46 protein-coding genes and 1 tRNA gene (2 of these 47 only partly in view) are annotated in these 57,671 nt (G+C 69.8%); 19 read left to right on the top strand and 28 right to left on the bottom strand.

The window, feature by feature from the left end; translation table 11 throughout:
* Window positions 1–680 carry the 3' portion of a dioxygenase family protein gene (locus tag GPZ80_RS07590; protein ID WP_187219442.1) on the top strand. The gene continues 85 nt to the left of window position 1, outside the view, so only the last 680 of its 765 coding nucleotides appear in the window; its start codon lies off the left edge, out of view; the stop codon is at window positions 678–680.
* Window positions 681–734: 54 nt separating this feature from the next.
* On the opposite strand, the gene GPZ80_RS07585 is transcribed toward GPZ80_RS07590, so the two are convergent.
* The 3 genes from GPZ80_RS07585 to glyA form a co-directional block, all read right to left on the bottom strand.
* Window positions 735–2,369, bottom strand: coding sequence for an MDR family MFS transporter (locus GPZ80_RS07585; RefSeq protein ID WP_187219440.1), 1,635 nt, complete (start codon window positions 2,367–2,369; stop codon window positions 735–737).
* Window positions 2,366–2,890, bottom strand: coding sequence for a MarR family winged helix-turn-helix transcriptional regulator (locus GPZ80_RS07580; protein ID WP_187219438.1), 525 nt, complete (start codon window positions 2,888–2,890; stop codon window positions 2,366–2,368). Before GPZ80_RS07580 ends, GPZ80_RS07585 begins: the two co-directional genes overlap by 4 nt.
* 101 nt (window positions 2,891–2,991) lie before the next feature.
* The gene (gene glyA / locus GPZ80_RS07575; protein WP_187219436.1) at window positions 2,992–4,245 is read right to left on the bottom strand and encodes a serine hydroxymethyltransferase; all 1,254 of its coding nucleotides are present in this window, start codon (window positions 4,243–4,245) and stop codon (window positions 2,992–2,994) included.
* 55 nt (window positions 4,246–4,300) lie between these two features.
* Here glyA and GPZ80_RS07570 point away from each other — a divergent pair, with 55 nt between their 5' ends.
* Window positions 4,301–4,756: a DUF4442 domain-containing protein gene (locus tag GPZ80_RS07570; RefSeq protein WP_187219434.1), complete on the top strand. Its 456-nt coding sequence runs from the start codon at window positions 4,301–4,303 to the stop codon at window positions 4,754–4,756.
* Between the two features lie 4 nt (window positions 4,757–4,760).
* Here the strand turns inward: GPZ80_RS07570 and GPZ80_RS07565 are convergent, their stop codons facing one another.
* Complete coding sequence (locus GPZ80_RS07565) at window positions 4,761–5,759, bottom strand: LysR family transcriptional regulator (protein WP_187219432.1); 999 nt, start codon at window positions 5,757–5,759, stop codon at window positions 4,761–4,763.
* 152 nt (window positions 5,760–5,911) lie between these two features.
* On the opposite strand from GPZ80_RS07565, the gene GPZ80_RS07560 reads away from it, so the two are divergent.
* Window positions 5,912–6,925, top strand: coding sequence for an LLM class F420-dependent oxidoreductase (locus GPZ80_RS07560; protein ID WP_187219430.1), 1,014 nt, complete (start codon window positions 5,912–5,914; stop codon window positions 6,923–6,925).
* On the opposite strand, the gene GPZ80_RS32505 is transcribed toward GPZ80_RS07560, so the two are convergent.
* On the bottom strand, window positions 6,918–7,571 hold the full coding sequence (locus tag GPZ80_RS32505) for a hypothetical protein (protein WP_246476852.1): 654 nt from the start codon (window positions 7,569–7,571) through the stop codon (window positions 6,918–6,920). The two genes, GPZ80_RS07560 and GPZ80_RS32505, sit on opposite strands and share 8 nt — an antisense overlap.
* A 372-nt stretch (window positions 7,572–7,943) precedes the next feature.
* Here GPZ80_RS32505 and GPZ80_RS07550 point away from each other — a divergent pair, with 372 nt between their 5' ends.
* Together GPZ80_RS07550 and GPZ80_RS07545 are read left to right on the top strand one after the other, a co-directional pair.
* Complete coding sequence (locus tag GPZ80_RS07550) at window positions 7,944–8,759, top strand: hypothetical protein (RefSeq protein ID WP_246476851.1); 816 nt, start codon at window positions 7,944–7,946, stop codon at window positions 8,757–8,759.
* Window positions 8,756–10,492, top strand: coding sequence for a serine/threonine-protein kinase (locus GPZ80_RS07545; protein WP_187219428.1), 1,737 nt, complete (start codon window positions 8,756–8,758; stop codon window positions 10,490–10,492). The genes GPZ80_RS07550 and GPZ80_RS07545 overlap by 4 nt, the downstream gene beginning before the upstream one ends.
* On the opposite strand, the gene GPZ80_RS07540 is transcribed toward GPZ80_RS07545, so the two are convergent.
* The gene (locus tag GPZ80_RS07540) at window positions 10,489–11,124 is read right to left on the bottom strand and encodes an MSMEG_1061 family FMN-dependent PPOX-type flavoprotein (RefSeq protein ID WP_187219426.1); all 636 of its coding nucleotides are present in this window, start codon (window positions 11,122–11,124) and stop codon (window positions 10,489–10,491) included. The genes GPZ80_RS07545 and GPZ80_RS07540 overlap by 4 nt on opposite strands.
* Window positions 11,125–11,172: 48 nt before the next feature.
* On the opposite strand from GPZ80_RS07540, the gene GPZ80_RS07535 reads away from it, so the two are divergent.
* Window positions 11,173–11,553 (top strand): VOC family protein, encoded by a 381-nt coding sequence (locus GPZ80_RS07535; protein WP_187219424.1) that lies wholly within the window; start codon window positions 11,173–11,175, stop codon window positions 11,551–11,553.
* A gap of 57 nt (window positions 11,554–11,610) precedes the next feature.
* Here GPZ80_RS07535 and GPZ80_RS07530 read toward each other — a convergent pair.
* Window positions 11,611–11,684, bottom strand: a tRNA-Thr gene (locus GPZ80_RS07530).
* Between the two features lie 104 nt (window positions 11,685–11,788).
* Here GPZ80_RS07530 and GPZ80_RS07525 point away from each other — a divergent pair.
* Window positions 11,789–13,429 carry a hypothetical protein gene (locus tag GPZ80_RS07525; RefSeq protein ID WP_187219422.1) on the top strand — a complete coding sequence of 547 codons (1,641 nt, stop codon included), beginning with the start codon at window positions 11,789–11,791 and terminating at the stop codon, window positions 13,427–13,429.
* 125 nt (window positions 13,430–13,554) lie between these two features.
* Here GPZ80_RS07525 and GPZ80_RS07520 read toward each other — a convergent pair whose 3' ends face one another.
* The 7 genes from GPZ80_RS07520 to GPZ80_RS07490 form a co-directional block, all read right to left on the bottom strand.
* Window positions 13,555–14,751 (bottom strand): DNA polymerase III subunit delta', encoded by a 1,197-nt coding sequence (locus GPZ80_RS07520; RefSeq protein WP_187219420.1) that lies wholly within the window; start codon window positions 14,749–14,751, stop codon window positions 13,555–13,557.
* Entirely contained in the window at window positions 14,751–16,739 is a 1,989-nt protein-coding gene (locus GPZ80_RS07515) for a bifunctional MFS transporter/dTMP kinase (RefSeq protein ID WP_187219778.1), read from the bottom strand. The genes GPZ80_RS07520 and GPZ80_RS07515 overlap by 1 nt, the downstream gene beginning before the upstream one ends.
* A gap of 164 nt (window positions 16,740–16,903) precedes the next feature.
* On the bottom strand, window positions 16,904–17,176 hold the full coding sequence (locus GPZ80_RS07510; RefSeq protein ID WP_187219418.1) for a hypothetical protein: 273 nt from the start codon (window positions 17,174–17,176) through the stop codon (window positions 16,904–16,906).
* Between the two features lie 67 nt (window positions 17,177–17,243).
* Complete coding sequence (gene topA / locus GPZ80_RS07505; RefSeq protein ID WP_187219417.1) at window positions 17,244–20,033, bottom strand: type I DNA topoisomerase; 2,790 nt, start codon at window positions 20,031–20,033, stop codon at window positions 17,244–17,246.
* Between the two features lie 145 nt (window positions 20,034–20,178).
* Window positions 20,179–20,766: a hypothetical protein gene (locus tag GPZ80_RS07500; RefSeq protein ID WP_187219415.1), complete on the bottom strand. Its 588-nt coding sequence runs from the start codon at window positions 20,764–20,766 to the stop codon at window positions 20,179–20,181.
* A 164-nt stretch (window positions 20,767–20,930) separates the two neighbouring features.
* Window positions 20,931–21,539: a hypothetical protein gene (locus GPZ80_RS07495; RefSeq protein ID WP_187219413.1), complete on the bottom strand. Its 609-nt coding sequence runs from the start codon at window positions 21,537–21,539 to the stop codon at window positions 20,931–20,933.
* A gap of 132 nt (window positions 21,540–21,671) precedes the next feature.
* Complete coding sequence (locus GPZ80_RS07490; protein ID WP_187219411.1) at window positions 21,672–23,963, bottom strand: sodium-translocating pyrophosphatase; 2,292 nt, start codon at window positions 23,961–23,963, stop codon at window positions 21,672–21,674.
* A gap of 259 nt (window positions 23,964–24,222) precedes the next feature.
* Here GPZ80_RS07490 and GPZ80_RS07485 point away from each other — a divergent pair, with 259 nt between their 5' ends.
* The gene (locus GPZ80_RS07485; RefSeq protein ID WP_187219409.1) at window positions 24,223–26,532 is read left to right on the top strand and encodes a DNA 3'-5' helicase SftH; all 2,310 of its coding nucleotides are present in this window, start codon (window positions 24,223–24,225) and stop codon (window positions 26,530–26,532) included.
* Here the strand turns inward: GPZ80_RS07485 and GPZ80_RS07480 are convergent.
* The 9 genes from GPZ80_RS07480 to ssd all read right to left on the bottom strand — a co-directional run bounded on the left by GPZ80_RS07480 (window position 26,529) and on the right by ssd (window position 34,922).
* Window positions 26,529–27,374 (bottom strand): hypothetical protein, encoded by an 846-nt coding sequence (locus tag GPZ80_RS07480; protein ID WP_187219407.1) that lies wholly within the window; start codon window positions 27,372–27,374, stop codon window positions 26,529–26,531. The genes GPZ80_RS07485 and GPZ80_RS07480 overlap by 4 nt on opposite strands.
* A 755-nt stretch (window positions 27,375–28,129) precedes the next feature.
* Window positions 28,130–28,759 (bottom strand): bifunctional DNA primase/polymerase, encoded by a 630-nt coding sequence (locus GPZ80_RS07475; RefSeq protein WP_187219405.1) that lies wholly within the window; start codon window positions 28,757–28,759, stop codon window positions 28,130–28,132.
* 318 nt (window positions 28,760–29,077) lie between these two features.
* Window positions 29,078–29,452 (bottom strand): Rv3654c family TadE-like protein, encoded by a 375-nt coding sequence (locus GPZ80_RS07470; protein WP_187219403.1) that lies wholly within the window; start codon window positions 29,450–29,452, stop codon window positions 29,078–29,080.
* The gene (locus GPZ80_RS07465; RefSeq protein WP_187219401.1) at window positions 29,449–29,781 is read right to left on the bottom strand and encodes a TadE family type IV pilus minor pilin; all 333 of its coding nucleotides are present in this window, start codon (window positions 29,779–29,781) and stop codon (window positions 29,449–29,451) included. The genes GPZ80_RS07470 and GPZ80_RS07465 overlap by 4 nt, the downstream gene beginning before the upstream one ends.
* Window positions 29,778–29,957 (bottom strand): DUF4244 domain-containing protein, encoded by a 180-nt coding sequence (locus GPZ80_RS07460; protein ID WP_187219400.1) that lies wholly within the window; start codon window positions 29,955–29,957, stop codon window positions 29,778–29,780. The genes GPZ80_RS07465 and GPZ80_RS07460 overlap by 4 nt, the downstream gene beginning before the upstream one ends.
* A gap of 12 nt (window positions 29,958–29,969) precedes the next feature.
* Entirely contained in the window at window positions 29,970–30,566 is a 597-nt protein-coding gene (locus tag GPZ80_RS07455; protein WP_187219398.1) for a type II secretion system F family protein, read from the bottom strand.
* Between the two features lie 400 nt (window positions 30,567–30,966).
* Window positions 30,967–31,752 (bottom strand): type II secretion system F family protein, encoded by a 786-nt coding sequence (locus GPZ80_RS07450; RefSeq protein WP_187219396.1) that lies wholly within the window; start codon window positions 31,750–31,752, stop codon window positions 30,967–30,969.
* A 574-nt stretch (window positions 31,753–32,326) separates the two neighbouring features.
* Window positions 32,327–33,520 carry a TadA family conjugal transfer-associated ATPase gene (locus GPZ80_RS07445; RefSeq protein WP_187219395.1) on the bottom strand — a complete coding sequence of 398 codons (1,194 nt, stop codon included), beginning with the start codon at window positions 33,518–33,520 and terminating at the stop codon, window positions 32,327–32,329.
* A 352-nt stretch (window positions 33,521–33,872) separates the two neighbouring features.
* Window positions 33,873–34,922, bottom strand: coding sequence for a septum site-determining protein Ssd (ssd, locus tag GPZ80_RS07440; RefSeq protein ID WP_187219394.1), 1,050 nt, complete (start codon window positions 34,920–34,922; stop codon window positions 33,873–33,875).
* A gap of 405 nt (window positions 34,923–35,327) precedes the next feature.
* On the opposite strand from ssd, the gene GPZ80_RS07435 reads away from it, so the two are divergent.
* The 6 genes from GPZ80_RS07435 to GPZ80_RS07410 all read left to right on the top strand — a co-directional run bounded on the left by GPZ80_RS07435 (window position 35,328) and on the right by GPZ80_RS07410 (window position 43,579).
* Window positions 35,328–36,155, top strand: a complete 828-nt coding sequence (locus GPZ80_RS07435) for an HAD family hydrolase (protein ID WP_312880178.1) — start codon at window positions 35,328–35,330, stop codon at window positions 36,153–36,155.
* Between the two features lie 608 nt (window positions 36,156–36,763).
* Window positions 36,764–38,536 carry a glycoside hydrolase family 3 protein gene (locus GPZ80_RS07430; protein ID WP_187219777.1) on the top strand — a complete coding sequence of 591 codons (1,773 nt, stop codon included), beginning with the start codon at window positions 36,764–36,766 and terminating at the stop codon, window positions 38,534–38,536.
* Between the two features lie 5 nt (window positions 38,537–38,541).
* A complete protein-coding gene (locus GPZ80_RS07425; protein ID WP_187219392.1) occupies window positions 38,542–39,780 on the top strand; it encodes an exo-beta-N-acetylmuramidase NamZ family protein in 1,239 nt (412 codons plus the stop codon).
* A 25-nt stretch (window positions 39,781–39,805) separates the two neighbouring features.
* Window positions 39,806–41,524, top strand: coding sequence for a serine hydrolase domain-containing protein (locus tag GPZ80_RS07420; protein ID WP_376771654.1), 1,719 nt, complete (start codon window positions 39,806–39,808; stop codon window positions 41,522–41,524).
* Window positions 41,525–41,691: 167 nt separating this feature from the next.
* Complete coding sequence (locus GPZ80_RS07415) at window positions 41,692–42,609, top strand: MurR/RpiR family transcriptional regulator (protein ID WP_187219775.1); 918 nt, start codon at window positions 41,692–41,694, stop codon at window positions 42,607–42,609.
* 43 nt (window positions 42,610–42,652) lie between these two features.
* Window positions 42,653–43,579, top strand: a complete 927-nt coding sequence (locus GPZ80_RS07410; RefSeq protein ID WP_187219391.1) for an N-acetylmuramic acid 6-phosphate etherase — start codon at window positions 42,653–42,655, stop codon at window positions 43,577–43,579.
* A 43-nt stretch (window positions 43,580–43,622) separates the two neighbouring features.
* On the opposite strand, the gene GPZ80_RS07405 is transcribed toward GPZ80_RS07410, so the two are convergent.
* The 4 genes from GPZ80_RS07405 to GPZ80_RS07390 form a co-directional block, all read right to left on the bottom strand.
* Window positions 43,623–44,189 (bottom strand): DUF937 domain-containing protein, encoded by a 567-nt coding sequence (locus GPZ80_RS07405; protein WP_187219390.1) that lies wholly within the window; start codon window positions 44,187–44,189, stop codon window positions 43,623–43,625.
* Between the two features lie 76 nt (window positions 44,190–44,265).
* Window positions 44,266–47,409, bottom strand: coding sequence for a galactose oxidase family protein (locus GPZ80_RS07400; RefSeq protein WP_187219389.1), 3,144 nt, complete (start codon window positions 47,407–47,409; stop codon window positions 44,266–44,268).
* A 172-nt stretch (window positions 47,410–47,581) separates the two neighbouring features.
* The gene (locus GPZ80_RS07395; RefSeq protein WP_187219388.1) at window positions 47,582–50,815 is read right to left on the bottom strand and encodes a discoidin domain-containing protein; all 3,234 of its coding nucleotides are present in this window, start codon (window positions 50,813–50,815) and stop codon (window positions 47,582–47,584) included.
* 94 nt (window positions 50,816–50,909) lie between these two features.
* Window positions 50,910–51,638 carry a Fic family protein gene (locus GPZ80_RS07390; protein ID WP_187219387.1) on the bottom strand — a complete coding sequence of 243 codons (729 nt, stop codon included), beginning with the start codon at window positions 51,636–51,638 and terminating at the stop codon, window positions 50,910–50,912.
* 142 nt (window positions 51,639–51,780) lie between these two features.
* On the opposite strand from GPZ80_RS07390, the gene acs reads away from it, so the two are divergent.
* Together acs and GPZ80_RS07380 are read left to right on the top strand one after the other, a co-directional pair.
* A complete protein-coding gene (gene acs / locus GPZ80_RS07385; protein ID WP_187219386.1) occupies window positions 51,781–53,760 on the top strand; it encodes an acetate--CoA ligase in 1,980 nt (659 codons plus the stop codon).
* Window positions 53,761–53,860: 100 nt separating this feature from the next.
* A complete protein-coding gene (locus GPZ80_RS07380; protein WP_187219385.1) occupies window positions 53,861–54,580 on the top strand; it encodes a VIT1/CCC1 transporter family protein in 720 nt (239 codons plus the stop codon).
* A gap of 160 nt (window positions 54,581–54,740) precedes the next feature.
* Here GPZ80_RS07380 and GPZ80_RS07375 read toward each other — a convergent pair whose 3' ends face one another.
* The gene (locus tag GPZ80_RS07375) at window positions 54,741–55,475 is read right to left on the bottom strand and encodes a lysophospholipid acyltransferase family protein (protein ID WP_376771653.1); all 735 of its coding nucleotides are present in this window, start codon (window positions 55,473–55,475) and stop codon (window positions 54,741–54,743) included.
* Between the two features lie 143 nt (window positions 55,476–55,618).
* Here GPZ80_RS07375 and nhaA point away from each other — a divergent pair, with 143 nt between their 5' ends.
* The 3 genes in view from nhaA to GPZ80_RS07360 are tightly spaced (at most 48 nt apart) and all read left to right on the top strand, a layout consistent with a single transcriptional unit that may run on beyond the window.
* Window positions 55,619–56,818: a Na+/H+ antiporter NhaA gene (gene nhaA / locus GPZ80_RS07370; RefSeq protein ID WP_187219384.1), complete on the top strand. Its 1,200-nt coding sequence runs from the start codon at window positions 55,619–55,621 to the stop codon at window positions 56,816–56,818.
* A gap of 48 nt (window positions 56,819–56,866) precedes the next feature.
* A complete protein-coding gene (locus GPZ80_RS07365) occupies window positions 56,867–57,382 on the top strand; it encodes a phage holin family protein (RefSeq protein ID WP_187219383.1) in 516 nt (171 codons plus the stop codon).
* A gap of 23 nt (window positions 57,383–57,405) precedes the next feature.
* Window positions 57,406–57,671 carry the beginning of an alpha/beta fold hydrolase gene (locus GPZ80_RS07360; protein ID WP_187219382.1) on the top strand. It continues 670 nt past the right edge of the window, so the window shows 266 of its 936 coding nt (coding positions 1–266); its start codon is at window positions 57,406–57,408; its stop codon lies off the right edge, out of view.

Here is a 57,671-nt window from a genome sequence, read left to right as displayed (position 1 = left end):
TCGCCCTCGCGGGCTGCTCCACGACCACGACCACCACCACGAGCACCGCGGCGGGCGAGTGCGCCGAGAAGATCCCGGCGGAGACCGCGGGCCCGTATCCCGGCGACGGCTCCAACGGCCCGAACGTGCTGACCGAGAGCGGCATCGTGCGCGGCGACATCCGCTCCAGCTTCGGCTCCACCACCACCACCACCGCCGCAGGCATCCCGCTGACCATCGACCTGGTCGTCACCAAGGACTGCGCTCCGCTGGGCAAGGCCGCGGTCTACCTCTGGCACTGCGACATCGACGGCAGGTACTCGATGTACTCCCCCGGCGTCACCGGCGAGAACTACCTGCGCGGCGTCCAGGAGACCGACGCCGCGGGCAAGGTGCGGTTCACCAGTGTCTTCCCCGCCGCCTACTCGGGACGCTGGCCACACATCCACTTCGAGGTCTATCCGAGCCTCGCCGAAGCCACCAAGGCGGGTGAGCCGACCGCGACGTCGCAGCTCGCCCTACCCGAGGACGTCTGCGACGCGGTGTACGCGACCGACGGCTACACCCAGAGCGTCCGCAACCTGGGGCGCACCTCCCTCGAATCCGACATCGTCTTCCGCGACGGCCACGACACCCAGTTGGCGACCGTGACCGGCGACGTCGGCAGCGGCTACACCGCCACCCTCACGATCGGGATATGAGGAGGCCCCGGCGCGAACTTGAACCGCAAACCGGGGGCCTCCTTCAGGACGAGATCAATGCACCGCGACCGGCGCGGGTGCGTCCTCCTCGGCGATCCGCTGCAGACCGGACTTGGTCGACAGCGGCGTCTCCTTGAGGAACCAGATCAGCGCGAACGCCGCCAGCACCACCACGCCGCCGACCAGGAACACCGTGTCCAGCGAGCTGGAGAACCCGGTCAGGATCGGCCGGGCGAGTGTCGGGTCGAGACCGTTGAGGAACTGTGTGTTGTTCAGGTCGATCCCGCCCTGCAGCGACGCCGCGAACTGCGGGTTCTGCGTGAGCGCCTCGGTGAACGCCGGGTCGGTGCGCACCGAGCCGAAGGCGTCGGAGATCCGGTCGCCGACCACGGTGAACAGGATGGACAGGAACACCGCGGTGCCCACCGTGCCGCCGATGGACCGGAAGAACGTCGCCGTGGAGGTGGCCACGCCGATGTCGCGCGGGTCGACATCGTTCTGGATGGCCAGGATCAGCGGCTGCATGCACAGGCCGAGACCCGCGCCCGCCAGCACCATGATCAACATGGTGGCCCACAGCGGGGTGTCGACGCCGATCCGCGCGAACAGGAACAGCGACGCCGCCGTCAGGCCGAGTCCGACGACCGGGAAGATCCGGTACCGGCCCGACCGGCTGATCATCCGGCCGCTGATGATCGCGGCCGCGAGGATGCCGAAGGTCAGCGGCAGCGTCATCAGACCGGACTCGGTCGGCGACGCGCCCTTGACGATCTGCAGGTACAGCGGCAGCGACATCATCATGCCGAACATGCCGACACCCATGATGAAGTTGACGGCGTTGATCAGCGAGAACTGCTTGCCGAACAGCCGCAGGGGCAGCAGCGCCGCGTCGCCCATCCGGCGCTCGTTGAACCAGAACGCGACGAGACCGACCACGCCGATGCCGTACATCGCGAGGGCACGCCCGGAGGCCCAGCCCCACTGGCGACCCTGTTCGGCGATGATCAGCAGCGGCACCAGGCCGACGGTCAGCAGGATCGCGCCGACGTAGTCGACCTTCTGCGGAACCGGCTTGTGCGGCACGTTGAGGTGGCGGGCCACGACGGCCAGCGCGACCAGGGCGATGGGCACATTGAGCAGGAACACCCAGCGCCAGCCCTCGATGCCGAGGAAGTCGTCGAGTCCGGCGAAGAACCCGCCGACGACCGGACCAGCCACACTGGACAGTCCCCACACGCCCATGAAGTAGCTCTGGTACTTGCTGCGCTCCCGGGGAGCCACCATGTCGGCGATGATCGCCAGCGCCAGCGACATCAGGCCGCCCGCGCCGAGACCCTGCACCGCGCGGTAGGCGGCGAGTTCGTACATGGAGCCCGCGATGCCCGAGAGCACCGAGCCGAGCAGGAAGAACGAGATCGCCGTCAGGTACATCGGCTTGCGGCCGAAGATGTCGGAGAGCTTGCCGTACAGCGGAGTCGAGATGGTGGCCGTGATCAGGTAGGCGGTGGTCGCCCAGGCCTGGATCGTCTGGCCGTGCAGTTGGTCGGCGATGGTCTTCATGGCCGAGGCCATGATCGTCTGGTCCAGTGCCGCGAGCAGCATGCCGAGCATGAGGCCGGACAGAACCGTGAGGATCTGCCGGTGGGTCAGTTGCCCTGGAGCGGCGTCCGAGGTCGTCGGCGCGGTCATTGGTTCCCCCCTTCAGAACGCACCGGTTGGGCGCATTCGCTGATCAGAGTCGGTAGGTAGTTCTCGTGATCGCTGAGGAAGCGCTCGAACAGCTCGATGAACTGGTCGAGGTCAGCGGGTTCCCAGTGGCGGACCATCCGGGCCAGGGACACGGCGAACCGTGCCCGATTGGCTTCCAGGAGTGCGAGGCCTTCCGGGGTGGCGGCGAGGAGGCTGGCGCGGCCGTCTTCCGGATCCGCGCGGCGCTCCACAAGGCCGTCTTTGACCAGCGTGGCGACTTGTCGGCTGACCGTCGAAGGGTCGGAGTGGATCGCCCCCGCGAGCACACTCGACCGGACCGGACCCAGCATCACCAGGGTCTTCAGGACGATGATCGCGGAGCGGTCGACGCCCGCCTTGCTCATCCGCGCCGAGACCGTGGCCTGCTGTTTGCCGAACGCGAAGAGCACGCTGGCGAGTCGCTGCCCGTTGTCCAGATCGCGGTCAGTGAGCGGCGCTGTCTCGACTTCCGAGGCGGCCATGACTGCTCCCACTTGCTTGCATCATCCAATTAGTTGGTCGATACAAGCATGCACTTTTAAGTTGGTGCATGCAACTTGTTTTTCGTGTGACGCCGCTCGCGTCAGATCCACCCCGGCATCGGGTAGCCGGCAAGCAGTTCGCGCACCTCAGCGGCCACGGCGTCGATCTCCGCCTCGTCGCTCGCACCGACCGCGCGGTCGATCCACGCGGCCAGCTGCGGCATCTGCTCGACGCCCAAGCCGCGGGTGGTGATCGCGGCGGTGCCGAGCCGGATGCCGGACGGGTCAAAGGGCTTGCGCGGGTCGAAGGGCACGGAGTTGTAGTTCAGCTCGACGCCCGCACGGTCCAGCGCCTGGGCGGCAGGCTTGCCCGCGACTCCCTTGCTGGTCAGGTCGACCAGGATCAGGTGGTTGTCGGTGCCGCCGGAGACCAGATCGAAGCCGCGCTCGGTCAGCGCGTCGGCAAGGGCTTTGGCGTTGGCGACGATCCCGGCCGCGTAGTCGCGGAAGTCGGGCCGGGCGGCCTCGGCGAGAGCCACGGCGATGGCGGCGGTCGTGTGGTTGTGCGGGCCGCCTTGCAGACCGGGGAACACGGCCTTGTCCAGGGCCTTCGCGTGCGCGGCGTCGGACATCAGCATCGCGCCGCGCGGTCCGCGCAGGGTCTTGTGCGTGGTGGTCGAGATGATCTGCGCGTGGCCCACCGGGGAGGGGTGCGCGCCGCCTGCGACCAGGCCGGCGATGTGCGCGATGTCGGCGACGAGCACGGCGTCGACCTCGCGGGCGATCTCGGCGAACGCCGGGAAGTCGATGGTGCGAGGGATGGCGGTGCCGCCGCAGAAGATCAGCTTGGGCCGCTCGGCCAGCGCGAGTTCGCGCACCTCGTCCATGTCGACGCGGCCGGTGTCCTTGCGCACCCCGTACTGCACCGCGCGGAACCACTTGCCGGTGGCCGAGACGCTCCAGCCGTGGGTCAGGTGGCCGCCCGCGGGCAGCGCCATGCCCATGACGGTGTCGCCGGGGTTGGCCAGGGCGAGGTAGACGGCGAGGTTCGCGGGCGAGCCGGAGTACGGCTGCACGTTGGCGTGCTCGACGCCGAAGACGTCCTTGGCCCGCTGGATCGCCAGCTTCTCGACCTGGTCGATGTACTGCTGGCCCTCGTAGTAGCGCTTGCCCGCGTAGCCCTCGGAGTACTTGTTCGTCAGCACCGAGCCGGTCGCCTCGAGCACCGCGGTGGAGACATAGTTCTCCGAGGCGATGAGCCGGATCTTCTCGAACTGCCTGCGGGCCTCGCCTTCGACCAGCTCGGCGATGGCGGGATCGGACGCGGCGAGGTGGGACAGCGCGGGCTCATGCATGCCCCGATTCTATCGCGCTGGCCAACCCAAGTTACCGGCGAGTAATGTGCACTTCATGAGCACTGACTACGGCTGGGTCGCCGACGCGATGAAGAAGACCGTCCCCTGGGTCACCACGGCGGGCGTGGAGTTCACCGAAGTGGCGGCCGACCGGGTGGTGTGCGAGCTGACCGACGTGGAGAACCAGCGCAACCACGTCGGCGGGCCGCACGCGGCGGTGATGTTCGGACTCGCCGAGACAGCGTCCGGTGCGGTGGGTCTGGCGTCCTTCTCCGAGCAGATGGGGCGCGCGACCCCGCTGGTCGTCAGCTCCGAGATCCGCTACAAGAAGCTCGCGCGCGGCAACCTGACGGCGGAGGCCGTGCTGACCAGGCCCGCCGCCGAGGTGATCGCCGAACTCGACGCCGGACAGCGCCCCGAGTTCGCCGTCGACTGCACCATCCGAAACGCCGAAGGCGTGACCACAGCGGAGATGACCGTGCTGTGGACCCTGAAGCCGATCAAAGCCTGAGTCATCAGCTGGGTCGGCTCGGCCGCGGAAGGGCAAGGGCCGCGTCGAGGTCGGTGTGGGCCTCGGGGTGTTTGTCCCACCACTTCGCGTACGTCGGGTTGCGCTCCACGATCGAGCGGTAGGCGTGGGCGACGCAGGCGTAGACCTCCTGCCTGCGGGCGGCGAACATCCCGTCGAGCCGGATGACCACGACCACGGGCACGCTCAGGACCGATCCGCGCAGCGGCCGGATGACGAAACCCGGGCCGCCCAGCGAGGCGGGCTGGGCCAGGCAGACCGCGCCCGCCGCGGCCAGCGCCATGGCCGTGCGGCCCTCGGTGACGTGGTGGGTGATGCGCGGGGTGAAGCCGAGCGACTCACACGTCGAGCGGAACCTCAGCCGCATGCTGTCCTGGTCCGGCGGGGGGACGACCCAGTCGAGGTCGGCCAGGTCGATCAGGTCGATCTCGTCCTGGTCGGCGAGCGGGCTGTCCGCGCTGAGCGCGACGAACTGCGGCTCCTCGACGATCGTCCGCACCTCGACGTCGGTCAGCGTGCGGTGCTCCATCCCCTCGAACTTCTCGAAGATGGCGAGGTCGGCCTGCTTGGCGACGACGAGGTCGAGCAGCGCGGGCGCCGACGAGTCGATCTCGGTGCGCAGCTCGGCGGCGAACCACGCCCGCAACTCGCCGATCAGCGCGCTGGTGAACAGCAGCGGAGTCGAGGCGATGACCAGCGGCGTCTTCCCCGGCTGACGCACGTGTGAGCGGGCCGTGGCCAGCAGCGCGGACATGTCCTCCAGCACGATCCGGGCCGAGCGGACCACGCTGCGGCCCAGTTCGGTCGGCACACTGCCGTTGGGCGAACGCCGGAACAGCTCGCCGCCGATCAGCCGCTCGATGGAGCGCAGTTGCGCGGTGAGCGCGGGCTGGGTGACACCGAGTCGGATCGCGGCCCGGGACACGCTCCCCTCATCGGCGATGGCGCAGATCGCCCGCAGGTGACGGATCTCAAGTTCGGCCATAAGAACAATTGATACCCGGATCGGATGTGAGTCGGCTACCGGAACAGTCGATATTGCGAACACAACTTCATTGCTGTTCGCAACCCTTCGCCCCGGGCTTGGCCGGCCGCACCCGGCCAGGCCCGGGGCGAAGGGCTTTGTAGGGTCGAGCGATGAAGCTGGATTCGGGCGGCTACGCCAAGACCGTGGCCCAGGCCGCCGACGCGATCGTGGCCGCCGAGCAAGCCGGATACGACGGCGCGTGGGTCGCCGAGACCCAGCTGGACCCGTTCGTCGCGCTGGCCGTCGCCGCCGACCGCACTTCGCGGATCGAGCTGATCACCGGCATCGCCGTGGCCTTCGCCCGCAACCCGATGACCGTCGCCGTGCAGGCCAATGACCTGCACGGGCTGTCCGGGGGCCGGTTCGTGCTCGGGCTGGGGTCGCAGATCCAGCCGCACATCACCAAGCGGTTCGGAATGCCGTGGTCGAGTCCGGCCGCCCGGATGCGCGAGTTCGTCCTCGCCGTCCGCGCGATCTGGCGGGCCTGGGAGACCGGCGAGCGCCTGGCGTTCCGCGGCGAGTTCTACAGCCACACGCTGATGACACCGTTCTTCGACCCGGGCCCCAACCCGCACGGCAACCCGAAGGTCTACCTCGCCGCCGTCGGACCCCGGATGACCGAGGTCGCGGGCGAAGTCGCCGACGGCCTGCTGTGTCACAGCTTCAGCACCGAGCGGTACCTGCGCGAGGTCACGCTGCCCGCGATCGAGCGCGGTCGGGCCACGGCCGGGAAACCGTTGGCGGGCTTCGAGATCAGTGGACCGTCGTTCGTCGTGACGGGGACGTCGGAGGCGGAGATGGCGATCGCGGCGACCGAGGTGCGCAAGCAGATCGCCTTCTACGGCTCCACCCCCGCCTACCGGGCCGTGCTCGAACTGCACGGCTGGGGCGACCTGCAGACCGACCTCAACGCCCTGTCCAAGCGCGGCCGGTGGGACGAGATGGCCGCGCTGATCGACGACGAGGTGCTCACCGCGTTCGCCGTGGTGGGCGCGCCCGAGGAGGTGGCCACCGAGGTGGTTCGCCGCTACGGCGACGTCGCGCACCGGATCACGCTGACCGCCGCGCACGCGCCGGACCCCGCTCGGTGGGAGCGGGCGTTCCGGGCGATGCGAGCTATGTGAAGCGGATGAGGGCGGCGCCCGCGAGGACGAAGAAGACCAGGATGACCAAGGTGCTCGAACTGCCGCCGGTGGAACTGGTGACGAGTTGGTCGACGGCGCCGGTGAGGACGATGCCGCACTCGGCGGCGATCAGGTGGCGACCGGGCACGATCTTGCTGAACTGCACCTTCGTCCGGAACTCACCCTGACCGTCCGCGACGGTCGCGCCGACCTTCTCGCCACCGGAGGTCAGTAGAACGGTGTGGTTGGGGTCGCAACCGCGGCCGGTGGCTTCGAGGGAATCACCGGGCTGGATGGCCTCACGGTCGAGCTTGAGGTCCCGCTTGGGCTCGGGGACCGTTGTGATCTCCGGCGTCGTGGTGGGGACGTCAGTGGTGGGCGGCGTGGTCTCCGTCGTGGTGGTGACGGGAGTGGTGGTGGTCGTCGTCGGCCGCGTGGTGGTCGTGGTGGGGCGACGGGTGGTCGTGGTGACCACCGGGGGCTTGGTCGTGGTGGTGACCGGCGGGTTAGTGGTGGTGACCGGAGGTCGGGTTGTGGTCGTGGTGGGCTCCGGCAGCACGCCCCTGACCGCGTAGCCGACCGGCACCTTTGAGACCGAGCAGTAGACGGTCATGTTGTATTGGCGCTGTTCAGCGGTTCGTGGCACGGACATCGTGATCGTGCCGCTGGTCGGTCGCGTGAGCGGCACATTGACTGTGCCGGGATTGACGGGTGCCCCAGTCACGGAGATCTGGTTGCACCCCTCCTTGGCGTTTACCGTCCAGTTGATCTTGAATGACTGCCCGGCCGGCCCGGACGTGGGCGATGCGAAAGCCGTCAAGGGGTCAGGCTGCTGCTGGGCAGAGGCCTGGGTCACTGGCAGGACCGCTAGCGTCACGACAACTGTCGCAACGACGATGCCCATTAAGCGTCTAACACTGCGCACGGCTACTTCCCTCGTCCGATGGAACGCTCCGGCGAGTATCAACTCGCTGTAGCATTCCGCCTCAATCGGGCCCGTTCAACTAGGGGTTATCCCATGGGACGTCTTATCGCGGCGGCGGTTGCCCTTGTGACGGCAGCGCTGGTCTTGGGCGCGTCCCCAGCCGCCGCCCAGGACAGCGACGAGCCGCTCAGAGTCACCGTCACCATCGATGGCAAGAACATCGATGGCCGGACCGTCACGCTCGACCCCCGCAAGGTCGCCGAGCTGTCGATCACGGCCGAGAACCCCGGGTCGAAACCGCGGAAAGTGCGGCTGATCAGGGTGTCCGGGGTGGCACTGGCCCTGACCTTCTACGCCTACGACACCACCCTCCCGTTCGAGGTCCCGGCGCGCGGCCGGACCACCCGGACGTTCCCGCTCGACGTGCGTGACCTCGACGGCCAGGCCATCGGCCTGCTCCCGACCTCGGTCACCCTGCTCGACGACGACCGCAACGTGCTCGGTGGCGCGAAGACCGTGGCCGACGTGCAGGGGTCGTTCTGGTCGGTCTACGGCGTGTTCGGCCTGGCGATGCTGGTCCTGACCGCGCTCACCTGGGCGGGCGCGTTGCTCGCCCTCGCCCGACACCGCCTCTCCCCCAACCGGTTCCGCCGGGCGCTGCGCTTCCTTCCCGCGGGCATCGGCACCGGGCTGGTCGCGGTCGTCTCGTTGTCCGTGCTGCGCCTGGTGCCGCCGGAGGTCGAGGTGGAGATCCCGATCGTGCTCGGCGCGGCCCTGGTGGCCATGGCCCTGGGCTTCCTGACTCCGCACCCGGTCCCGGACGCGCCCGCCGCCGCGCCGGTCCCCGACGACGGCCGGACCGTGAGCCTCACGACCCAGCACCTCGAGCCCCAAAGGTGGCCTGAATGACCGCACCCGCGGGTCTCGCCTCGGCACTGCCGCAGTACAGCGTCGGCGACAAGATCGGCTCCGGCGGCATGGGCGTGGTGTACGAAGGCGTGCACCGCTCGCTCGGCAGGCATGTGGCGATCAAGCAGCTGCCCGCCGACCTCATCGGCGACCCGGACGTCAACGCCCGGTTCGACCGGGAGGCGCGGGTGCTGGCCAGCCTCGACCACCCGCACATCGTGCCGGTCTACGACTACGTGCAGACCGGCCGCGACAACCTGCTCGTCATGGAGAAGCTCGACGGCGGCACCGTCTACTCCAAGTTCCACGACGAGGGCCTGACCGGTGAGCAGTCGTGCGCGATCGCGCTGGCGATGCTCGGCGGGCTGCACGCGGCGCACGCGGCGGGGGTGCTGCACCTCGACGTCAAGCCGAAGAACTTGCTCTTCACGTCGGCGGGCGTGATGAAGGTGGCCGACTTCGGGATCGCCCAGGTCGTCAGCGAGGGCGCCACGATGGTGACCCACGCGGGCGAGGTGCTCGGCACCCCGGCCTACATCGCGCCGGAGCAGGCCATGGGCAACCCGCTCAGCCCGGCCGCCGACGTGTACGCGGCGGGCACCGTACTCTACGAGCTGCTCTGCGGCGAGCTGCCCTACGACCGCACCCGCGGCGCGGTGAGCATGATGCGCCAACGCATCTTCAGCGACCCGCAGCCGCTGCCCCGGGTGCCGGAGCCACTGTCCACAGTGGTCATGCGCAGTCTTGCCCGTGATCCGATCCACCGTTACCGCGACGCGGAGGCGTTCGCCGTCGACCTCAGCGCGGCGGCGACCGCGGTGTTCGGCCCGGGCTGGCTGGAGCGCTCCCGCGTGCCGGTCCACCTGGGTCCGAGGGTCATGGGCAGCATCACCCAGCAGCTGCACCGCCAGCCGGACGCGGCCACGATCGTCACCCCGCCGGTGCGGGGCACGGTCCACGAGCCGACCCGCTCGATCGACTTCGCCGAGGCGCGCGGCCGTGGGCTGCGGCCCGCCAGCGAGCTGATGCGCCAGGGCCCGTCGCCGCTGTGGCCCGGCCTGGCGGCCGCGGTCCTGATGATCGCCTTGGCCGCCCTGCCCTTCATGGCGTCGAAAACGTTGCAGCACAAGGCCGACGGCCAAGGGCTCGCGATCGACGGCCAGCCGGTGAGCGGTCCCGTGGCACTGAACCTGAGCGAACCGTTCACGATCACCGGCAAAACCACTCCGGGCACGACGGAGATCCTGCTCGAAGCCAACGCCGCGGGTATCCCGATGGGCGGCCGACAGTTGCCGAAGGTCGTGCCGAACGCGGACGGCACATTCCAAGTCACGATGACGCCCGACCCGATCATGCGCTGGACGGTCGGCGGCGCCGCGACCGGCGAGATCACGATCGGCGACGGTCCGGCGCAGCGGTTCACCCTGGTCAGCAAGCAGAACGCGATGGCGAGCCTCATGGGCGCGGGCAGTCTGCTGCTCGGCCTGTTCGGGCTGGCCTACATCGAGTCGACCATGCGCACCCTGCGCCGAGGACACCGCCGTCCGGCAGCCCCCTTCACCGCGCTGCCGCTCGGTGCGCTCGTGGGCACTGCCGTGTGGCTGCTGGTCTCGGTCCTGACCGCCCGCGAACCGTCCCTCACCTACGGCATCGCCTCAGCGATCGTCGGCGCCTTGGCCGCCTCCAGCCTGGTGCTGGCGACGGCGTGGTCGGCCCGCAGGCGGTCGGCCTAGGCCAGCCGGTAGCGCAGGCTGTCGATCTGGTCCTGCTCGACCTGGGCGAGCGTGAGGTTCGGGTCGCCGAGGTGCGCGAGCGTGACCTCGGCCGGGCTCGGCTGCGCGTCGGCGGCGGGCCAGGTCTCCGGCTTCCACACCCCGGACCGCACGAAAGCCTTGGGGCAGTGGGTGAACACCTCGTCCGGCACCACGACCAGCGCCGACCGCGGCGGCTTGCCCACGCTGGTCAGCCCGGCCAGCAGTTCCGGCCGCGCGGACACACAGGCCCGGCCGTTGACCCGCAGCGTCTGCCCACGGCCCGGGATCAGGAAGATCAGCCCGAGCCGCCCGGTCTCCACGACGTTGCGCAGGGTGTCGATCCGCCGGTTGCCGGTGGCGTCGGGGATGACCACCGTGCCGTCGTCGAGGACGGACACGAACCCGGCCTGCCCACCGCGCGGCGTCACGTCACAGCGGCCCTGGGCGTCGGCGCTGGCCAGGAACACGATGGGCGAACAGGCGATCAGCCTGCGCGCCAACTCGTCGAGCGCCGGGATCTCCTTGCTCGCGGCCGCGCCGGAAGGCGGCTCGTAGATCTCACGCAGCGCGTCGACGCTGGTGATCGCGTCGAAGAACAGATCATGGGTCACTCACACCAAAGTACGTGGTGCGAGGTCTGGCGAGAGGGGGACGGAAGTATGGAACGAATCACAGGCATCGGCGGCTTCTTCTTCAGGGCGAAGGACCCGGAGTGCCTGACCCGTTGGTACGAGACACATCTCGGCATCCCCGGCCCACCGGCGAGCTACGACGAGAGGTCGTGGGACCAGGAGGCAGGCCCCACGGTGTTCGCCGCCTCCCCGGCCGACTCCCAGCACTTGCGGCGTCCCGAGCAGCAGTGGGCGATCAACTTCCGGGTCCGGGACCTCGACGCCATGGTCGCCCAGCTCCGCGGCGCGGGAATCGAAGTCGAGGTGCACGACGAGGGTTACCCGAACGGGTGGTTTGCGGACCTTCTCGACCCGGAGGGAAACCCGGTGCAGCTCTGGCAGCCCGCGGGCGCGGACGCGGTCACCTGAGTCGCCACTGGCGCAAAGACAAGGCCCGGTCCGCGAACGGACCGGGCCTGACCTGCGAGCCGCCTAAGGGAGTCGAACCCTTGACCTATTCATTACGAGTGAATCGCTCTAGCCGACTGAGCTAAGGCGGCGTGCTGGCGGCAACTATACCGGGTGCGAATCGCGTCACTGGAGGGGCCTAGTGTCGTTTAATCCATAGTCGGTCCGTGTGGATCGCGCGAGGAGGACCCCGACGATGTCCCGACGCAAGTCTGCCGTGCTGGCGCTGCCCGCCGCCGCCGCGGTCCTGGTGATGGTCGCTTCCCCGGCTGCCGCCCAGCCGACCACCCCCATCCCGCCGCCCGCGAACCCCAGCGCACCGCCGCCGTCGGCGCCGATCGGGCCGCAGCCGCTTGGCCACGCCATCGGTGACGCGGGAACAGGACTTGCCATCGTCCGGCTGCTGCCGAACTCCACGCCGACCAAGACGATCATCCCGGGCGCCGAGGACAAGCTGCCGAAGCAGGCCGCCGCCGAGATGGGCTTCGGGCTCGCCAGCGCGCAGGCCAACTCCGAGGCCTACCTGTCCTTCGAGAAGGCCATCGCGCAGTCCGCGCCGGGCGGGTTCGCGTTCCAGGGTGTCAGCCCGCAGGCGCCGGGGGCGCTGTCGCAGACCGCGCCGCCGAACAACACCCAGCCCAAGAGCGCCGGGCTGAACCCGCCGTCCTCGCCGCTGGACACCCTGGTCAAGGCCGGCCTGCTCAACGGTCGGGTGCAGGCCCACTGGAGCGACACGCTGGGTCCGTGTGTCGACACCATCGCCGACGCCGCCACCGAGTTGGCGAGCCTGTCCGCGCTCAACGCCATCCCCACCCTCCCCGGCGGCACCGACCTCACCGGCGTCTTCGACGCGCCGAACATGGACGCCAACGCCGACAAGGCGATCATCGAGGGCATCAAGGGCCTGGCGGGCCCGCTGAGCACCCTCGGCGGAGTGCTGGGCGGCCAAGGCGCCAAGACCGCCGACGGCAAGGGCTCGCTGCTGAGCCTGCCGAACACGCTGTCGGCCCGCTCGGTCGTCAAGCTGATCGACATCCCCGGCTCGGCCAACAAGGCGGTCCAGTCGACCTCGACGCTGCAGGTCGCGGCGGTCAAGCTGCTCGCGGGCACGCCCTACGAGGTGTCGATCAACGTGGTCAGCCAGCCGACGCTGCAGGTCACCTCGACCGGGGACGAGAAGACTTCGACGGTCAAGTACACCGCGCCGGTCCTCGAAGTCGTCCAGGGCGGCAAGAGCCTGGGCAAGCTGGACGCGGCGAACCCGAAGATGGATCTCCCCATCGGCATCCCGCTGCCCGGCGCCCCCTCGATGCCCGGCGCCGACAAACTCCCGATCATCGGCGGCCTGCTGGGCAACGGCAAGGGCGCGCAGGAAGCCATCGCGGGCGGACTGCAGAAGCTCGACCTCGGCGTCATCCGCCTTTCCGTGGCGAACCTGACGCAGAAGGGTGAGAACGCGACGCAGCCGTTCAAGGGCTACCAGTTGGGCGCCACGGCTCGCATGCTGGACCTGCAGGTCCTGCCGACCGACGCGCTCGGCCTGCCGAACCTGCCGTCAGCGCTGGCCCAGATCTCGCTGGGCGAACAGATCGCCCGCGCGTTCGCGCCGACCGGCGGCGTCGTCTGCGGCACCGCGACACCGACGCAGCCGCCCGCGCCGGCGCCGCAGGGCAAGCAGACCCCGCCGCTGGCCTACACGAGCGCGGCGTACCAGTCGGTGCCGATGTTCTGGTCGGGCACCGCGATGCTTTTGGTGGGTGTCGTTCTGGTGGCGGCACTGCCGCGCCGCCCCCGAGTCGCACAGGTGAAGATCACGCCGGACCGACACACCGACTGATCGAACAAAGGGGCCGCACCCCGTCTGACCTCGGTCGGGCGGGGTGCGTGCGTTCCGGCCGCTTTGCTGGAAACTCCAGCCTCGGCTTGAGCAGGCTTGTGTTGGTGCGCGGGGCGGTGTGGGTCTCAGCCTGAGTAGAGCACGGCCACCATCGCCTCGATGGCGATCTGTGGCTTCACGTTCTGCTCCAGCGCCTCCCGGCACCCCAGCACCGCCTCGAGCCTGCGCAGGGCCGACTCCGGCGACCAGTTCTGCGCGGCCCTTGCCGCACTGTCCGCGTGGTCCGGGTGGTTCAGCGTCGTGTTCGAACCCGCGTGCACCACCAGGACGTCCCGGTAGAACCCCGCCAGGTCCACCAGGGCGAGGTCCAGCACGTCCCGCTTGGTTCGGGTGGCCCGCGACTTCTGGCGCTTCTCCAGCTCCTTGATCGCCCCCGCGCTCCCCCGCGACGCCGACGCGGTGCCCTTGCCGGTGCCGCCGTGGCCCATGGCTGTCCGCAGGGCGTCCTTTTCGGCCTCGTCGCGGGTTTCGCTGACCTCGGTGGCGTCGGCTTCCGCGGCCTTCACGAGCTCACCCGCGGCGTCGAAGACGTCGGTCATCCTGCGCAGTTGCAGGGGGATCTTCAGGACCTTCTCGCGGCGGTCGCGGGCCGCTGGGTCTGTTGCCAGTCTGCGGGCGCGGCCGACGTGGCCGCCGCACACCGACGCGGCCCAGTTCGCGGTGTCCGCATCTATCCCGTCGCGCAGGCGGAGGACTTCGCTGATCGCGTCCGCGGCCGGGGTGCGCAGGGCGATGCGGCGGCAGCGCGAGCGGATCGTCACCGACACGTCGTCAGGGTGGTCAGATGGCGCGCACAGCAGGAAGACCGTGCGGGGTGGTGGCTCTTCCACCGCCTTGAGCAACGCGTTCGCCGCGCCTTCGGTCAGTCGGTCGGCGTCGGTGATGATCACGACCTGCCAGCGGCCACCGGTCGGCCTGCGGGCCGAGGTCTGCACCAGCGCGCGCATCTCGCTGACCGAGATGGTCAGGCCCTCGGGGACCACCATGCGCACATCGGCGTGGGTGCCGCCCATCGCGGTGTGGCAGCCCTGGCACTCGCCGCACCCGGGAACCTCTTGGCCCGCCGTGCACTGCAGCGCCGCGGCGAACGCGCGCGCGGCGACGGAGCGACCGGAGCCGGGTGGACCGGTGAACAGCCAGGCGTGCGTCATCCCCGCGGCCGTGCCGGTGCCGTCGACCAGCCGGGCGCCCGACTGGGCGGCCGCGCTGAGGACCTCCACGGCGTCCGGCTGCCCCACGAGCTGCGACCAGACTCCGCCCATCAGGAAGCCCGCTCCGGCACGAGGTCGCCAAGCCTGCGACCGGCGAGGGTGGTCTGCACCGCGAGGCGGACCCGGTCGGCGACGTCTTCCATGGTGCCGTCGCCGTCGACCACCACATAGCGGTCGGGGTCGGCCCGGGCCATATCGGTCAGCACGCTCTGCACATGCCAATGATGCTCGGTGTTGCCCGGCCACTTCGGGAGGGTGCCCGGATCGCGGTCGAGCAGGACGGTGATGTCGGGCCGCAGCCGGGACGTGGCCCAGTCGGCGAGGCCTTCAAGCTCGGCCGGGTCGAGCCCGGCCGCGACCGAAAGGTGGGCCAGCGGGCTGTCGACGAACCGCTCCATCACGACCAGGGCGCCGCGCTCGAGCGCCGGGCGGATCTCCCGCTCGACGAGGTCGGCGCGGACCGCGGCGGCCACCAGCGCGTGGGCCCGGGCGCTGGACAGCGAGGCTCCGGTGAGCACCGCGTGCAGGCGTTCGTCGTCGAGCGCCGGGTCGGTGGCGAGGAAGACTTCCCGGCCGCCCGGGCCGCGCAGCCAGTTGGCGAGCAGATGGGCCTGGGTCGACGTGTCGAGGTGGGTGTCGCCTTCGACGGCGATGAGCAGGCCGGTGGACCGCCGCGGCTTGCCCCGGAGGGCGGCGACCAGGTCGGACAGGATCGTCTCGGACCGGCGGTCGTCCATCTGCCGGTAGGCGACGATACCGACCAGCGCGGCGAGCAGGCCCGCGCCGAGCAGCACGGGCCGGGTGCCGTCGACCGTCATCGGCTTGCCGAACATGCTGATCTCGTGCGGCCGGACCAGGCCGACGAGCACCGGCGTCGCGGCCATCGCGCCGGCCAGGATGATCTTCATCAGCGACTGGTAGATGGCGTTGATGCGGCCGCGGATGGCGTCCTCGACCTGGGTGCCGATGATCGTCACACCGGTGAGGAACGCCGCGCCCGCGCTGGCCCCGAGCACCGACACCGTGACCAGTGAGACGGCCAGGTGCGGCGAGAGCGCCACGACCATCAGCGCCAAACCCGCGACCACGATCGCGATGCCGAAGAGGCGGTTGTGCGGCAGCCTCCTGGCGAGCTTCGGTGAGCCGGTCATGCCGGTGGCTAGGCCGATGAACAGGGCGACGAACAGCAGACCGAACGCCGACTGGCCACCGCGCAGGCTGTTGGCGTAGAGCTGGGCGGACCCGATGAGCGCGCCCGCCGCGGCGAACGCGCCGATCATGCCGACGAGCAGGCCGCGCACGATCGGCGTCGTCCGCACGAAGTGGCCCGCGTCCTTGACCATGGCCAGGAAGCCGCTCTTCTTCGGCTTGTCCTTGTCCTCCGGCTTGGGCACCACCGGTGCCCGCTTGGACAACTCCGGGATGCGCGTGGCGACGATGATCGCCGCGGTCAGGTACAGCAGGCCGTTGATCGTCAGGATGAACCGGGCGATGCCGAGGTCGCTGGTGCCGAACGGGAGATTCAGGTTCGTGCTGATACCGGTGATGAGCGAGTACAGGCCCGCACCGCTGATCACGGCGATGCCGTAGGTCATCACCATGCCGAGCTGGTTGGCCGTCTCGACCTGGTCGGGCCTGCGCAGCAGGTTGGGGACCGCGGCGTCCTTCGACGGGATCCACAGCAGCGCGCAGCAGCCGATCAGGAAGTTGCCGATGAAAAGCCACACGGTCGAGCCGACGACCGCGATGGACAGGAACAGCCCGCACCGCCCGATGTCGGCGAGGACCATCACCTTGCGGCGGTCGAACCGATCGGCGAACAGGCCGCCAAGCGGCGCGAACAGCAGGCCGGGAAGAAGCTGGGTCAGGACGACGCCGGAGAACGCGAAGCTCTGCGCCTTGTAGTCCTGGGTGAGCGAGGCCACCAACCCGGTGAGAGCGAGCAATGACAGCCAGTCACCGACGCTGGTCAGATAGGTGACACCCCAGAGCCTGCGGAACGGCCGGATCGCCAGGACACTCCGGGCCCGGTGCGCCATGGACGATTCGGCGCCCGTGGTCGGCTCATTGGTCCTGAGCTGTTCGTTCGGGCCCCCGCTGATGCCCTCCACCCCATCTCCACGCCAAGTGTCAAGCCCAGCGTAGCTGGGATGTTCGGACAGGCTCGCACAAACCGGACTCGATCGGGCTCACTTTGCGTGATCTAGTTGACAAGTCCATTGATCATGCCGAGGAAACCGCTGACGACCTGGTACGCGATGAAGAGCAGGACGACGGCCGCGAGGATCACCAGGGACACACTCAGCTTGACCCGCCGCCCCCCAGCCCGCGGCTCGTACGGCCAGCCCGGACGCGGCGGGTACTCGATCAGGCCGGGCCGCACGATCGGGGCGACAGGCGGCCGGACGGCGCGCGGGAGCCGGAGCCGAGGGGGATCCAGATCGCGCGCGTCGTCAGGACGGAACGATTCACCCATTCGGGGCCCCCTCTCGGGCGGGTTACCCCTCGCAGGCTAAGCGTTCACCCGTTAGAGCGACAGAGGGCTACGACTTCGATTTCGCCGGAGCCTTCTTGGCCGGTGCCTTGCGCCGAGCGGGTGCCTTCTTCGTCACCGGACCCTTGGCCCGCTTCTCGGCCAGCAGCTCCGCGGCGCGCTCGTCGGTGAGCGTCTCGACGCTGTCGGCCTTGCGCAGCGACCCGTTGGTCTCGCCGTCGGTCACGTACGGCCCGAATCGGCCGTCCTTGATGACCATCGGCTTGCCCGACACGGGGTCGTTGCCCAGCTCGCGCAGCGGCGGGGCCGACGCGGCGGCCTGCCTGCCGCGCTTCTTCGGCTCGGCGTAGATCTTGAGCGCGTCCTCCAGGGTGACCGTGAAGATCTGGTCCTCCGTGGTGAGCGAGCGCGAGTCCGTGCCCTTCTTCAGGTACGGCCCATAGCGCCCGTTCTGCGCGGTGATCTCCTCACCGGTCGCCGGGTCGGTGCCGACCACGCGGGGCAGCGACAGCAGCTTCAAGGCGTCGTCGAGGGTGATCGTGTCCAGGGACATGTCCTTGAACAGCGAGCCCGTGCGCGGCTTGGGCTTGGCGGGCGCCTTGGCCCGGGTCTTCTTCGCGCCCTCGGCGGGCGGCGGCGGCTCCTCGGCCTCGGGCAGGACCTCGGTGACGTACGGGCCGAAGCGGCCTTCCTTCGCCACGATCTCGTGCCCGGTGACCGGGTCGTTGCCGAGGCTGCGGCCCTCCATCGGGGTGGAGAACAGCTTCTCGGCCAGCTCCAGGGTCAGCTCGTCGGGCGCCAGGTCCTCGGGCACGTTCGCCCGCTGCGCCGCGCCGTCGACCTCGCGCTCCAGGTACGGCCCGTACCGGCCGACACGGACCACGACCGGGCGGTTCTCGGCGTCGGTGAACACCGGGATGGAGTTGACCTCCTTGGCGTCGATGTGTTCGACGCCGGAGCCGACGAGCTTCTTGAGCCCGCCCGAACGGCCGACCGAGCCCTCGGGCCCGATCTCACCGCCGAAGTAGAAGCCGGTGAGCCAGTTGGTGCGCTGCTGCTCGCCGACCGCGATGCGGTCGAGCTCGTCTTCCATCGCGGCGGTGAAGTCGTAGTCGACGAGCCGCTCGAAGTGCCGCTCCAGCAGGCCGATCACGGAGAACGCGATCCACGACGGGACGAGGGCGGAACCCTTCTTCCACACGTAGCCGCGGTCCTGGATCGTGTTGATGATCGAGGTGTACGTCGACGGTCGGCCGATGCCGAGGTCTTCGAGCGCCTTGATCAGGCTGGGCTCGGAGTACCGGGCGGGCGGGCTGGTGCTGTGGCCGTCGGCGGACAGGTCGGCCGCGGTGACCGGCTGGCCCTTGACCAGCAGCGGCAGCCTGCGCTCGGCGTCGTCGGCCTCGCCACCGGTCTCGGTGTCGACCGCCTCGACGTAGGCCCGCAGGAAACCGGCGAAGGTGATCGTGCGACCCGAGGAGGAGAACACGCACTCCTCGCCGCTCGCGGCGGCGCCGCTGATGCGCACGGTCATCGTCGTGCCGCGCACATCGGCCATCTGGGAGGCGATGGTGCGCTGCCAGATCATCTCGTACACGCGGAACTCGTCGGTCTCCAGCTCACCCGCGACCTGGCCGGGGGTGCGGAACACCTCACCGGCAGGCCGGATGGCCTCGTGCGCCTCCTGGGCGTTCTTGACCTTGCGGGTGTACTGCCGCGGCTGCGGCGAGACGAACTGCGCGCCGTAGAGGTCCGTGGCCTGCTGGCGGGCCGCGGTGATGGCCGTCTCCGAGAGCGTGGTGGAGTCGGTACGCATGTAGGTGATGTAACCGTTTTCGTACAGCCGCTGGGCAGCGCGCATCGTCCGCTCCGAGGAGAAGCGGAGCTTGCGGCCCGCCTCCTGCTGCAGCGTCGAGGTCATGAACGGCGCGTAGGGCTTGCGGGTGTACGGCTTCTCTTCGACGCTGGAGACGGTGAGCGCGGCGCCCGCCAGGCTCTCTGTGAGGCGACGGGCCTCGGCCTCCTCCAGCAGCAGCACGTCGGCGCCTGCCTTGAGCTGGCCGTCCTGGCCGAAGTCACGGCCGGTGGCCAGGCGGGTGCCGTCGACCGAGAGCAGGCGGGAGGCGAACGTGGGCGGCTCGGCCTCGGCGCCCGCGTCCATGGTCGCGGAGATGTCCCAGTACGTGGCCGCGACGAACGCCATCCGCTCGCGTTCACGCTGCACGACGATGCGGGTGGCCACGGACTGCACGCGGCCCGCCGACAGGCGCGGCATGACCTTCTTCCACAGGACCGGGCTGACCTCGTAGCCGTAGAGGCGGTCGAGGATGCGGCGGGTCTCCTGCGCGTCGACCAGGTCGCGGTCGAGTTCGCGGGTGTTCTCGGCGGCGGCGCGGATCGCGGGCTCGGTGATCTCGTGGAAGACCATCCGGCGCACCGGCACCTTGGGCTTGAGCGCTTCGAGCAGATGCCACGCGATGGCTTCGCCCTCGCGGTCGCCGTCTGTCGCGAGGTAGAGCTCGTCGACGTCCTTGAGCAGGCCCTTGAGCTCGGTGACCGTGGCCTTCTTGTCCGGCGTGACGATGTAGATGGCCTCGAAGCCCTGGTCGACGTTGACCCCCAGGTTCGACCAGGACTCGCCCTTGTACTTCTCCGGAACCTCCGCGGCCTTGCGCGGGAGGTCGCGGATGTGGCCACGGGACGACTCGACGACAAAGTTCCGGCCAAGGTAGGACGCGATCTTGCGCGCCTTGGCGGGCGACTCGACGATCACCAGCCGACGAGGCTGAGTGCCGTCGGTGCCACCACCGTTCTTCTTCGTCCCTGTCGAGCCAGCCACGCTTTCCCGCTCTCTATGAAGCCGTCTTGAGCCCCGTGTCAGCCAGTCAGTGTGCACGCCGCACAGCCGATGCCCTATTTCAGGGGCTCTCCGTGCCGGCCTGGATGGGCCGAACGAGTATGAACCTGTACCACCTGTAGCACGCTCAGGACACGACGCGCATCCGGGAAACGTCGGGCCACTGCCCCCCGCAGCCCGGGTCGACCGGCGGCCCGACCAGCTCACGGAGCCGGGCCAGCCGCCTGCGTCCGACGATCTTCAGACCGGACCCGTCGACCCGCGTCGTCGCAGGCAGACCGCACCGGGCCAGGCTTTCACGCAGTGGTTCATGGGTGTCCGGGACGGCCTGGTCAAGCGGCAGGACATACCCGCTGTTGTCCCAGCGGCCCGCCGCCAGAACCCACATCCGCAAGGTAGCGCCATCCGGCGTGAACCCGCCAGGCACCACCTTGCCATCACCGTCGGACCAAGCGGCGGCGAGCGGCGCGAGGTCGACCCGGAACGCGGTGCACACGATCGTGGCATGGTCGTCGCCCCGGACCTGCGCCCGGACCCCGCGCTCGGCGCAGGCGGCGACCAGCGCCCTGGCCCGCCAGACATCGTCGACCGGGACGATCAACTTGGCTGTGGCCTTGGCGAACACCACCGTCCGCCCTGGCCCGCACAGCACCCCCGCGAGATCGGCCACCCGCGGTTGAGTCGCCTCGGCGGAGAAGAACGACAGCTGCGCCACGGCGGCCAGAATAGAACAGAGGTTCGATCCCTGTCCGCCTCCCCGGAATTTTGGGTTTGGGTCACCCTTTAGTGGCAGGTGCGGCTGGGCGCGAACCGTGGTCGGGTTCCGTCACGGTCCCCTTAGGCGGCGGTGAGTCGCAAGCGTGTTTGTTCAGGGCGTACTCAGGAGGTCGGTGTGCCGCTGGTGGTGGGCTCGTTGAGGGCCTTGCACTTGTCCGACTTCTCGAAGGCGTCGTTGAGTTCCTTGTTGCCGCGCAGGCCCTTGGTCGGGTCCTCCATCTGGGCGAGCCCCTGGAGGTCCTGCCCGACCTGGGCCATCCCGGCCTGGAACGCCTGCGGGTTGCTCGCGTCGACCTTCGCCAGGTTGTCCTTGGCCAAGGTGACCGTGCCCTTGGCGGTCTCGAGCGAGTTCTCGACGGCCTTGGCGGCGGCGTCGCCGTCGGTGACCGGCGGTGAGCCCGCGTCCCGGATTCCGGAGATCATCCGGTCGAGGGCCTGCGCCATCCCGTCGAGGTAGGTGACGAACCCGTCCTTGGTCGCCTGGAGGTTGGTCGGGTCGCCGGTCGGCGTGTCCTTGAACTTCTCGACCTCCGGCGCGACCGCCGAGCAGACCTTGTCCGCCCAGGCCACAGCGTCGCCGTTCGCGGCCCCCGCCGTGGTGGTCGTGGTCGTGGTGCCGCCCGCGGTGGGCGGGGAGTCCGATCCGCAGCCGGCAAGACCGAACGACAGCGTCACGGCAGCCACGGCGACTGCGGCGAGACGACGAACCATGGTGCTGCTCCTTGCCTGGTGCTCCCGGTGCCGACCTCGATGCTCGCACGGCCCCGACGGCCCCGCAGGGCGGCGACGCGAACGGGGCCGGCCCCGCCGAACGGCGGAACCGGCCCCGTCACCACGTCGAAATCAGACTCCGTTGGACACCGTCTCCGCGGGGGTGTCCGCGATCGCGGTGCCGCGACGCTTCGACACGACCACCGCGACGACGATCAGCACCACGGCCACGGCCGCGATCGTGACCCGAAGACCCGTGGAGGCGTCCGGGCCGACCGAGAACGTGACGATGGCGGGCGCGATCAGCAGCGAGACCAGGTTCATCACCTTGATCAGCGGGTTGATCGCGGGACCGGCGGTGTCCTTGAACGGGTCGCCCACGGTGTCGCCGATGACCGTGGCGGCGTGCGCCTCGGACCCCTTGCCGCCGTGGTGGCCGTCCTCGACCAGCTTCTTCGCGTTGTCCCAGGCGCCACCGGAGTTGGCCAGGAACACCGCCATCAGCGTGCCCGCCGCGATGGCGCCGCCGAGGTAGCCCGCGAGCGGGCCGACGCCGAGGCCGAAGCCGACGGCGATCGGGGCGAGGACCGCGAGCAGACCCGGGGTCGCCAGCTCACGCAGCGAGTCACGCGTGCAGATGTCGACGACCTTGCCGTACTCCGGCTTGCCGGTGCCTTCCATGATCCCGGGGATCTCACGGAACTGGCGGCGCACCTCGAAGACGATGGCGCCCGCCGCGCGGGTGACCGCGTTGATCGCGAGACCCGAGAACATGAAGACCACGGCCGCGCCGATCAGGATGCCGAACAGCACATCCGGGCTGAAGACGATGAAGTCCTCGGTCTTGAAGCTCTCGCCCGCCTTGCCCAGCGCCTCGACGATCGCGGTCTGGTACGACCCGAACAGCGCGGTCGCCGCGAGCACCGCCGTGGCGATCGCGATGCCCTTGGTGATCGCCTTGGTGGTGTTGCCGACCGCGTCGAGCTCGGTGAGGATCTGTGCGCCCTCGGGGGTCACGTCGCCGGACATCTCGGCGATGCCCTGGGCGTTGTCCGAGACCGGGCCGAAGGTGTCCATCGCGACGATGACGCCGACGGTGGTCAGCAGACCACAGCCGGCGAGAGCGATCGCGAAGAGCGAGACGATGATCGAACCGGAGAGCAGGAACGCGCCGTAAACCGCCGCGCCGATGACAATCGCGGTGTAGACAGCGGACTCGAAACCGACCGAGATACCCGACAGGACCACGGTGGCCGCACCGGTCAGCGAGGTCTTGCCGACCTCCTTGACCGGCTTGTGGTCGGTGCCCGTGTAGTAGCCGGTCAGCCAGAGAATGACGCCGGCGAGCACGATGCCGATGATCACGGCGATAGCGGCGATCAGCGCGGGGCTGCCGGGCTCGCCCGTGGTCGTGGGGGCCTGGGTCAGTTCGGCGAACGAGTTGGGCAGGTAGATGAACGCCGCCGCCGTGCACAGAACCGCCGAGAAGAGCGCCGAGATGTAGAACGAGCGGTTGATCGCGGTCAGACCGCTCTCGCCCGCGCGGGCCTTGGTGATGTAGACACCGAGCATCGCGGTGATCACGCCGAGCGCCGGGACGATCAACGGGAAGAGCAGGCCCTGCACACCGAACGCGGTGCTGCCGAGGATCAGCGCGGCGACCAGGGTCACGGCGTAGGACTCGAACAGGTCCGCGGCCATGCCCGCGCAGTCACCCACGTTGTCGCCGACGTTGTCGGCGATGGTGGCGGCGTTGCGGGGGTCGTCCTCCGGGATGTTCTGCTCGACCTTGCCGACCAGGTCGGCGCCGACGTCCGCGGCCTTGGTGAAGATGCCGCCGCCGACTCGCATGAACATCGCGATCAGCGCGGCGCCGAAGCCGAAGCCCTCAAGGACCTTGGGCGCACCGCCGGTGTAGACGAGCACGACGATCGCCGCGCCGAACAGGCCGAGGCCCACGGTCGCCATGCCGACCGCGCCGCCCGTGCGGAACGCGATGCGGGTGGCCTTCTCGCGGCCGCCCTCGTCGTTGGCCGCGGACGCGACGCGCAGGTTCGCCTGCGTCGCCAGCCACATGCCGAGATAGCCGATGGTGAACGAGAACACCGCGCCCACCAAGAAGAACAGGGACCGGCCTATCCGTTCGCCGCCGCTATCCGCGGGGAGTAGGAACAGCAGCAAGAACACCGCGCTGCCGAATACCAGAAGCGTGTTGCGCTGCCGCTTGAGATACGCCGCCGCGCCTTCTTGGACCGCTTTGGCGATGTCCTGCATCTTCGTGGTCCCTGTGCCAGCGGCCAGGACCTCCTTGAGCAGGACATAACCAACGGCAAGAGCGGCGAGGGCGATCGCGGCGACCACGACGACAACGCCTTTGTCGCCGCCGGTGAGCGTCAGGTCCGCCGCGAGGGATTGCCCGGACATCCGTCCTCCTGATGATCTGCCTGTTTCAGCGCCGACATCCGCCCGAGCGTGCATCGACTCCGATTCCGACGTGTGCACCACCACATTCGGTGGGATGACGGCGGAGTCTATTGGTAAGGCGGATCACAGACGCGAGCCGTCCCATAACGTGCACTGTCAGTGACGTTACTTGGGCTTATTGTGACGAACATCTCATGATCATCTATACCCGCTTCGCCTGCCGAACAACAACGTCACCCCCGTGTGCGAAGCTCGACCAGTGGGTTCGGAACGCGGCGCCGTGCTGCTCAAACGGGTCCTCGCCGGGGTCCCCGACGGGGAAGATCCACTCACCCATGTCGCCGAACTGCCCGAACGCGCGGCCACCGCCGTCCCATGGCCCTCATGGACGCCCTCGCGGGTCCGGGAGGCGTTCGCCCAGTGCGGGGTGAACGAGCCGTGGGCCCACCAGGTCGCCGCGGCCGACCACGCGCACGACGGCCGCAGCGTGGTCATCGCGACCGGGACGGCGTCGGGCAAATCGCTGGCCTACCAGCTGCCCGTGATCTCCACCCTCCTCGACGAGCCACGCGCGACCGCGCTCTACCTCTCGCCGACCAAAGCCCTTGGCGCCGACCAACTGCGTTCGCTGCGCGCCCTGGACCTGAGCGACCTGCGAGCCTGCGCCTACGACGGCGACACCCCGATGGCCGAGCGCGACTGGGCGCGGGCCCACGGGCGGTGGCTGTTCACGAACCCCGACATGCTCCACCGCGGCGTGCTTCCCGCACACGGCCGATGGGCGACCTTCTTCCGGCAGCTGCGGTACGTGGTGGTCGACGAGTGCCACACCTACCGGGGCGTCTTCGGCTCCCACGTGGCCCTGCTGCTGCGGCGGCTGGCCCGGATCGCCCGCAAGTACGGGTCGGACCCGGTGTTCATCCTGGCCTCGGCCACGGTCGCCGACCCGGGCGCCTCCGCCACCAGACTGTCCGGAGTGGACTGTGTGGCCGTGACCGACGACCACTCCCCGCGCGGCGCGAGGACAGTGGCGCTGTGGGAGCCGCCGTTGCTGGAGGACCTGTCCGGCGAGAACGGCGCCCCGGTCCGCCGCTCGGCTGGCGCCGAGACCGCCCGGATCCTCACCGACCTGGTGATCGAGGGCGCCCGCACGCTCGCGTTCGTCCGCTCCCGGCGAGGCGCCGAACTCACGGCGCTGAGCGCCCGGCGCGCTCTGTCCGAAGTGGACCCCGAGCTGGCCGACCGGGTGGCCGCCTACCGCTCCGGGTACCTGCCCGAGGAGCGGCGGGCCCTGGAGAAGGCGTTGGCCTGCGGGGATCTTCTCGGCGTGGCCAGCACGAACGCGTTGGAGCTCGGCGTGGACATCGCGGGCCTCGACGCCGTGGTGGTCGCCGGATTCCCCGGCACGGTGGCGTCGTTCTGGCAGCAGGCGGGTCGCGCGGGCCGGGCAGGCGACGGGTCACTGGTGGTGTTCGTGGCCCGCGACGACCCGCTGGACACCTATCTCGTGCACAATCCCTCGGCGATGCTCGACAAGCCGATCGAGGCCACGGTCACCGACCCGGGCAACCCGTACGTCCTGGCACCCCAACTGGCCTGCGCGGCGGCGGAGCTGCCCCTGACCGTCGAGTGTCTGCCGACGTTCGGCCCGGGCGCCCGCACGGTCCTCGACGGCCTGGTCCACGAAGGAGTCCTGCGCAAACGGCCCGCGGGCTGGTACTGGACGGCCCGCGACCGCCCACACGGCGACGTCGACATCCGCGGCTCCGGCGGCGAGCAGATCGCGGTGGTGGAATCGGACTCCGGGCGGATGCTCGGGACAGTGAGCCCGGGCAGCGCGTGCACGTCTGTCCACCCGGGGGCGGTGTACCTGCACCAGGGCGCGTCCTACGTGGTGGACGATCTCGACCTGGAGTCCGGGCTCGCGATGGTGCACGCGGAGAACCCGGAGTGGTCCACCCAGGCGCGCGAGATCGTGGACATCTCGTTGCTGGACACCCATTCCCGCGCGGTCCACCGTGCGGGCGCGGGCGAGGTGACGGTGTGTCTGGGCGAGGTGGCGGTGACGTCCCAGGTTGTCGGCTACCTGCGGAGGCTGCCGTCCGGCGAGGTCATGGACCAGGTGCCGCTCGACCTGCCCGAGCACACGCTGACGACCCGCTCGGTCTGGTACACGATCAGCGAGGACCTGCTCGGCTGCGTTGCGCCGGCGACAGTCCCGGGTGCCCTGCACGCGGCCGAACACGCCGCCATCGGCCTGCTGCCGCTGTTCGCCACCTGCGACCGCTGGGACATCGGCGGCGTGTCCACCGCCCTGCATCCGGACACGGGCCGAGCGACCGTCTTCGTCCACGACGGCCACCCCGGGGGCGCGGGTTTCGCCGACCGCGGCCACGCGGCGCTCATCCCTTGGCTCACCGCCACCCGCAAGGCGATCAGCGGGTGCGAGTGCCCGGCCGGGTGCCCGTCGTGCGTGCAGTCACCGAAGTGCGGCAACGGGAACGAGCCGCTGGACAAGGCGGGGGCGGTGTCGGTGTTGGCCACGGTCCTGCGAGTGTTGACCGCTTAGACTGGTGGCAGCGCGGGCCACAACATGCCCGCGAGAGCCTTCGCCGCCGAACAGTCCTCCGGCTCGGTGAACCACCCGACCTCCGCGACGGCGTACTCCATCGCGCCCGGCAAATCCTTGTTGTCCAACGGCCGCACTGACGTGCGGGCCTCGCAGTAGAACTTGCCGCCGTCGGCCCGGGGGCGGGTGGCGACCACCGTCTGCCTGCCCGCGATGACCTCGCCCACCGACGCCCCGCCTGCCGCAGGCGGATAGCCGACTACGAGAGCCAGGACGCCATACGCCCTGAAGCTGGGCCCGCTCGAACAGATATGCCTGTCCAACTGGGGTTCGCGGCCCGGGCTCGCGCCGGGGACCGCCTTGGACACATCGGCGGGAAGCAGAGAGCAAGCGTCCAGGCGTTCCAGCGAGTTGGCCGGGACCGGCCGCGGCGGAGCCGTCCCGTCGTCGAACCGACCGATCATCGCGTCGATGGCGCGACGCACCAAGGGACACGGGTCGGCGGGGCCGGTCGCATACACGCGCAGCCCCACGTTGTCCGGGAACACCACCTGACTCGCGCAATTGCGCGCCGAGCCGCCGCCGTACTCCTTGAGCCCGCCCGCAAGCGTCTTGGGCGGACCCTTGACGGGTTTGGCCGCGACGTCGAAGAAGCGGCCCGCGTAGATGGTGCTGGGGCCCGCCGGAGCCGCGACCTCGATCGCGCAGCGGGCGAATCCCTGCGGATCGGCGATCTTCGCGGCACCGAGGTCCTGGAGATCTTCGGGCCGAAGGAACGCACACATGTCGGTGGAAACGTCAACCCCAAGCATGTCGCCGCCGAACACCGCCGCCGCCGTCATGCTGGCCCGATCCACGGCCCGCGACGCGGTCGCGCTGGATGCGGGCGGAGTGTCGCTCCCCTGATCGTTGGTGCAACTGGTCAAGGCTAAGCAAAGTATGACGCAGGCAGCGAGCAGCGAAGTTCTCATGGTCCCCCCAGAGATGTCGACGACCGCAGCCTACTGGGCACCTGCCGCGACTTTTCGCCTTGCTTTGGGGATCTTCATCTCACCACGGGCACTCACGGTTCGAGTGGCCGCAGCGGGCCCGCGGGATGGCGCAGCTCCCCTCGAACGCGGCACCGGCCAGAACCGAGCGCCGCACACTCCTTGACGCGGCGCCGGCGGCTCGGACGAAGCGAGCCTGGCCCCTAACGCGGCAGGCGCCGGGGGGCGTCGGTGGGGACACCGACGCGCAACCCCGGCGCACTGCTGTGCCGCCGAGCGTGCGACTGGCCTGCTACCGCAGGACCCTCGGGGTGCCAAGACCATCGGCGGGGAGTACTCGCACTGCGCTGGGACACCTGGGAGGCGGTCGGTGTCGGGCAGGCGGTTCGTCCCGGGCGGGGTGTCGCCGACTGCGGCTGTTGCCGCTGGTCTGTTGTTCCGTGGGCCGTGCGGGAGGCCGTCGCCTCCAGTGGTGCTCGGCTGGCTGCCTGTCCGTCGCGCCCGCCGAGGGCGGGAGGTGGCGTGCGGCGCGTTGGACCGGCATTGGCGGGTGGCCTTCACCGCTCGCGGGAATGTCGAGCGTGAACCGGCCACAGTGGTCAGGTGGGCTAGTCCGCCCCGATGAGCTGGGTGACCAGTCGATCGCGGGTGGGTTCCTGCAGGGCGTCGAGCAGCGCGTCCTGCACGGTGCGGGAGGTCGGGATCTCCCAGCCGCACACCTCAGGCTTCACTCGCCAGTGGACGACACCGTGTTGGAAAGGGCTGGGCGGCAACGTGATCCAGCTGCCGTCCGCGTGCAGGGTGATGGTCGGGTCCGCCGCGAGCTCGTGGCTGAGCTGCGCGCCGGACTGGGTCAGGAAGAACCAGCGGCGGTCGGGCGTCGCGATGATCGGCACGGGCAAGCCGACCGAGCGCAGCACGCCCGCGGCGCGCCTGCCAAGGTCGTCGTCGACCTCGATCGCGTCGTAAACCTTGCCAGTGGCCAGAAGCAGGCTGTAGGGACGACCGGTCCACCAGGTGGCGACCTGCTCGGCCTTGGTGCCGATGCGTTCCTGCCAGTCGCGGTGGACGGGCACGGGGCCGGTGTCCTCGACGCCTTCGCGGCCCGCCCAGTGCTCTCCGGCCGGATAGGTGCCCGGCAGAACGGGCCAACCGCGGAACGCGAGGCCGATCGCCTCCGCTCGCAGTTCGACCCGGAACGCTCTCCGCCAGCTTTCCGACCTATCGGTTTCCAACATCTCGGGCAGTGCCTCCTCGCGGTGCGGGCGCCGCGCTTGGCGGCCTATGACTACTAGACGACATCCGACGTGCGATACGTAACTTGCAGTCGACAACTGGTCGCTTTGACGAGGTGAGCGAAACGGCGGCGGAACGGCGGGTAAAGCCCCGTCAACCGGTCATCGTCGACGACAGGCTCAAGCCGACCCGCTCGTCCCGCGCCGTGGTGACAGGTTCGTCACCCCGCGCAACCAGCCGTCTGACCTGCGCAGATGAAGATCAACAGCATGATCATCAACTCGGCCAAGCCGCCGATCGGGCGGCGGACGCGATGCCGTTCACCGTGCGAGGCCGACCGTTTGACCGTTGCCGACCGGCCCCGCTCGTGCGGCGGATTCAGCCGGACCGAACGCCGCGATGAAACTCGGCGGCCGGGCGGCAACATGCACGGACACGTCCCAACCGCTCAGCCGACAGCCGAGCAACTCGACACGCATGCGGTCGGCCACCCACCGGGCCCGGCCGCACGCGGCGGCCTCACCGGACACCGCGTGCACGGCGCCCGAGAGCGCCGCGAGGTCGGCCGCCGCCTCAGCCCGGTGCCGGGTCACCAGGGCGGCGCCCAGGCCCGCGACCAGGCCCGCGAGCACCACCACCATGGCGATCACACCCGCCGCCCACACGGTCGCGACGCCGTCGTCACCCGAGTTCATGGGTCCGACGTCCCGGGTTCCGCGATCACATAGGCGTCAGCCCGCAAGCGGACGACACCCGCGGACTCGGCGCGGACCTCGACGGAGACGGCGTCGCCCTCCCGCCGGATCAGGATGTCGGCGCCCGGAGGCGCGAGTCCGGCCGCGACCGCGCGCCCCCGGTCCACCTCACCACGCGCGGCCAGCCGGGCGGCCTCCCGCGCGGCGTCGACGCAGCGCATGTGGTCGGTGACGGCCAGGAGAGAGCCGACGACAAGCACGAGGACAACCATCAGCGCCGACATGGCGATCGCGGCCTCGACCGTGACCGCGCCACGGTCGGACTTCACGCCCCACCGCCCATGGCCCGGGCTATGAGCGCGTTGAGGCCGCTCATGACCGCGTCGCTGTTGACGACAACCAAGAGGATGCCGGCGAACGCGGCGGCGGCGATGGTGCCGATCGCGTACTCGACGGTGCTCATGCCGTCGTCACACTGGCGGAGGCGCTGCGGGAAGTGGGACATGTGGATCTCCGTTCAGAGGTGGTTCGACAGGACACCCGCCAGCCCGAGCACGATCGGCACAACGCCCAGGCAAAGAAAGGCGGGAAGAAAACAGAGCGCGAGCGGGCCACTGATCAGCACGGCCGCACGTTGCGCCCGCGCTTCCGCGGCCTCACCGGTCCGCGCGCGGGCATCAGCGGCAAGGGCCCTCGCGACACCGGCGAGCGCCGCGCCGGACCGCGCCGTTCTTCGGGCACCCCGGGCAAGCCCCGCCGTCTCCGGACACTCCAACGCGAGCGCCCACGCGTCGACGGGATCGCCGCCGAGGGCAAGGAGGTCGGCGGTGTCCCGCAGGGCTCGCCCGGCGCGTTCCGGCAGATCGGCGGCAACCGCCCGGATCGCGGCGGGAACCGCCATACCCGACGACAGACAGGCGGCGAGCAAATCCCAGGTGGCCGCGCGGGTGCCGTCGTCGGGGGCACGCGACTGCCGAGGCGGCCTTCTTGGGGTCCGTCGGATTCTGGGGGCTTCGGTGGTCGGTTGGCCGAAGATCCGCCCAAGCCGAACAGTCGCGGACCGGTGCGGCACACCGACCAGCACCGCCACGGCAAGCAGGAGGAGTTGAGTCACGGCACGCCCACCCGCCTGACCGACCACCCCATCAACGGTTCCGGCGGCGGACCTACCTGCCGAATCAGCGCAAGTGAAACCGCCACTGCGAACCGAGTCATGGTGCGGCCACGCTCCTGGTCAACCTCGCCTGCGCCGGCTGCGACGGCGGGCCGGCGGCATCCGGATGGCGGACCGAGTAGCAGTTCGTCTGCGAACCGGGTCATGGCGCTACCACCCCGCTGGTCAACCACCGGCAACAAGTGCGGGCGCGGGCTGGCGGGCACACCGACCATCACCGCGCCTGCGAACCGGGGCCTTGCGCGACCACCTTGCTGGTCAACCGGGCCGGCAACAGATGTAGAGGCGGACCGACGGCACCGGGATGGCGAACAGAGCAGCACTTCGCCTGCGAACCGGGTCATGGCGCTACCACCCGGTTGGTCAGCCACGCCGACCACAGGACACCCGCACACTCCAGGGCCACGCCGGCGACGAGTAGGACCTGGCCTCCGAAAGAGTTGGTGAGCACCCCCAGTGGGGCCGCGCCCATCGCCTGGCCCAGTAGGAGGCCGATGACGGGCAGTCCCGCGAGGACCATGGCGCCCGCTCTGGGCCCCGCCATCCTGGCGATGACCTGTCTGGCGAAGCCGACCTGGTGGTCGAGTTCCGCCCGGACCGCGTCCAGGACGTCCGCGAGTGGCAAACCGTGTCTGGCGGCGAGGCGCCATGCCCTTGCCACTGTGGCTTCGGGACCGGCCGCGTTGAACGCGTCGTCGATGTCGCCGCCGAGTCGTAGCGCCGACGCGGCGGCGCGGAGGGTCGCCGCCACCGTGGGGTCCGCGTCTCGTGCCGCGCCTTCGGCTGCGTCGGCTGGGTGCGCACCTGCCCTCAACTCCGCGACGAGTGACCTGATGGCTTCGGCCAGCCCGGCCGTGGCGGCGAGGACGGACCGGACTCGCCTGCGGTCCCGAACGTGGTGGCCCACGGTCAGTGTGGCCATCGCAGCGGCTACGCCACCCCCGACGCCCGCCATCGCAGCGCAGACCAGAGCCGCGGCCAGTGCGGCGATGGGGCCCACGTGCTTCGGCTTGCGGAGAAGAGTCGGGCGTTGGCAAACCGTGAGGCGTCGCAGTCGGAGGGAGGCCACGTCTGACGGCCAGGCGAGCACGGCGGCGGCCAGCAGCAGGACGGGCGGGATCAACATGCGCGATCACCCATGCGCTTGGGCAGGGTCAGCATCGGCCTCGTATTCGCCCAGGCGGCCGCCCGCGATACCGCCCACCACCACGACTCGAACAGCGTCCGGCGCGGGGACCTCGCGCGGAACGATTGGCGCGCTGCATGGTCTGCAGATGACCGCGGCGAGCCGAACACCATGAGCCCGCGCGAATTCACGCCAGTCAAGTGCGCATCGCCCTGCGGGTGCCCGGCGTCGTCCGGCTGCCGCACGAGCTGATCGACAGCCGGAGTCCGGCGCACCGACCTCCAGAGAAGGCGCGTCCACTTGGTCGTGATCGACCAAGTGGGTTCGAACGGTGCGAGCGTCCTCAGCGCCGGCCGGGCTCTCGCCGTCAGCCACCCGACCACAGCCGGCGGCCTGGTTGAGCTCGACCGCGCGGAGCTTGGGCGCCTTCCATCGGCTGGGGCAGCGTCCACGGCGGATCTCCGTGCGGCGCCAAGGGGACGGCGCCTTGGTTCGGCTACTGTCGGTGTTCGGCTGCCGGTCCCGGAATTCCCTTGGCACAGCTGGGAATTGTCGACCGAAGTTTCCGTTCGCGTCAGCACGGTGTCAGGAGCTGGGGTAGGGATACGCCAGCGTTCCGCAGCAGGGTTGCGAGGGCAGGGGCAGCCGGTGTCCACGCGCTGTCCTTCCATACTGGGGTTATCGCCAGGCCGGTTGCGGATCTGGCGAGTAGGGCGATCTGCTCGAGGTGTCGGACTCCGGCCGCCGACCGTCGCATGTGGAGGATCAGGTGGAGGGCGGCGGCCGCTTGGCTGTGCAGGGCGGGGGCGGTCAGGCCACCCAAGGCCGCCAGGGCCTCAAGGCGTGCGGGCACTTCCGCGGGCGAGTTGGCGTGGACCGTTCCGGCGCCCCCGTCGTGGCCGGTGTTGAGGGCGGCCAAGAGATCGCAGACCTCCGGGCCTCGAACTTCGCCCAGCACCAGCCGGTCGGGGCGCATCCGCAGGGCTTGGCGGACCAGGTCTCGCAGGGTGATCTCGCCCGCGCCTTCGATGTTCGGCGGGCGCGTGACCAGGCGGACGAACTGGGGGTGAGCCGGTTGCAGTTCGCCCGCGTCCTCCACGCAGACGATGCGTTCTCCCGCCGGCACTTCGCCGAGTAGGGCGGACAGGAGGGTCGTCTTTCCGCTGCCGGTTCCGCCCGAGACCAGGAAAGCCAGCCTGGCGTGGACGATCGCGCGGAGCACGTCGTGGAGTTGGTCGTCGAACGTGGCCAGGCGGCGCAGGTCGGTGAGGCCGTGGGCGGCGGGGCGAAGGACACGAAGTGCGAGACAGGTGCCCGCTTCGGCGATCGGCGGCAGCACGGCGTGCAGCCGGATTCGGGTGTTGGTGGCCGCGCTCGGCAGCCAGCCGTCGACGTAGGGCTGGGCGTCGTCGAGGCGGCGGCCCGCGGCCATGGCGAGGCGCTGGGCGAGGCGCCGCACGGCGTCTTCGTCGCGGAAGTGGATGTCGGTGCGGCGCAGACCCGACGAGCCGTCGACCCAGACCTGGTCGGGCGCGGTGACGAGGACATCGGTGGTGGCTTGGTCGCGAAGCAGCGGGTCGAGTGGGCCGGCGCCGACGAACTCCTGGCGCAGCAACGTCAACGCGGTGAGGACGTCGTCGTGGCCCACAACCCCGCCCGCTTCGTCGCGGACGGCTTGGGCCACGGCGGCGGAGGTGATCTCCCGGCCACCTCCCGCGAGCCGCTTGCGGACCCGGTCGACAAGGTCGGTCGTCGTTCCTCTGGTCATGGGCGGATGCCCCCGAATCGCCGGCTGGCCCGGTCGACGAGGTCGGTGGTCGCTCCTGTGCCTGCGGTCTTGGGGAAAGCTCCGGAGGAACCGGGCGCGGCCCAGGGGCGAGGGAGTCGCGAACCGGGATGTCGTTGCGGGCCTGTGGCCACGTTCGCTTCGCAGGGGACGGCTTGAGCGATGGCTGTGGTGGTGAACTGGCGGGCGGCACTCGCGAGGGACACACGGACTTGGAGATCGCGGTGGCCTACGTCCACCCCGACTCCGGCGCGGATGACGTGGGTGATGACGGTGGGGGCGAGGCGTGTGCGGTGGTGGGTGATGGGGTTTGTTGTCGCTGTCGTGGGTTTGGTCATGGGCGGAGCTCCGCAAGAACCGCCCGGGCGGCTCGGGCCAGGGAGCCGCGGACCTGGAAGTCGCCGTGGTCCAGGGAGTGGGGCAGGGATCGGTCGGCGCGCAGGGTTGCCAACAGGGGGAGGCCTACGGCGTTGGCCACGGCTGGTGAGCCCAGTCGGGTGGGGGCGGGGCCGCGGACGATCACTGCCGCGCGGATGCCTCGGGCGACGATTCGGGCGACGACGTTGCGGGCCGCGGCGCAGGCGCGGACTTCGGCGGGGACGATCACCACCGCGAGATCCGCGCGGTCGAGTGCGGCGTGGGCGGCGTCACCTGGGGCGCGCGGTAGGTCGCATACGACGGTCTCGCCACCGCGCCTGCCCGCGTCGACGACCGCGCCCACCGCCTCCGGGCTGGGCGCCTCGCCCGATCTCGCGCCGGACAGCAGTGTGAGGCGTGAGTCACCCTTGGTGCGGCCAGGGAGTGCGGACCGGAGGCTGGACACTGGGATGCGGCCGGATTTGAGGCGCACGTCGGGCCACCGCATCCCCGGGCTCTGTTCCGCCCCCAGCACCAGGTCGAGGCCACCGCCGAGCGGATCGCAGTCGACGAGCAGGGCGTCGTGGCCGAGTTCGAGCGCCGTGAGGCCCACCGCGGCGGCGAACACCGAGGCGCCCGCGCCACCGCGTCCGCCGATGACGGCGACGACCCGGCCTGCCTTGCCCGCCGGGCTCTCCGTGGTGTCCGCAAACGCTTCCACCAGCCAGGACTCGCCATCCGGCAGTGTGACGACGCGGTCCGCGCCGAGGGCGACCGCGGCGGACCACGTGGTCGGCGGCGGGGGACCCACGCACACCAAGACCACGCTTTCCCTGCGCGGCAACGCGTTGGCCAGGCACGACGCCGCCGCGTCGGCGTCGAGAATGACGAGTGGGGCGTCCTTCCAGCGGGCTCGGAGATCGGCGATGTCGACGACTCGTTCGACCGCGCAGCCCGCCGCCGCGGCCACTCGCAGCACCTCGTCGAGCAGGCTGTCCTCATGCACGCACGCCACGGGTCGGGCCACGACGACCAGCTCCCTTCGGATCGGGGCGGCCGTCCGCGGCCGCTGTGATCACGATCTTTCGAGAGGGCGTCGAGAACAATCCCCGCCTGCCGGGCTGTGGACAGGTCGCGGTCACTGTGGACAGACCGGTGGTGGGCAGCCGTTTTTGTCGGCGGGTGCCGGCAGGCTGGGAGGGGGCCGACTTGCGGCGGATATAGGACGGCCCCCGCCAGGGGGGAGGGGCGGGGGCCGTCAGAGGTTCAGCCCCGGGGGGTCGGACTGAACCGTCCCGGCACTAGGCCGGTTATGGATACTGTATCCCCTCCCCTGGGTGTCTTGGCTACAGAACGGCCGAAGACACTGCCACAGTTCACCCCGTGGGCATACCGTGACGGCCCGCCGGAGGCCCGCTCCTATGCTGGCGGCGTGACCGATTCCGGCAGCAGCGCCGACCCACTCCAACCGGGCCGGATCGCGGCGTTCTTCGACCTGGACAAGACGGTCATCGCGAAATCCAGCACGCTGGCGTTCAGCAGGCCGTTCTTCCAGGGCGGCCTCATCAACCGTCGCGGAGTGCTCAAAAGTGCTTACGCGCAGTTCGTTTTCGCTGCTTCCGGGGCGGATGCGGACCAGGTCGAGCGCATGCGCGAGCACCTCACGTCGCTGTGCGCGGGGTGGGATGTCGAGCAGGTTCGCTCGATCGTGGAGGAGACGCTGCACGACATCGTCGACCCGCTCGTCTACGCCGAAGCCGCCGAACTGGTCGCCGAGCACCAGGCGAACGGCCACGAGGTCGTCGTCATCTCCGCTTCCGGCGAGGAGATCGTCGCCCCCATCGCGGAAATGATCGGCGCGACGCACAGCGTCGGCACGCGGATGGTGTCGGCCGAGGGCCGATACACCGGGGAGATCGACTTCTACTGCTACGGCGACAACAAGGCCGCCGCGATCCGCGAGCTGGCCGAGCGGCACGGTTACGACCTCGCCGCGAGCCACGCCTACTCCGACTCCAGCACCGACATTCCAATGCTGGAGGCGGTCGGGCACCCGTCGGCGGTCAACCCGGACCGCGGGCTACGCAAGATCGCGACCGAGCGCGGCTGGCCGATACTGACGTTCTCGAAGCCGGTGTCGCTGCGTTCGCGCTTCCACGCGCCGTCGGGAACGACGGTGGCGGTGACGGCGATCGGCCTCAGCGCGGCGGCCGCCGCGGCGGGCGCCGCCTGGTACGGCTACCGCAGGCGCAGGCGCTGACCGGACTCGGTGTCGCGCAAGGAGTTTCGAATGCACCCGACTGGCGGTACCCACGTGATCCAGACCGGGTAAAACACAAACAGAGCGTCCAGACTACGCTTACGGACGGTGCTGGTCGATGCTTTCCGAGGTCTTTACCGGTGCACCCGAAAGTGCCCTTGAAGTGACCTTCCTCACTGGGTACAAATGGAGGTGCGGACTTCGAGCCGGCCAGGGACGAAGCGAAGAGAAGCTCCGATCCACCCCGAGCGAACTCCGTGCGCGAGCACCGAGCACCCACGCGCAGCACGCCGCGGGAGGCATGTCGTCAAGGGACTGCGTACCGGGACGCCGGACGCCGAGGCCATGTTGATACGACAACGTTGCACGCTTGGTAACTCGAGTGTTCGCGCGGAGGTTTGGGCGGTTCCGCTCTCCGGAGCGGAACCGCCCAATTCCGTTTCAGGGGTGGTTGTCCACAGGCAGCCAACACCGCGTTGACCCGGTGATCGTCACGTGAGTAACTTCCGTGTAGGCGTTGTTATTGGTTAACAAGCGCCACATGACCACCGGGAGGCAGGGTGCGTACTCCACGGACACTGGCCGCGCTCGTCATCGCCGCCGCCACCATGGCGGTCGTGAGTGTCGTGGCGAGCGCGATCCCCGCAGTCAAACCAGCGGAGGACGAAATCCGCGCGCGTTCCGTGGATGCCTGGACCGACGATCTCCTGGCTCGGATGAGCCTCGAGCAGAAGGTCGGCCAGCTCTTCGTCGCCAGTGTCTGGGGCAAGTCCGCCGACGAGGTCCACTCGATGAACCGCGCCACCTACGGCGTGGACACGCCCGCCGAGGTGGTGAAGCGGTACCAGGTCGGCGGGGTCATCTACTTCAACAGCAGCGGCACCGACAACGTCGACAGCCCGGTGCAGCTCGCCAAGTTCTCGAACGGTCTGCAGCGGGCGGCGATCGAGTCAGGCGCCCGGCTGCCGCTGGTCGTGGCGATCGACCAGGAGGGCGGCAACGTCACCCGGGTCGAGGCGCCCGCCACCGAGTACCCCGGGAGCATGGCGATCGGCGCGGGCCGCAACGCCGCGGACGCGCGCACGCTGGCCTCGATCAACGGCCATGAGCTGCGCGCGATGGGGGTCAACCAGAACTTCGCGCCGGTCGCCGACGTGAACTCCAACCCGCTCAATCCGGTCATCGGCGCGCGGTCGTTCTCCGCGGACCCGGTCCTCGCGAGCGAGATGGTCACCGCGGAGGTGCGCGGCTACCAGGAGAGCGGCCGGTCGATAGCCACCGTGTCGTCTTCCGCGAAGCACTTCCCCGGACATGGCGACGCCGCGACCGACAGCCACACCGGCCTGCCGATCATCAACCGGTCCGCCGAGGAGTGGGAAAAGGTGGACCTGCCGCCGTTCCGCGCGGCGATCGCGGCGGGCATCGACTCGATCATGACCGCGCACATCCAGTTCCCCAGCCTGGATCCGACCCGCGTCCCGGCCACCGTGTCCAGGCCGATCATGACCGAGCTGCTCCGCGAGGAGATGGGCTACCAGGGCGTGATCGTGTCGGACTCCCTTGGCATGCAGGGGATCCGGGAGATGTTCAGCGACGCCGAGATCCCGGTGCTGGCGATCGAGGCAGGCGTCGACCAGCTGCTGATGCCACCAGATCTGCGGCTGGCCATGGATTCCGTGCTCGCCGCGGTGCGCAGCGGCAGGCTCACGGTGGAGCGGGTCGAGCAGAGTGTCCGCCGGATCGTGGCCCTCAAAGCCAAGCGCGGCATCCTGAGTCGGCCCTTCGTGGACGTCGAGCGGGTCCCGGCCCTGGTGGGCACGGCCGAGCACAAGGCCGCGATCCAGCGGCTGACCGACCGCACGGTGACGGCGCTGCGCGACGACGCGCGCCTGCTGCCTCGCCGAACAGCGACGAAGACGCTGGTCGCAGGAGTCGGCGACCAAGTGAACTCGACCAAGTCCCCCGCCTTGCTGGCCGCGCACCTGCGCGCCAGGGGTTGGGACACGACACCACTGCCGACCGGCACCAGACCGGTGGACACCAAGATCACCGAAGCGGTCGAGGCCGCCCAAGGCGTCGACCTCGTGATCGTGCTTACCAACAACCTGTCCGCGAACCTCGCCCAGCGCACGCTGCTCACTCGCCTGATGGAGACCGGGAAGCCGGTGATCGCCGTGGCATCCCAGGTCCCGTATGACGCGGGCTTCGTCGACGTGCCCACGTGGCTGGCGACGTACTCGTGGCGCGAGGTGTCCCTGGAGTCGCTCACGAAGGTGATCACCGGGGAGATCCCGCCGAAGGGCAAGCTGCCGGTCGCCGTTCCGGACGGCGCCAACCCGACCGAAGTGCGCTATCCGTTCGACCACGGCCTGAGCTGGTAGCCGGGATGGACCGCCGACGGTTCCTCGCCGCCTCCGCGCTCACGGCTCCCCTGCTCACCGCCGCGGCGACGCCCGCGCGCGCACAGCCGCCTGCCGTGGCCGAACCCCGCGGACGGACGTCGCCCGCCGCCGACACCCTCGCCGCCCAAGGCTGGCGGCGCCTGGCCGGGCGGCGCCTCGGGATCGTGTCCAACCCGACCGGCGTTCTGCGCGACGGCACACACGTGGTCGACTCCATGGTCGCCGCGGGGGTGCGGCCGACGGCCGTGTTCGGGCCGGAGCACGGTTTCCGGGGCACCGCGCAGGCGGGCGGCTCGGAGGGCGACTACCTGGACCCCCGCACGGGCATCCCCGTGTATGACGCCTACGGCGCCACCGCCGCCAAGCTCGCGGCGCAGTTCGCGACGGCGGGCGTGGACACCGTGGTCTTCGACATCGCCGACGTGGGCGCCCGGTTCTATACCTACATCTGGACCATGTACACGGCGATGAGCGCCGCCAAGGATCTTGAGTTCATCGTCCTCGACCGCCCCAATCCGATCGGCGGCTCCGCGCTCGGACCCAGGCTTGACCCCGCCTACGCGTCCGGCGTCGGTCGGCAGCCGATCGCGCAGCAGCACGGCATGACCGTCGGGGAACTGGCCCGGCTGTTCGGCGGCGAGTTCCTTGGTCGGGAGGTGACGGTCGAGCGCGTCACCGGCTGGCGGCGCGACCATTTGTTCGCCGACACCGGGCTCACGTGGGTGCCCCCGAGCCCCAACATGCCGACCCCGCAGACCGCGCTCGCCTACCCGGGCACCTGCCTGTTCGAGGGCACGGTGCTCTCGGAGGGCCGGGGCACGACTCGTCCCTTCGAGATCATCGGCGCGCCCGGCCTCGATTGGCGCTGGGCCGAGGAACTCAACGCACTGGACCTCCCCGGGGTCCGCTTCCGCGAGCAGTACTTCGTCCCGACCTTCGGCAAGTTCGCCGGTGTCGCGTGCGGTGGCGTGCAGGCGCACCTGACCGACGAGCGGCGATTCGAGGCGATCCGGACCGCGGTGGCGATGCTGGTCACCGTGAAACGGCTGTTCCCGGCGGTGTTCGCGTGGCGGCCGGATCTCTTTATCGACAAATTGTCCGGGTCCGACCGACTTCGACGGATGGTCGACGCCGGCGCGGACACGGCCGAGATCGTCGGCGCGTGGCAGTCGGAACTTGCCGATTTCCGGCGACTCAGGGAGCCCTACCTCCTCTATCGGTGATCCTCTGTCGGTGAAACGGAGCGCGATGGCACGGTTGGCGGCCGCAGTGATGGCGGTAGTGCTCATGGCAGGCGGTTCGGAGGCGATGGCGGAGAATGCGGCGGGCCGGTTCGACCGGCCATGGCAGGGGTTCGCTCCGGCGAGCACCATGCTGCGGGCCGACTCCGCGGAGTCCGCGGGCCTCGACCCTGGTCCCCTCGCCGAGGCCGAGCGGGCGATCGAGGCATGGACGCGGCCGAACCCGACCAGACCGCTGTTCGCGGGCGCGGTCACGCTGTCCGCGCACAACGGGGTGATCGTGTCGCGCTCCGAGGCGGGCCAGGCGGTGCGCTACGCCGACGCCTCGGGCACCGAGCTTCCCGCCGAGCAGCGGGTGCCGATGCGGCCGGACACGATCTTCGACCTGGCGTCGGTGAGCAAGCTGTTCACCTCCCTGGCCGTGTTGTGCCTGGTCGAAGACGGGTCGGTGGACGTCGACGCCCCGGTGGCCGGCTATCTGCCCGAGTTCGCGGCCAACGGCAAGGACTCGGTCACCGTCAAGCAGCTGCTCACCCACACTTCCGGGCTGGAGCCGTTCATCCCGCTGTGGCGCGACTGGCCGGACAAAGCCTCGCGAATCGCCGCGGTGCTCGACCGGGCGCCGAAGTACCTGCCCGGATCGAGGTACGTCTACTCCGACCTCAACCTGATCACCCTCGGCGTCCTGGTCGAACGGAGGTCCGGCAAGCCGCTCGACACGCTGGTCGCCGAGCGGATCACCGGACCGCTGGGTCTGCGCGACACCGGCTACAACCCGTCCGCCGCGAAGCTGCACCGCGTCGCGGCGACGGAGTTCCAGTCCTCGCCCCCGCGCGGGATGGTCCGCGGCGAGGCACACGACGAGAACGCGTGGTCGCTGGGCGGTGTGGCAGGACACGCGGGCGTGTTCTCCACCGCCGACGACCTGGCTGTCCTCGCGCAGGCCATCCTCAACGGAGGCGGCTACGCGGGCAGGCGGATCCTGCGGGCCGAGACGGTCCGCGAGATGCTGACGAACCACACGCCGCAGTTCCCCGGCAACGACCACGGCCTGGGCTTCGAGCTGAACCAGCGCTGGTACATGGGCGCGCTGTCCGGCCAGCGCACCGCCGGGCATACGGGGTTCACCGGCACTTCCTTGGTAATCGACCCGGCCTCGCGGTCATTCACCATTCTCCTGACCAACCGCGTGCACCCGTCGCGCACGTGGGGGTCGATCAACCTCGCCCGAGAACGGCTCGCGAGCGGGCTGGCCCGGGCGATGGCGGTGTGTCCCAGGCACGGGGCGGACGCCTGGGCCACCGGATGGGCCGACGGGACGACGTCCACACTGACCTCGCCCCAGCTCGTCGCGACGGGGTCGGCGCAGGTCACGTTCGACACATTCGTGGATACCGAATCGAGTGATGTGCTCCGGCTGGAGTGGAGTTCCGACGGGCAGACGTGGCAGGCGCTGCCCATGCGGGCGGCGGGGCGCGGCGCACCGCCGGGCCAGGTGGACGTTTTGGCCGGTGCGGGCCACCGGAGTTGGTGGACGATCAACGCCGACGTGCCCGCGGCGGGCCAGTTCACGGTTCGGTGGCGGGCGAGCACCGACGGCAGGTACCTCGGTCGCGGTTTCTACGTCGATCGAATATTGGTCACCGATGGTGATCGACCGCTGCTTAACGGTGAGAAAGAACCCCACTTGATGACGCCGGATGGGTGGCGGCCCCAAAGTTGTTGACCGTTTGACGCTAACAATCCGCAGCCGACCAGCGATTCGGTGAACAAGCCCCACCCCAGGCCCACAGCTGAAACTGACACGTTTGGGTAGCGTTGCCAACAAAGGTGACGCACCACCTTGTCCTACCCCATCACTGTTAGTAAGTTTCCCACGTGAGTGCGAGTCAAATGACAGCAGAACACAGCGAGTCAAGTCCATTGGTCCGCATCCGTTCGCTCCTGCCGGGCCTGGCCCGAGCTGAGCAGCGGGTGGCCAAGGTCGTGCTTGAGAGCCCGCACACCGTCGCCCGCCGCAGCATCACGGAGGTCGCCGAGGCCGCGGGCACCAGCGAGACGACCGTGACCAGGTTCTGCAAGGCGATCGGCGTCGGGGGCTACCCCGAGCTGCGCATCGCGCTTGCCGCCGACACCGCCCGGTCCGAGGCGCACGCCGACCGGGATCTCGGCGGTGACATCAACCCCGAAGACGACCTCAAGACCGTCGTCGGGAAGGTCACCTTCGCCGACTCCCGGGCCGTCGAGGAAACCGCGGACCAACTCGACATCGATGTGCTGGCCGAGGTCGTCAGCGCCGTCGCGAGCGCGGGGAGGGTCGACGTCTACGGCGTCGGTGCCAGCGCGTTCGTGGCGCTCGACCTGCAGCAGAAGCTGCATCGGATCGGGCGGGTCAGCTTCGCCTGGAACGACACGCACATCATGTTGACCTCGGCCGCGGTGCTCAAACCCGGCGATGTCGCGGTGGGCATCTCGCACACCGGCGCCACCGCCGACACCGTCGAGGCCCTGCGGGTCGCCCGCGAGCACGGGGCGACCACGGTGGCGCTGACGAACTACCCGACCTCCCCGATCGCGGAGGTGGCCGACCTGGTGCTGACCACGGCCGCACGGGAGACCACCTTCCGTTCTGGCGCGACGGCCAGCCGGATCGCGCAGCTCACGGTGGTCGACTGCCTGTTCATCGGCGTCGCGCAGCGGCACCTGGACGAGACGATCAAGGCGCTCGACTCGACTCGGGACGCGGTCGGACCGCACCGGCTCGAGACCCGGCACGACGGACGGCGCAAGCCGCGAGACACCGGGAAGTGACAGTGGTGCGCGGGTCCGACCGCTTCGGAAGGGATTGCGTGAGATGACGGTGCCTCGCCAGACCGTGCATGTCGACTCCCCCACGGAGCGGAGGAACCCGCGCACCGCCGACATCGACCAGATGTCGACGGTCGACATCCTGCGGACGATCAACTCCGAGGACCGCGCGGTCCCGGACGCCGTGGCCGCCGCGCTGCCGCTGTTGGCGCAGGCGGTCGACCTGGCGACAGAGGCTTTGCGCGCGGGCAAGCGCGTGCACTACGTCGGCGCGGGCACCTCCGGCCGCATCGCCACCCTCGACGCCGCCGAGTTGGCTCCGACGTACAACACCCCGCCGGACTGGTTCCAGGTCCACCACGCGGGTGGCCCGGGGGCTGTCCACCGCTCCGCCGAGGCCGCCGAGGACGACGACCTGGCCGCCGCCGAGGAGATGAACCGCGACGTCCGGCCCGGTGACTTCGTCCTGGGCCTGACCGCCTCCGGCCGCACCCCGTACGTGATCAGCGCGCTCGAGACCGCGCACGGGATCGGCGCGACGACGGCCCTGGTGTCGAACAACCCCAACGCCGCGCGGACGTCCCAGATCGATCTGGTGATCGTGGTCGACACCGGCCCCGAGGCGATCTCCGGTTCGACGAGGATGAAGGCGGGCACGGCGCAGAAGCTCGTGCTCACCGCGTTCTCCACCGCGGTCATGGTCAAGATGGGCCGCACGTACTCGAATCTTATGGTCAGCATGCGGGCCAACAACGCCAAGCTGCGCGGTCGCACCCTGCGGATCCTGCGCGAGGCGACCGGCTTGGGCATGGCCGAGTGCTCCGCGGCGCTGACCGAGGCCCATGGCGACCTCAAGGTCGCGCTCGTGCACCTGCTGTCCGGTGTGGACACCCCCAGCGCTCGACAAGCGCTGACGGAGACCAGCGGCCACGTCCGGCAGGCGTTGGGCTTGCTCGACGCCCACGCCGTCTAGCGCGCCGTAGCGCACCCCAGCGGGGTACGCCACGGCGCATTGTCTACTTGCGGCCGGCGCCCAGGAGTCCGCCGAGCAGGTCACCCAGGTTTCCGAGCCCACCGCCGCCACCGGAGCCGCCGCCGAGCAGGCCGCCGAGGAGATCCCCCAGGACGCCGCCGCTCTGCTGCTGGGGCTGCTGGGGCTGTTCCGGCACGGGCGCGCCGAGTTTGCCGCCAAGCTTCTTCGCCAGGTAGGACATCACGATCGGGGCGAGCAGCGGCAGCAGCTTGGCGATCAGCGCCTTGCCGTCGATGCCAGGCAGCCCGCCCAGGGTGTTGACGACCTCGGACTGCTGCGCGCCGAAGACGTTGTTCACGATCTTCGAACCATCCGCGGTGTCCACCCGGTCCAGGTCGACACCGCCCTCGACAAGACTGGGATCGTGCTGCCCCAACGCTTTCAGCAGGGACTGCTCGCCCGCCGGGTCTTGCACGTTGGCCTGCATTCCACCCAGCAGCGCGGGCAGCGCGGCACGGGTCGCCTGCTCCGCGGTCCCCTCGTCGACACCCAGTTGGGCGGCGAGTTGGGACAGCGGGATCTGGCCAAGGATGTCGTCAATCGCGCTCACGGGTGGATCCTCCTCAGGCGCCGGGCTCGGCTGCCGCCAACGATAACGACGGCGGCCTGCCGGCGCCTGCGGAAGCTCAGCCGGGACCGCGTGATCCCACCCGGGCCACGAACGGCTCACTGATCTTGATTGTCTTGGCCACGCTGGGCACTCCGTTCGCGTCCATCGCGAAGAGCATGTAGTACCCCGGCAGCGCGACACCGGGGTCAGTGGGAACGGAAACCTGGTAGCTGTTGCCGCCAAGTGACACCGGTGTGAGCGGGATGCGTCGCTGGTCGTTGTCCACCGAGTGGGTGATCGAACTGAACCGCATCAACGAGAACGCGACCACCGGCTTGTCGGTGGACACCGCGAACTTGCCGCCCAGTGTGGCGCCCGCGGGGGCGTTGACGATCGCGGGCCGCGGCTTCGGGGTGCCGTCCGGGTTGAGCAGATAGGGCGGAGTCAGGATCTGGCCGTCGAAGTGGTTGACCGCGCAGGTCGCCCCGCACAGGCCGCCGCCGCCGGTGAAGACCCGTCCGTCCGGCAGCAGGTTGGCCACGCTGTGATACGTCCGGGCCACCGCCATCGGGGCGAGCTTGGTGAACTGGCCGGTCGCCGGATCCCACAGTTCGGGGACGTACACGGCGTCCTGGTCGCTGAACCCGAGCCCGTAGATCATGCCGCCGATGACGGCCACCTTGCCGTCGGGCAGCACGACGCTGCTGGCGAAGATCCGCCGGTACGCCATGTCGCCGACCCGGTTGACCGTCGCGCTCGTGCCGGAGGTGATGTCGATCGTGTAGGCCCGGGTAGAGGCGAAGACATCGGAGTACTGCGGCGAGCCGCCGACGGCGAGGATCTTGCCGATGTCGTACATGACGGCGTTGCCGTTCATCGCGTCTTCGCTGTCGCCGCGCGGTCCGGCGTCGGTGATCGACCCGTTCCCCGTGGTGCTGATCCAGTTCATCCGTCTGCTCGGCCCCGCGTGGAAGACGCGGCCGCCGCTGACCGCGAAGAACCAGCCGTGGTTGTCCGAACGGAACAGCCCCTTGTTGTCCGCGGTGGCCAGCGGCTCGGCCGGGACGCCGCTGAGCAGGCGCCAGGTGTTGCGGCCGGGTGAGTAGACCTCGGCGGTCTTGCCACCCTCGCCGCCGCTCCACGAGCCGCCGACGATGAACGCCTCGCCCGTCGACAACGTCGTCTGCCCCTGATAGCCGCGCCGGACATTCAGCTCGCCGGTGGCCGACCAGGTGTCGGTGAAGGGGTTGTAGACGCTGGATTTCTTGTCGTCACTGCCGCCTGTCACCAGGACACGGCCGTCGGCCAGCACGGACGTGCCGGGGCAGAACATGTCGTGCCCGGTGTTGTCGACCCGCCGGTTAGTGACCTTGCCGGTGGTCAGGTCGAGGATCGCGGTCTGCGTGTAGCCGTTCATCCCGCCGAAGTCGTTGGGCGCGAAGGCGGCCCACATCAGCAGTTTGTTGTTGGGGAGCACCGCCGAGGCGACCGGGATGATCGGGTAGCCGTTGACCGCCGACCAGGAGCCCACCTCGCTCGCGTCCCGCGGGGCTGCGGGAGTCAGCACGTTGATCTCCGGGATCGAGCTCCACGGACCGCGGTTGCCCGCCTCGGTGAGAGCGGTGATCCGGACGTAGCGAGCCGAGACCGACGTGTTCAGCAGCGCGGTCTGCGGGGCGGAGGTGTCGGGCCAAGTGCCGCTCGCGACCGGGTTGCCGAAGTTGACGCCGTCGTCGCTCACCCTGATCTGGTACTGCCCGATACGGCCGTTGTAACCGCTGGGGCCATCACCGCGGGGCCGCACGGCAACGCCCGACACAGTCTGCGCCGACTTCATGTCGAGGGTGAGCCAGTGTGGGAGGGGCGCGGCGGGCGCGGTCTGCTTGGAGTGCCACATCGTCGCGTCGGTGCCGTCGATCGCGTTCGCGGCGACCTTGCCGCCCGCGGTGTCCTCATCGGAGGCGGTGGCGGTCCAGCCGGTGCGGTCGAGCGGAGCGGTGCTCGTCAGGTCGGCGGCGCCGTAGGCGTAGAACTCGGCTCCGTCCATGGCCCGCGCGGTCGAGGTCACCTGGACGAACCGGGCGTTCGGCGCGCCGGTCAGCACCGCCGTCTTCGGCAGGCCGTCATCCGACCAGGCGCCGGTCGCGACCGGCGCGCCGAACGTCTTGCCGTCGGTGCTGACCGCCACCGAGTACTCCGCGGCACGGACGCCCCCGTGCGGGGTGAGCACGATTGACGAGACCGGCTGCTCACGCCTGAGGTCGACGGTGAACGTGGCGGGCTTGGAACCGCCGGGCCGGGGGCGCCACACGGTGTCCTGGCGACCGTCGATCAGGTTGGTCGCGGGGCTCGCACTGTCCTCATCGGACGCGGTCGCGGTCCAGTCGAACCGGGCGAGCGGCGGAGCGTTGCCGGGGACCGGACCGGTCAGATCGATCTCCGCGCCGTCGGACAACGAGCCGGTGACAGCCGTGAGCCGGACGTGGCGGGCGTTCACGGTCGCGCCGAACGCGGCGTCCTTGACCTTGTCGTCTTCGCCCCAGACACCGGTGGCGACCGGCGCCCCGAACGTCTTCCCGTCGTTGGACAGCGAGATCCGGTACTCGCCCACGCGGCCGTGCCGCAGGCTGAGCCCGGTGAGCGCCGTGGGCGCCTTGAGGTCGACGGTCATGGCGTCCGGCGTGGTCCGGGCGGTGCGGGCCGACCGGTCCAGCGGCATGGACGGCAGCGGCGCGCCGGGGTCGCCGAACACGCTGAGCTCGGCCGCCGCCGCCCATGGGCCGTCCAGGGACCGCAGGCGGACGAACCGGGCGCCCGCGACGGCGAAGCTCATCGTCTTGACCGTGGGGTCGTCCACCGCGACACCCGCGCTGACCGGCTTGGTCCAGGCCTCACCGTCAGTGCTGAGGCTGACCTCGTATCGGCCGATCGTCCCGTTGCCCCCGTCAGCATGCGGGGTGTACGCGAGGCCGGACACGCGGCGTGTGTGCCGCATGTCGATGGTGATGGAGTGCTCGGCAGCCTCAGTGCTGTGCCAGCTGGTCGATGGATCGCCGTCGAGCACATTGGACGCGCGCGCGTCCGGTTTCTCGCTGGTCGCCTTGACGGTCCAGCCGTCGCGCGCGAGCGGCGGCGCGGCCGGAACCATCGACGCGGCGGTGGGGACGATGTGATGATCGCCCCCGCCGTCGTGTCCGCCTTGCGGCCCCGGATACAACACATACGGCGTGATAACTACGCCAACAGCAACGAATAGCCCCAGTCGGGTGAACCCCATGGCTAAGACACCGAAAAACGACCCGCTGTGTTACCAAAGTGGACGGAATTGCGAGTTAGGACACAGTGGCGAGGATGATCGCGAGCTGCGAGTGCTACTCAGCGGGTAATTCGGCTCAGCCCACCCCGCGCGAACCCACCCGGGCCACGAACGGCTCACTGATCTTCACCATCTTGGCCACGCTGGGCACACCGTTCGCGTCCATCGCGAAGAGCATGTAGTACCCCGGCAGCGCGACGCCCGGATCGGCGGGCACGGACACCTCGTAGGAGTTGCCGCCCACCGACACCGGTGTGAGCGGGATGCGCCGCTGGTCGTTGTCCACCGAGTGCGTGATCGCGCTGAGTCGCATCAACGAGAACGCCGTGACGGGCTTGTCCGTCGTGATGGCGAACTTCCCGCCGAGAGTGGCGCCGCCGGGCGCGGCGACGATCGTCGGACGCGGCTTCGGCGACCCATCCGCGTTCAGCAGGTACGGCGGGGTGAGGATCTGGCCGTCCTGGTGGTTGACCGCGCAGTTCCCGCAGAGACCGCCACCGCCGCTGAAGACTCTTCCGTCCGGCAGCAGGTTGGCCACGCTGTGATAGGTCCGCGGCACCGCCATGGGAGCGAGCTTGGTGAACTGGCCGGTGGCCGGGTTCCACAGTTCGGGGATGTACGTGGCGGTCTGGTCGCTGAACCCGACGCCGTAGGTCATGCCGCCGACGACAACCACCTTGCCGTCCGGCAGGACGACGCTGTTCGCGAACGTGCGCGGGATCGCCAGGTCACCGACCCGGGTGACCGTGGCGCTCGTGCCCGAACTGATGTCGACCGAGTACGCGCGGTTGATGGCATCGCCCTCGGAGTACTGCGGTGAGCCGCCGACAGCCAGGATCTTCCCGATGTCGTACATGACCGCGTTGCCGTTCATCGCGTCCGGGCTGTCGCCTCGCGGTCCGGCGTCGGTGATCGACCCGTTGCCGCTGGTGTCGATCCAGTTCATTCGCTTGCTCGGCCCGGCATGGAACACCCGGCCGCCGCTGACGGCGAAGAACCAGCCGTGGTTGTCGGCCCGGTACGCACCTCGACGGTCCGCGGTCATCAGCGGTTCGGCGGGCACACCGCTGAGCAGGCGCCAGGTGTTGCGGCCGGGTGAGTAGACCTCGGCGGTCTTGCCACCCTCGCCGCCGCTCCACGAGCCGCCGACGATGAACGCCTCGCCCGTCGACAACGTCGTCTGCCCCTGGTAGCCGCGCCGGACGTTCAGCGTTCCGGCCCGCGACCAGGTGTCGGTGAACGGGTTGTAGATGCTGGCGTTGTTGTCGTCGCTGCCGCCGGTCACCAGGACACGACCGTCGAGCAGCACCGAGGTGCCGGGACAGAACATGTCGTGTTCGGTGTTCGAGACCCGGCGGTTGGAGATGTTGCCCGTGGTCAGGTCGAGGATCGCGGTCTGCGTGTAGCCGTGCGTCCCGCCGAAGTTGTCGGGCAGGTAGGCCGACCACATCAACAGCTTGTTGTTGGGCAGCACGGCGGTGGCGACGGGGATCAGCGGGTAGCCGTTCACCGCGGACCAAGAACCGGCCTTGCTCTTGTCCGGCGGGGGCGCCGGGGTCAGGACGTTGATCTCCGGGATGGTCGTCCACGGGCCGCGGTTGCCCGCCTCGGTGAGGGCCGTCAAACGCACATAGCGAGCCGACACCGCCGAGTTGAGCAGTGCCATCTGCGGGTTGGAGGTGTCGGGCCAAGTGCCCGCCGCGACCGGGTCGCCGAAGTTGACTCCGTCGTTGCTCACCCGAAGCTGGTACTGCCCGATCCGGCCGTTCCAGCCGGAGAGACCGTCGCCACGCGGCTGCACGCGGATGCCCACGACCGTCTTGGCGGACTTCATGTCGAGGGTGATCCAGTGCGGCAGCGGCGCGGGCACGCCGGTCCACTTCGAGTGCCACATCGTCGTGTCCGTGCCATCGATGGCGAGGGCGGCCCGGCCGTCGTACCTCGGGTCGGTTTCCTCGTCGGAGGCCACGGCGCTCCACCCGGTGCGGTCGAGCGGGGCGGTGCTCGCCGGGTCGATCGCCGCATAGGCGTAGAACTCCGCGCCCTCCACGGCTTGCGCGGTCGAGGTCACCCGAACGTAGCGGGTGTTCGGGGTTCCCCTGAGCACAGCCGTCTTGACCAGCCCGTCGTCAGACCAGGTGCCCGACGCGACGGGCGCGCCGAAGGTCGTGCCGTCGGTGCTGACCGCGACCGAGTAGTTCGCGACGCCGCCTGGGTTGCGGGGAGCGAGCGCGATCGAGGACACCGGCTGTTCGCGCCTGAGGTCGACGGTGAACGACGAGAGCTTGGAACTCTGTCCTCGCTGCCCTCGCCACACCGTGTCCTGGCGCCCGTCGACCATGTTGGCCGCGGGATTCGCAGTGTCCTCATCGGACGCGGTCGCGGTCCAGCCGTATCGGCTCAGCGGCGCGGCACCGCCGGGGACCGGCCCGACCAGATCGATCTCGGCCTTCTCCGACACCGACCCGGTGACCGAGCTCAGGCGCACGAAGCGGCCGGTGACCTGGCCGGCGAAGACGGTGTCCTTGACCCGGTCGCCGTCCTCCCACACGCCGGAGGCCACGGCCGGGCCGAAGGTCTTCCCATCGGTCGACACCGAGACCCGGTATTCGCCCACGCGCGCGCCGGGATGCCGGTAGGTCAGGCCGGTGACGACCATCGGCGCCTTCAGGTCGAGGGTGATCGCCTTGTCGCCGGCGGTCGTGGTGCGATCGCCGCGGGCCAGCGGCGTCGACGGCACCGGTCCGCCCGGGTCGCCGAACAGCGTGAGCTCGGCGGCGCTGGCCCACGGGCCGCGGTCACCGGCCTCGGCCAGGGACGTCAGCCGCACGAACCGGGCGCCGCTCACGGCGAAGCTCATGGTCTTGACCGACGCGTCGTCGAGCGCGACGCCCTTGCTGACCGGGTCCGACCAGGTCTCGCCGTCGGTGCTGAGCCGCACCTCGTAGCGGCCGATGGCACCGTTCCCGCCGTCGGGCCGGGGGGTGTAGGCGAGGCCGGACACGCGCTGGGTACGTCGCATGTCGATGGTGATCGAGTGCTGTGAGTCCGCGGCGCTGTGCCAGATGGTCGACGGATCACCGTCGAGCACGTTGGACGCGCGCGCGTCCGGGCGCTCGCTGGTGGCTTTGACGGTCCAGCCGTCGCGCGCGAGCGCGGGCGCGACCGGCACCATCGCCGCGGCGGCCGGGACGATGTGGTGGTCGGTGCTGTCCGCACCGTGGCCGCCGCCATCAAGTCCTGGGTAGAGGACGTACGGCGTGACAACTACACCGGCAGCAACGATCAGCCCCAGTCGAGTGAACCCCATGCCTAGGACCTCGCAAAAAGGCTCCCCGCGTTACCGAAGAAAGCCCAAGTGCGAGTCGAAACACAGCAATTGGTACGACCGAGCGATGTAGACGTTACTCGGCGAGTGATGCGTCCGCGATGCTCGTCGCCTCGCGCGCACCCGCCTCGACGGCTTCGCAGCAGAAGATGATCCATGCCCCGACCGCTTCCGGCTCACCGGTGGCGAAGCCCGCGGCGGCCACGCGGTAGCGGGCCTCACGGCGCATGAACGACACTTCGGGGACCGAGAGGCCCTTCGGGTCCATCCCGGTGCCGATCGACGTCAAGCGAGCCGCGGCACGGGCGATCACGCCATCGGCGGTGCCGAAGGGCGCGAGGGTGAGCAGTTCGCCGTGCACGACGGCGGCGAGAACGGGTCCCGGCACCTTCGTCCCGCCCGCGACCAGCCCGCCAAGCAGGTCGAGGCGGGGTGCGGCACCGGGCTTGGGCCTGCCCAGCGAGTCGCTGTCGGTGAGGTCTGCGGCGGCGAGCAGGTGCAGCTTCGCCAGCGCCTGAAGCGGAGCGCGTTCCCAGGTCGGCAGCAGCGGCCCGAGCGCCTCGGCGACCCGCAGGGCGCCCGCGAGGATCGGATCGCTGACATCGCCGATCTCGGGGATCTCCGGGTCGCCGCCGTCGAGGACAGCCGAGGCGCGGGCCGCGCGCACGGAGGCCTCGGCCGCCGTGGCGGGCCAGCCGCGGCGGTTGGTCGGGTGCCGGTGCACTTCGGCGACCGAGTCCCGCGCGGAGCGCACGGCGTCCTCGACGCCGGGAAGGGCGAGCAGCGGGGCCAGGGGATCGGTCACCTACCGGACAGTACCCGGCAGTCCGGGGTGGCCCGCGACACGGTGAAAATTGGTCTAAACCTTTATCCGCAAGGGCTGTCGGGGTGACCCGGATCGCTATAGGTTCGACCTTGTCAGGCAACTACCTAGGAGGTCAGGTCCCATGACCGAGCAGTCCGGTCAGAGTCCAGCGTTGGACAACTTGTCGACGGAGAGCCGGGCCTTCCCGCCGTCGGCCGAGTTCGCGGCGCAGGCGAACGCCTCGGCGCAGTGGTACGCCGACGCCGACGCCGACCGCGACGCGTTCTGGACCAAGCAGGCCGAGCGTCTGACCTGGGCGAGCAAGTGGTCGAAGGTCGTCGACTGGGATGACGCGCCGTTCGCGAAGTGGTTCGTCGGCGGACAGCTCAACGTCGCCTACAACTGCGTCGACCGGCACGTCGAGGCGGGCCTGGGCGACCGGGTGGCGATCAACTGGGTGGGCGAGCCGGGCGACTCGGTCACGATCACCTACGCCGACCTGCAGCGCAACGTGAGCAAGGCGGCCAACGCGCTCGCCGAACTGGGCCTCGACGCGGGTGACCGCGTGGCCATCCAGATGCCGATGCTGCCCGAGGCCATCTACTCGATGCTCGCGTGCGCGCGACTCGGCCTCGTGCACAGTGTGGTCTTCGGCGGGTTCTCCCCCACCGCGCTGCGCTCGCGCATCGACGACGCCCAGGCTCGGCTGCTGATCACCTCCGACGGGCAGTACCGCCGCGGCAAGCCCGCGCCGATGAAGGAGTCGACCGACGAGGCCACCGCCGAGACGCCGAGCATCGAGCACGTCCTGGTCGTGCGGCGCACCGGCGCCGAGATCCCGTGGACCGAGGGCCGCGACCTGTGGTGGCACGACGTCGTCGACAAGCAGCCCGAGACGCACACCCCCGAGGCCTTCGACGCCGAGCACCCGCTGTTCATCCTCTACACCTCGGGCACGACCGGGAAGCCCAAGGGCATCCTGCACTCCAGTGGCGGATACCTGACCCAGGCCGCGTACACGCACAACGCGGTCTTCGACCTCAAGCCCGAGACCGACGTCTACTGGTGCACCGCCGACATCGGCTGGATCACCGGGCACACCTACATCGTCTACGGGCCGCTCGCCAACGGCGCGACCCAGGTGGTCTACGAAGGCACGCCCAACACCCCGCACGAGGGCAGGCACTTCGAGATCATCCAGCAGCACGGCGTGACGATCTACTACACCGCGCCCACGCTGATCCGGACGTTCATGAAGTGGGGCGAGCAGATCCCCGCGGGCTACGACCTGTCGTCGCTGCGACTGCTGGGCTCGGTCGGCGAGCCGATCAACCCGGAGGCCTGGATCTGGTACCGCAAGCACATCGGCGGCGACCGGATCCCGATCGTCGACACCTGGTGGCAGACCGAGACCGGCGCGATCATGATCAGCCCGCTGCCCGGGGTCACCGAAGCCAAGCCAGGCAGCGCGCAGCGTCCGCTGCCGGGGATCACCGCGGCGATCGTCGACGAGGCAGGCAAGCAGGTGCGGGCCGGTGGCGGCGGGTACCTCGTGCTGACCCAGCCGTGGCCGTCGATGCTGCGCGGCATCTGGGGCGACGAGGAGCGCTTCCGTGAGACCTACTGGTCCCGGTTCGCCGACGAGGGCTTCTACTTCGCGGGCGACGGCGCCAAGTACGACGCCGACGGCGACATCTGGCTGCTCGGGCGCATCGACGACGTCATGAATGTGTCCGGCCACCGCATCTCCACCACCGAGGTCGAGTCGGCGCTGGTGTCGCACCCGACCGTCGCGGAGGCCGCCGTCGTCGGCGCCACCGACGCGACCACGGGCCAGGGCATCGTCGCGTTCGTCATCCTGCGCAACCGGCCGGAGGGCACTCCGGAGGCGGCGGTCAGCGAGTTGCGTGACCACGTCGCGAAGGAGATCGGCCCGATCGCGAAGCCGCGGCAGATCCTGGTCGTCACCGAGCTGCCGAAGACCCGCAGCGGCAAGATCATGCGACGGCTGCTGCGCGACATCGCGGAGAACCGGGAAATCGGCGACACCACGACTCTCGCCGACAGCGCCGTGATGAACCTGATCACCGAGGGACTGAGCAACAAACCGTCGGAGGACTGAAAGGCAAGCCTTACTTAAATGAGGATTGCCTATTCATATCAAGGCCGTCCTCTGTTACCCGAATGATTCCCGGCCGTGCTTTCATTGAGGTGTGACACAAATGGAAGCGCGGCCGGGACCACATCCGGCCGAACCGCACGCGGGCGGTGTGGGCGAGCGGCTCAACTGGCTGCGAGCGGGCGTGCTGGGCGCCAACGACGGGATCATCTCCACCGCTGGCCTGGTCGTCGGCGTCGCGGGCGCGACAACGGACAACCGCGCGATCCTCATCGCAGGCGTCGCGGGCCTGGTCGCGGGCTCCCTTTCGATGGCGGGCGGCGAATATGTGTCGGTGAGCACGCAACGGGACACCGAGCGGGCCCTGCTGCTCAAGGAAAAGCGCGAACTGGCCGACATGCCCGAAGCCGAGGAACGGGAACTCGCGGGCATCTATGTCGAAAAAGGACTATCGCCGAAACTGGCCGCCGAAGTCGCCCGGGAATTGACTGAGAAAGACGCCCTGCGCGCGCACGCGGAAGCCGAATTGCAGATCGACCCGGACAACCTGACCAGCCCGTGGCAGGCGGCCTGGGCGTCGCTGGTGTCCTTCGCCATCGGGTCGCTGCTGCCACTGCTGGCGATCGCGCTGCCGCCTGTGACCATGCGGGTGTGGGCATGCGCGGCCGCCGTCGTGGTCGGCTTGGTGATCACCGGGGCGGTGAGTGCCCGACTCGGCGGCGCCAAGGCGAAGGCGGCGGTGATCAGGAACGTCGGGGTCGGCTGCCTGGCGATGGCGGTGACCTACTGGATCGGCGTCCTGTTCGGGGTGACGGTCCTCTAGGTCCTGTCCTGTGAGTCCGGTGCGCGGGATTCGTGATCCGGGGGGTTCCTGGGCGCGCCGGCGTGAAGCCGCTCGTGCCGGGTTGTACTTGGGCTTCGCGCCGGTGCGGCCAGGGGCCGCCCGGGCGCGGATAGCGCGTGCCGAACTCGCAGGGCAGGGCCTAGCGGACCGGCGGACTTTCGTTCCGGAGTTCCGCGAGCAGGTCGGTGATCGCGGCCATGATCCGCCGTGTCGCCTCGTTGAGAGCCGCACGGTCGGTGCCCGTGAGGTCCGAGAGGTCGACCGGGTCACCCGTCACGATGTCGATTGTCTTGCGCGGGAACAGCTTGGGAAACCTCGCTTTCGCGGGAAGCAACGCGTGGGTGCCCCAGTTGACCACCGGCACCACGGGCGCACCGGTCTCCAGTGCGACACGCGCGACACCGTTCTTCACGCGCGTGGACGGCCAGTGGTCGACGTCGTCGGAGAAGCCCGCCTCAGGGAAGAACAGCACGCACTCGCCGCGGCGGACCGCTTCGACCGCGCCGTGGTAGGCGCCACGGGCCTGCGCTGTCTCCCGCTCGACCGGTATATGACCGCCGCCGCGAACGACACTGCCGATCACCGGCACCTTCCACAGGCTCGACTTGGCCAGGAAGCGCGGGATGCGGCCGGCATGGAGCGCGAACGCGGTCACCGTCACCGGGTCGGCGTTGGAGAGGTGATTGGACGCGAGCAGCACACCACCCTCCTTGGGCAGGTCGCCGCGGAAGCGCAGTCGGGCGCTGATCGCCAGAAGCGGCCACAGCAGGTCGATCGCCAGGCTGTACCAGAAGCCGCGGCCCCGCCGGGGCAGCAGGAACATCAGCTTGATCGCCCGGAACACGCCGATGTGTCTGTTCGAGTCAGTGCGCACCCGCGCATCATCGCCTAACGGCCCGGAGGAGGGGGCGGTGTCAGCGTTTTCGCTGGTCATGATCGTCCTATAGGGTTGTCTATGGTGTGCCGGGAAGCCTGGTCGGCGTGAGCCGGAGGTGTCCGTCGACCAAGGAGTAACCCGTGTCACAGCGACGTCGTAGCGCCGCGCCCAAGGCCGTAGCCGAGTTCGCAAGGTTTCTTCGAACCGAGACCGTCGGTGGACTGGTGCTCCTCGCGGCCACCGCGGTCGCCTTGATCCTCGCGAACACTCCCGCTTCCGGCATCTACACGGCTATCCGCGACACCGAGATCGGGCCGCACTTCCTCCACTTGAACCTCACCGTCGGGGCGTGGGCGAAAGACGGACTGCTCGCTCTCTTCTTCTTCGTCGTGGGCTTGGAGCTCAAGCGCGAGTTGGTGATCGGCGAGCTGTCGCGGTTCAAGGCAGCGCTCTTGCCCGCTCTAGCCGCTATCGGCGGAATGGTCATCCCCGCAGTGATAGCGCTATCGGTCGCTTGGGGAGACCCTCGGGCAGGCGATGTCTGGCCCATCCCCGTCGCCACCGACATCGCCTTCGCACTCGGCGTGCTGGCGCTGACCGGGTCAGGGTTGCCGAGCAGCGCCCGAATCTTCCTGCTCAGCCTGGCCGTGGTGGACGACCTCGGCGCCATCCTGATCATCGCCCTGCTGTTCACCGCGTCGTTCGACCTCGTCGCGTTCGGCATCGCCTTGGCGCTTCTCGCGTTGTACTGGTTCCTGCAGCACAAGCGAGTCACCGCGTACGCGATCTACGTGCCGCTCGCGGTCGCCATCTGGGTCGCGGTGCACTCCAGCGGTGTCCACGCGACCGTGGCCGGCGTGGCGATGGGCCTGCTGACCCGGGTCCGGCGCGACAAGTTCGAGAAGGAGTCGCCGTGCCTGCGGCTCGAACACCGGCTGCAGCCGTGGTCGGCGGGGTTCGCGGTGCCCGCGTTCGCTCTCTTCGCCGCGGGTGTGCCGGTCAACGGCGAGGCGTTGGGCAAGCTCTACACCGACCGGATGGCCCTCGCGGTGATCATCGGCCTCATCGTCGGCAAGTTCGTCGGGATCGTCGGGGCGTCGCTGCTGGCGGTGTGGACGAAGCTCGCGGTGCTGCCGCCCGGTCTCGGCTGGCGTGACATCAGCGCGGTGGCGATGTTGGGCGGAGTCGGGTTCACCGTCAGCCTGCTGATAGCGGAGCTTTCCCTGGGCAAGGCCGACGCCGAACTCGCCAAAGCCGCGGTGCTGGTCGCCTCGGCGGCGGCGTCTTTGTTCGCGGCGGCACTATTGGCCCGCCGCAGTCGCGCCCACCAAGCCGAATAAGGCCCGGATTTACCGGCCGGTCGGCCTGGTTCCACCGAGCATGGCACGATGACGCTCGTGAGCAGCGCGCACGCAAACGGAGACCGCAATGGTTCGGGGCTGCCCAAGGTGCCCTCGATCCCCCTTGCCGACGACCGGGCCTTCGCCGAAGCGGGCGACCAGTCGATAGGCAACCTGGTCAAGGACGCCACCACACACCTCTCGACGCTCGTGCGCGCCGAGGTCGAGCTGGCGAAGTCCGAGGTCACCGGTGAGATCAAGAAGGGTCTCAAGGGCAGCATCTTCTTCATCGTCGCCCTGACGATCCTGCTTTACAGCTCGTTCTTCCTGTTCTTCGCGCTCGCCGAACTCCTGGCCGACCTCGGACTGCTCCGCTCGATCGCGTTCGGCATCGTGTTCGTCGTGATGCTGACGCTCGCGGGCGTGTTCGGCTTCCTCGGCTATCGCAAGGTTCGCGCGATTCGGGCCCCGCAGCGGACGATCAGCTCGATGAAGGACACCGCCGCGGCGCTCACCCACCGAGGTGAGCACAGCGGCAACGGGCACGTGCCCGCCCGCCGCTGAACGGCCGACCGCTGAGCAGCGCCGTGCGATCCCGGCCGGCCCCCTCGATCGTCCGAGTCGACGGACCGTGGTCGCACCGCGACATCCACGCCAACGGCATCCGGCTGCACGTCGCCGAGACCGGTGAAGGTCCGCTGGTCCTGCTCCTGCACGGGTTCGCCCAGTTCTGGTGGACTTGGCGCCACCAGCTGACCGCCCTGGGCGACGCCGGCTACCGGGCTGTCGCGGTCGACCTGCGCGGCTATGGCGATTCCGACAAACCACCGCGCGGGTACGACGCGTGGACGCT

The sequence above is a fragment of the Actinokineospora xionganensis genome (genome assembly GCF_014323725.1).
GTDB classification, from domain to species: Bacteria; Actinomycetota; Actinomycetes; order Mycobacteriales; family Pseudonocardiaceae; genus Actinokineospora; species Actinokineospora xionganensis.
This window is presented reverse-complemented; position numbering and strand designations above follow the sequence as displayed.

Excerpts from the sequence above, each read along its gene's own strand:
- GPZ80_RS07585 (WP_187219440.1), bottom strand. The coding sequence starts at position 2,369 with ATGACCGCGCCGACGACCTCGGACGCCGCTCCAGGGCAACTGACCCAC.
- GPZ80_RS07580 (WP_187219438.1), bottom strand. The coding sequence starts at position 2,890 with ATGGCCGCCTCGGAAGTCGAGACAGCGCCGCTCACTGACCGCGATCTG.
- glyA (WP_187219436.1), bottom strand. The coding sequence starts at position 4,245 with ATGCATGAGCCCGCGCTGTCCCACCTCGCCGCGTCCGATCCCGCCATC.
- GPZ80_RS07570 (WP_187219434.1), top strand. The coding sequence starts at position 4,301 with ATGAGCACTGACTACGGCTGGGTCGCCGACGCGATGAAGAAGACCGTC.
- GPZ80_RS07565 (WP_187219432.1), bottom strand. The coding sequence starts at position 5,759 with ATGGCCGAACTTGAGATCCGTCACCTGCGGGCGATCTGCGCCATCGCC.
- GPZ80_RS07560 (WP_187219430.1), top strand. The coding sequence starts at position 5,912 with ATGAAGCTGGATTCGGGCGGCTACGCCAAGACCGTGGCCCAGGCCGCC.
- GPZ80_RS07550 (WP_246476851.1), top strand. The coding sequence starts at position 7,944 with ATGGGACGTCTTATCGCGGCGGCGGTTGCCCTTGTGACGGCAGCGCTG.
- GPZ80_RS07545 (WP_187219428.1), top strand. The coding sequence starts at position 8,756 with ATGACCGCACCCGCGGGTCTCGCCTCGGCACTGCCGCAGTACAGCGTC.
- GPZ80_RS07535 (WP_187219424.1), top strand. The coding sequence starts at position 11,173 with ATGGAACGAATCACAGGCATCGGCGGCTTCTTCTTCAGGGCGAAGGAC.
- GPZ80_RS07525 (WP_187219422.1), top strand. The coding sequence starts at position 11,789 with ATGTCCCGACGCAAGTCTGCCGTGCTGGCGCTGCCCGCCGCCGCCGCG.
- GPZ80_RS07520 (WP_187219420.1), bottom strand. The coding sequence starts at position 14,751 with ATGGGCGGAGTCTGGTCGCAGCTCGTGGGGCAGCCGGACGCCGTGGAG.
- GPZ80_RS07515 (WP_187219778.1), bottom strand. The coding sequence starts at position 16,739 with ATGGCGCACCGGGCCCGGAGTGTCCTGGCGATCCGGCCGTTCCGCAGG.
- GPZ80_RS07510 (WP_187219418.1), bottom strand. The coding sequence starts at position 17,176 with ATGGGTGAATCGTTCCGTCCTGACGACGCGCGCGATCTGGATCCCCCT.
- GPZ80_RS07495 (WP_187219413.1), bottom strand. The coding sequence starts at position 21,539 with ATGGTTCGTCGTCTCGCCGCAGTCGCCGTGGCTGCCGTGACGCTGTCG.
- GPZ80_RS07490 (WP_187219411.1), bottom strand. The coding sequence starts at position 23,963 with ATGTCCGGGCAATCCCTCGCGGCGGACCTGACGCTCACCGGCGGCGAC.
- GPZ80_RS07480 (WP_187219407.1), bottom strand. The coding sequence starts at position 27,374 with ATGACGGCGGCGGCGGTGTTCGGCGGCGACATGCTTGGGGTTGACGTT.
- GPZ80_RS07475 (WP_187219405.1), bottom strand. The coding sequence starts at position 28,759 with ATGTTGGAAACCGATAGGTCGGAAAGCTGGCGGAGAGCGTTCCGGGTC.
- GPZ80_RS07470 (WP_187219403.1), bottom strand. The coding sequence starts at position 29,452 with ATGAACTCGGGTGACGACGGCGTCGCGACCGTGTGGGCGGCGGGTGTG.
- GPZ80_RS07460 (WP_187219400.1), bottom strand. The coding sequence starts at position 29,957 with ATGTCCCACTTCCCGCAGCGCCTCCGCCAGTGTGACGACGGCATGAGC.
- GPZ80_RS07450 (WP_187219396.1), bottom strand. The coding sequence starts at position 31,752 with ATGTTGATCCCGCCCGTCCTGCTGCTGGCCGCCGCCGTGCTCGCCTGG.
- GPZ80_RS07445 (WP_187219395.1), bottom strand. The coding sequence starts at position 33,520 with ATGACCAGAGGAACGACGACCGACCTTGTCGACCGGGTCCGCAAGCGG.
- GPZ80_RS07430 (WP_187219777.1), top strand. The coding sequence starts at position 36,764 with ATGGCGGTCGTGAGTGTCGTGGCGAGCGCGATCCCCGCAGTCAAACCA.
- GPZ80_RS07425 (WP_187219392.1), top strand. The coding sequence starts at position 38,542 with ATGGACCGCCGACGGTTCCTCGCCGCCTCCGCGCTCACGGCTCCCCTG.
- GPZ80_RS07420 (WP_376771654.1), top strand. The coding sequence starts at position 39,806 with ATGGCACGGTTGGCGGCCGCAGTGATGGCGGTAGTGCTCATGGCAGGC.
- GPZ80_RS07415 (WP_187219775.1), top strand. The coding sequence starts at position 41,692 with ATGACAGCAGAACACAGCGAGTCAAGTCCATTGGTCCGCATCCGTTCG.
- GPZ80_RS07410 (WP_187219391.1), top strand. The coding sequence starts at position 42,653 with ATGACGGTGCCTCGCCAGACCGTGCATGTCGACTCCCCCACGGAGCGG.
- GPZ80_RS07395 (WP_187219388.1), bottom strand. The coding sequence starts at position 50,815 with ATGGGGTTCACTCGACTGGGGCTGATCGTTGCTGCCGGTGTAGTTGTC.
- acs (WP_187219386.1), top strand. The coding sequence starts at position 51,781 with ATGACCGAGCAGTCCGGTCAGAGTCCAGCGTTGGACAACTTGTCGACG.
- GPZ80_RS07380 (WP_187219385.1), top strand. The coding sequence starts at position 53,861 with ATGGAAGCGCGGCCGGGACCACATCCGGCCGAACCGCACGCGGGCGGT.
- GPZ80_RS07365 (WP_187219383.1), top strand. The coding sequence starts at position 56,867 with ATGACGCTCGTGAGCAGCGCGCACGCAAACGGAGACCGCAATGGTTCG.